This is a genomic window from Paenibacillus sp. P5_B5 (assembly GCF_056400365.1).
Map to the genome: position 1 here is coordinate 115343 of NZ_JBFULK010000008.1, position 57671 is coordinate 173013.

60 protein-coding genes and 1 other annotated feature (2 of these 61 running past the window's edge) are annotated in these 57671 nt (G+C 40.3%); of the genes, 49 read left to right on the forward strand and 11 right to left on the reverse strand.

All coding sequences use genetic code 11. The features are described 5' to 3' along the window. The 10 genes from icmF to AC1DOK_RS12775 all read left to right on the forward strand — a co-directional run. A protein-coding gene (gene icmF, locus AC1DOK_RS12730) for a fused isobutyryl-CoA mutase/GTPase IcmF (RefSeq protein WP_477554650.1) crosses the window boundary here: on the forward strand, positions 1 to 1151 show its 3' end. 2230 nt of this gene lie to the left of the window's left edge; only the last 1151 of its 3381 coding nucleotides appear in the window; its start codon lies beyond the left edge, outside the window; it ends in the stop codon at positions 1149 to 1151. 20 nt (positions 1152 to 1171) lie between these two features. After that, positions 1172 to 2296: an acyl-CoA dehydrogenase family protein gene (locus AC1DOK_RS12735; RefSeq protein WP_477554651.1), complete on the forward strand. Its 1125-nt coding sequence runs from the start codon at positions 1172 to 1174 to the stop codon at positions 2294 to 2296. An 8-nt stretch (positions 2297 to 2304) separates the two neighbouring features. Further along, positions 2305 to 3309: a thiamine pyrophosphate-dependent dehydrogenase E1 component subunit alpha gene (locus tag AC1DOK_RS12740; RefSeq protein WP_477554752.1), complete on the forward strand. Its 1005-nt coding sequence runs from the start codon at positions 2305 to 2307 to the stop codon at positions 3307 to 3309. 56 nt (positions 3310 to 3365) lie between these two features. Beyond that, positions 3366 to 4349: an alpha-ketoacid dehydrogenase subunit beta gene (locus tag AC1DOK_RS12745; protein WP_477554652.1), complete on the forward strand. Its 984-nt coding sequence runs from the start codon at positions 3366 to 3368 to the stop codon at positions 4347 to 4349. A gap of 21 nt (positions 4350 to 4370) precedes the next feature. After that, positions 4371 to 5579 (forward strand): dihydrolipoamide acetyltransferase family protein, encoded by a 1209-nt coding sequence (locus AC1DOK_RS12750; protein WP_477554653.1) that lies wholly within the window; start codon positions 4371 to 4373, stop codon positions 5577 to 5579. A 48-nt stretch (positions 5580 to 5627) separates the two neighbouring features. After that, a complete protein-coding gene (locus AC1DOK_RS12755; RefSeq protein ID WP_477554654.1) occupies positions 5628 to 6818 on the forward strand; it encodes an acetyl-CoA C-acetyltransferase in 1191 nt (396 codons plus the stop codon). 25 nt (positions 6819 to 6843) lie between these two features. Next, the gene (locus tag AC1DOK_RS12760; RefSeq protein WP_477554655.1) at positions 6844 to 7692 is read left to right on the forward strand and encodes a 3-hydroxybutyryl-CoA dehydrogenase; all 849 of its coding nucleotides are present in this window, start codon (positions 6844 to 6846) and stop codon (positions 7690 to 7692) included. A gap of 11 nt (positions 7693 to 7703) precedes the next feature. Beyond that, the gene (locus AC1DOK_RS12765; protein ID WP_477554656.1) at positions 7704 to 8858 is read left to right on the forward strand and encodes an acyl-CoA dehydrogenase family protein; all 1155 of its coding nucleotides are present in this window, start codon (positions 7704 to 7706) and stop codon (positions 8856 to 8858) included. A 110-nt stretch (positions 8859 to 8968) separates the two neighbouring features. Continuing rightward, the gene (locus AC1DOK_RS12770) at positions 8969 to 10039 is read left to right on the forward strand and encodes a MerR family transcriptional regulator (protein WP_477554753.1); all 1071 of its coding nucleotides are present in this window, start codon (positions 8969 to 8971) and stop codon (positions 10037 to 10039) included. Positions 10040 to 10190: 151 nt separating this feature from the next. Beyond that, positions 10191 to 11489 (forward strand): amidohydrolase, encoded by a 1299-nt coding sequence (locus AC1DOK_RS12775; protein ID WP_477554657.1) that lies wholly within the window; start codon positions 10191 to 10193, stop codon positions 11487 to 11489. 45 nt (positions 11490 to 11534) lie between these two features. On the opposite strand, the gene AC1DOK_RS12780 is transcribed toward AC1DOK_RS12775, so the two are convergent. Then, positions 11535 to 11891: a transporter gene (locus tag AC1DOK_RS12780; protein ID WP_477554658.1), complete on the reverse strand. Its 357-nt coding sequence runs from the start codon at positions 11889 to 11891 to the stop codon at positions 11535 to 11537. Between the two features lie 122 nt (positions 11892 to 12013). Then, positions 12014 to 13357: a hemolysin family protein gene (locus AC1DOK_RS12785; protein WP_477554659.1), complete on the reverse strand. Its 1344-nt coding sequence runs from the start codon at positions 13355 to 13357 to the stop codon at positions 12014 to 12016. A gap of 364 nt (positions 13358 to 13721) precedes the next feature. Here AC1DOK_RS12785 and AC1DOK_RS12790 point away from each other — a divergent pair, with 364 nt between their 5' ends. The 6 genes from AC1DOK_RS12790 (at position 13722) to AC1DOK_RS12815 (ending at position 17054) form a co-directional block, all read left to right on the forward strand. After that, positions 13722 to 13952, forward strand: a complete 231-nt coding sequence (locus AC1DOK_RS12790) for a hypothetical protein (RefSeq protein WP_477554660.1) — start codon at positions 13722 to 13724, stop codon at positions 13950 to 13952. Between the two features lie 146 nt (positions 13953 to 14098). Then, positions 14099 to 14890 (forward strand): glutamate racemase, encoded by a 792-nt coding sequence (gene murI / locus AC1DOK_RS12795; protein WP_477554661.1) that lies wholly within the window; start codon positions 14099 to 14101, stop codon positions 14888 to 14890. A gap of 1 nt (position 14891) precedes the next feature. Further along, entirely contained in the window at positions 14892 to 15440 is a 549-nt protein-coding gene (locus AC1DOK_RS12800) for an NUDIX hydrolase (protein ID WP_477554662.1), read from the forward strand. Positions 15441 to 15502: 62 nt separating this feature from the next. After that, positions 15503 to 15955, forward strand: a complete 453-nt coding sequence (locus AC1DOK_RS12805; protein ID WP_477554663.1) for an Rrf2 family transcriptional regulator — start codon at positions 15503 to 15505, stop codon at positions 15953 to 15955. A 219-nt stretch (positions 15956 to 16174) separates the two neighbouring features. Next, positions 16175 to 16534, forward strand: a complete 360-nt coding sequence (locus AC1DOK_RS12810; protein WP_477554754.1) for a YbaN family protein — start codon at positions 16175 to 16177, stop codon at positions 16532 to 16534. A 22-nt stretch (positions 16535 to 16556) separates the two neighbouring features. Next, the gene (locus AC1DOK_RS12815; RefSeq protein WP_477554664.1) at positions 16557 to 17054 is read left to right on the forward strand and encodes a YbhB/YbcL family Raf kinase inhibitor-like protein; all 498 of its coding nucleotides are present in this window, start codon (positions 16557 to 16559) and stop codon (positions 17052 to 17054) included. A gap of 65 nt (positions 17055 to 17119) precedes the next feature. On the opposite strand, the gene AC1DOK_RS12820 is transcribed toward AC1DOK_RS12815, so the two are convergent. Both AC1DOK_RS12820 and AC1DOK_RS12825 read right to left on the reverse strand, forming a co-directional pair. Beyond that, entirely contained in the window at positions 17120 to 17689 is a 570-nt protein-coding gene (locus tag AC1DOK_RS12820) for an LOG family protein (protein WP_477554665.1), read from the reverse strand. 90 nt (positions 17690 to 17779) lie between these two features. Next, complete coding sequence (locus AC1DOK_RS12825; RefSeq protein WP_477554666.1) at positions 17780 to 18667, reverse strand: LysR family transcriptional regulator; 888 nt, start codon at positions 18665 to 18667, stop codon at positions 17780 to 17782. 113 nt (positions 18668 to 18780) lie between these two features. Here AC1DOK_RS12825 and thrC point away from each other — a divergent pair, with 113 nt between their 5' ends. From thrC to AC1DOK_RS12850, 5 genes are all read left to right on the forward strand, one after another. Further along, positions 18781 to 20052 (forward strand): threonine synthase, encoded by a 1272-nt coding sequence (thrC, locus tag AC1DOK_RS12830; RefSeq protein WP_477554667.1) that lies wholly within the window; start codon positions 18781 to 18783, stop codon positions 20050 to 20052. Between the two features lie 135 nt (positions 20053 to 20187). Continuing rightward, on the forward strand, positions 20188 to 21399 hold the full coding sequence (locus tag AC1DOK_RS12835) for a chromate transporter (protein ID WP_477554668.1): 1212 nt from the start codon (positions 20188 to 20190) through the stop codon (positions 21397 to 21399). A gap of 59 nt (positions 21400 to 21458) precedes the next feature. Further along, positions 21459 to 22004, forward strand: coding sequence for a DUF1697 domain-containing protein (locus AC1DOK_RS12840; RefSeq protein WP_477554669.1), 546 nt, complete (start codon positions 21459 to 21461; stop codon positions 22002 to 22004). A gap of 37 nt (positions 22005 to 22041) precedes the next feature. After that, positions 22042 to 22713, forward strand: a complete 672-nt coding sequence (locus tag AC1DOK_RS12845) for a hypothetical protein (protein ID WP_477554670.1) — start codon at positions 22042 to 22044, stop codon at positions 22711 to 22713. Between the two features lie 251 nt (positions 22714 to 22964). Continuing rightward, a complete protein-coding gene (locus AC1DOK_RS12850) occupies positions 22965 to 24260 on the forward strand; it encodes a histidine--tRNA ligase (protein ID WP_477554671.1) in 1296 nt (431 codons plus the stop codon). 78 nt (positions 24261 to 24338) lie between these two features. Here the strand turns inward: AC1DOK_RS12850 and AC1DOK_RS12855 are convergent, their stop codons facing one another. Continuing rightward, positions 24339 to 24911, reverse strand: a complete 573-nt coding sequence (locus tag AC1DOK_RS12855) for a DUF2238 domain-containing protein (protein WP_477554672.1) — start codon at positions 24909 to 24911, stop codon at positions 24339 to 24341. A 238-nt stretch (positions 24912 to 25149) separates the two neighbouring features. Between AC1DOK_RS12855 and AC1DOK_RS12860 the strand changes: the two genes are divergently transcribed. From AC1DOK_RS12860 to AC1DOK_RS12870, 3 genes are all read left to right on the forward strand, one after another. Further along, on the forward strand, positions 25150 to 26877 hold the full coding sequence (locus AC1DOK_RS12860; protein WP_477554673.1) for an S-layer homology domain-containing protein: 1728 nt from the start codon (positions 25150 to 25152) through the stop codon (positions 26875 to 26877). Between the two features lie 189 nt (positions 26878 to 27066). Next, positions 27067 to 27462 (forward strand): hypothetical protein, encoded by a 396-nt coding sequence (locus tag AC1DOK_RS12865; RefSeq protein WP_477554674.1) that lies wholly within the window; start codon positions 27067 to 27069, stop codon positions 27460 to 27462. A gap of 41 nt (positions 27463 to 27503) precedes the next feature. Beyond that, on the forward strand, positions 27504 to 27689 hold the full coding sequence (locus AC1DOK_RS12870) for a polysaccharide deacetylase family protein (protein ID WP_477554755.1): 186 nt from the start codon (positions 27504 to 27506) through the stop codon (positions 27687 to 27689). Between the two features lie 133 nt (positions 27690 to 27822). Here the strand turns inward: AC1DOK_RS12870 and AC1DOK_RS12875 are convergent, their stop codons facing one another. Then, complete coding sequence (locus AC1DOK_RS12875; RefSeq protein WP_477554675.1) at positions 27823 to 28464, reverse strand: TVP38/TMEM64 family protein; 642 nt, start codon at positions 28462 to 28464, stop codon at positions 27823 to 27825. Between the two features lie 640 nt (positions 28465 to 29104). Here AC1DOK_RS12875 and AC1DOK_RS12880 point away from each other — a divergent pair. The 3 genes from AC1DOK_RS12880 to AC1DOK_RS12890 all read left to right on the forward strand — a co-directional run bounded on the left by AC1DOK_RS12880 (position 29105) and on the right by AC1DOK_RS12890 (position 32771). Next, entirely contained in the window at positions 29105 to 29968 is an 864-nt protein-coding gene (locus tag AC1DOK_RS12880; protein WP_477554676.1) for a methyl-accepting chemotaxis protein, read from the forward strand. 198 nt (positions 29969 to 30166) lie between these two features. Beyond that, positions 30167 to 31387, forward strand: coding sequence for a GNAT family N-acetyltransferase (locus tag AC1DOK_RS12885; RefSeq protein ID WP_477554677.1), 1221 nt, complete (start codon positions 30167 to 30169; stop codon positions 31385 to 31387). A 379-nt stretch (positions 31388 to 31766) separates the two neighbouring features. Beyond that, positions 31767 to 32771, forward strand: coding sequence for a phosphotransferase enzyme family protein (locus tag AC1DOK_RS12890; protein WP_477554678.1), 1005 nt, complete (start codon positions 31767 to 31769; stop codon positions 32769 to 32771). Positions 32772 to 32943: 172 nt separating this feature from the next. On the opposite strand, the gene AC1DOK_RS12895 is transcribed toward AC1DOK_RS12890, so the two are convergent. Further along, the gene (locus AC1DOK_RS12895; protein ID WP_477554679.1) at positions 32944 to 33627 is read right to left on the reverse strand and encodes a hypothetical protein; all 684 of its coding nucleotides are present in this window, start codon (positions 33625 to 33627) and stop codon (positions 32944 to 32946) included. A gap of 189 nt (positions 33628 to 33816) precedes the next feature. Here AC1DOK_RS12895 and AC1DOK_RS12900 point away from each other — a divergent pair, with 189 nt between their 5' ends. The 3 genes from AC1DOK_RS12900 to AC1DOK_RS12910 all read left to right on the forward strand — a co-directional run bounded on the left by AC1DOK_RS12900 (position 33817) and on the right by AC1DOK_RS12910 (position 37608). Continuing rightward, complete coding sequence (locus AC1DOK_RS12900) at positions 33817 to 34518, forward strand: response regulator transcription factor (protein ID WP_477554680.1); 702 nt, start codon at positions 33817 to 33819, stop codon at positions 34516 to 34518. Next, a complete protein-coding gene (locus tag AC1DOK_RS12905; protein ID WP_477554681.1) occupies positions 34515 to 35951 on the forward strand; it encodes a sensor histidine kinase in 1437 nt (478 codons plus the stop codon). Before AC1DOK_RS12900 ends, AC1DOK_RS12905 begins: the two co-directional genes overlap by 4 nt. A gap of 100 nt (positions 35952 to 36051) precedes the next feature. Beyond that, on the forward strand, positions 36052 to 37608 hold the full coding sequence (locus AC1DOK_RS12910; protein WP_477554682.1) for an ABC-F family ATP-binding cassette domain-containing protein: 1557 nt from the start codon (positions 36052 to 36054) through the stop codon (positions 37606 to 37608). Positions 37609 to 37739: 131 nt separating this feature from the next. On the opposite strand, the gene AC1DOK_RS12915 is transcribed toward AC1DOK_RS12910, so the two are convergent. Then, positions 37740 to 38066: a DUF3889 domain-containing protein gene (locus AC1DOK_RS12915; protein ID WP_477554683.1), complete on the reverse strand. Its 327-nt coding sequence runs from the start codon at positions 38064 to 38066 to the stop codon at positions 37740 to 37742. A gap of 104 nt (positions 38067 to 38170) precedes the next feature. Between AC1DOK_RS12915 and AC1DOK_RS12920 the strand changes: the two genes are divergently transcribed. From AC1DOK_RS12920 to AC1DOK_RS12945, 6 genes are all read left to right on the forward strand, one after another. Further along, positions 38171 to 38788 (forward strand): DNA-3-methyladenine glycosylase family protein, encoded by a 618-nt coding sequence (locus tag AC1DOK_RS12920; RefSeq protein ID WP_477554684.1) that lies wholly within the window; start codon positions 38171 to 38173, stop codon positions 38786 to 38788. 68 nt (positions 38789 to 38856) lie between these two features. Then, on the forward strand, positions 38857 to 39540 hold the full coding sequence (locus AC1DOK_RS12925) for a DNA alkylation repair protein (protein WP_477554685.1): 684 nt from the start codon (positions 38857 to 38859) through the stop codon (positions 39538 to 39540). Positions 39541 to 39731: 191 nt separating this feature from the next. Next, positions 39732 to 40304, forward strand: coding sequence for an RNA polymerase sigma factor (locus tag AC1DOK_RS12930; protein ID WP_477554686.1), 573 nt, complete (start codon positions 39732 to 39734; stop codon positions 40302 to 40304). Next, positions 40294 to 41118, forward strand: a complete 825-nt coding sequence (locus AC1DOK_RS12935; protein WP_477554687.1) for a hypothetical protein — start codon at positions 40294 to 40296, stop codon at positions 41116 to 41118. The genes AC1DOK_RS12930 and AC1DOK_RS12935 overlap by 11 nt, the downstream gene beginning before the upstream one ends. Then, a complete protein-coding gene (locus AC1DOK_RS12940; RefSeq protein WP_477554688.1) occupies positions 41108 to 41989 on the forward strand; it encodes an ABC transporter ATP-binding protein in 882 nt (293 codons plus the stop codon). The genes AC1DOK_RS12935 and AC1DOK_RS12940 overlap by 11 nt, the downstream gene beginning before the upstream one ends. Continuing rightward, complete coding sequence (locus AC1DOK_RS12945) at positions 41986 to 43122, forward strand: ABC transporter permease (RefSeq protein ID WP_477554689.1); 1137 nt, start codon at positions 41986 to 41988, stop codon at positions 43120 to 43122. The genes AC1DOK_RS12940 and AC1DOK_RS12945 overlap by 4 nt, the downstream gene beginning before the upstream one ends. A gap of 21 nt (positions 43123 to 43143) precedes the next feature. On the opposite strand, the gene AC1DOK_RS12950 is transcribed toward AC1DOK_RS12945, so the two are convergent. From AC1DOK_RS12950 to AC1DOK_RS12960, 3 genes are all read right to left on the reverse strand, one after another. Beyond that, positions 43144 to 43962, reverse strand: coding sequence for an SPL family radical SAM protein (locus AC1DOK_RS12950; protein ID WP_477554690.1), 819 nt, complete (start codon positions 43960 to 43962; stop codon positions 43144 to 43146). A gap of 12 nt (positions 43963 to 43974) precedes the next feature. Beyond that, positions 43975 to 44514 (reverse strand): methylated-DNA--[protein]-cysteine S-methyltransferase, encoded by a 540-nt coding sequence (locus AC1DOK_RS12955; RefSeq protein ID WP_477554691.1) that lies wholly within the window; start codon positions 44512 to 44514, stop codon positions 43975 to 43977. A gap of 105 nt (positions 44515 to 44619) precedes the next feature. After that, positions 44620 to 45270 (reverse strand): bifunctional transcriptional activator/DNA repair enzyme AdaA, encoded by a 651-nt coding sequence (locus AC1DOK_RS12960; protein WP_477554692.1) that lies wholly within the window; start codon positions 45268 to 45270, stop codon positions 44620 to 44622. A gap of 111 nt (positions 45271 to 45381) precedes the next feature. On the opposite strand from AC1DOK_RS12960, the gene AC1DOK_RS12965 reads away from it, so the two are divergent. The 13 genes from AC1DOK_RS12965 to AC1DOK_RS13025 form a co-directional block, all read left to right on the forward strand. Further along, positions 45382 to 45567, forward strand: a complete 186-nt coding sequence (locus AC1DOK_RS12965; RefSeq protein ID WP_477554693.1) for a hypothetical protein — start codon at positions 45382 to 45384, stop codon at positions 45565 to 45567. Between the two features lie 91 nt (positions 45568 to 45658). Beyond that, positions 45659 to 45888, forward strand: a binding site (T-box leader). Between the two features lie 105 nt (positions 45889 to 45993). Then, positions 45994 to 47526 (forward strand): 2-isopropylmalate synthase, encoded by a 1533-nt coding sequence (locus tag AC1DOK_RS12970; RefSeq protein WP_477554694.1) that lies wholly within the window; start codon positions 45994 to 45996, stop codon positions 47524 to 47526. A 226-nt stretch (positions 47527 to 47752) separates the two neighbouring features. Next, positions 47753 to 48130: a hypothetical protein gene (locus AC1DOK_RS12975; protein ID WP_477554695.1), complete on the forward strand. Its 378-nt coding sequence runs from the start codon at positions 47753 to 47755 to the stop codon at positions 48128 to 48130. A gap of 62 nt (positions 48131 to 48192) precedes the next feature. After that, a complete protein-coding gene (locus tag AC1DOK_RS12980) occupies positions 48193 to 49170 on the forward strand; it encodes a GNAT family N-acetyltransferase (protein WP_477554696.1) in 978 nt (325 codons plus the stop codon). A 90-nt stretch (positions 49171 to 49260) separates the two neighbouring features. Continuing rightward, positions 49261 to 49749 carry a hypothetical protein gene (locus tag AC1DOK_RS12985; protein WP_477554697.1) on the forward strand — a complete coding sequence of 163 codons (489 nt, stop codon included), beginning with the start codon at positions 49261 to 49263 and terminating at the stop codon, positions 49747 to 49749. Positions 49750 to 49922: 173 nt separating this feature from the next. Continuing rightward, positions 49923 to 50339: an RrF2 family transcriptional regulator gene (locus AC1DOK_RS12990; RefSeq protein ID WP_477554698.1), complete on the forward strand. Its 417-nt coding sequence runs from the start codon at positions 49923 to 49925 to the stop codon at positions 50337 to 50339. A gap of 113 nt (positions 50340 to 50452) precedes the next feature. After that, the gene (locus tag AC1DOK_RS12995) at positions 50453 to 51160 is read left to right on the forward strand and encodes a nitroreductase family protein (protein ID WP_477554699.1); all 708 of its coding nucleotides are present in this window, start codon (positions 50453 to 50455) and stop codon (positions 51158 to 51160) included. Positions 51161 to 51397: 237 nt separating this feature from the next. Continuing rightward, a complete protein-coding gene (locus AC1DOK_RS13000) occupies positions 51398 to 52798 on the forward strand; it encodes an ABC transporter substrate-binding protein (RefSeq protein ID WP_477554700.1) in 1401 nt (466 codons plus the stop codon). A gap of 95 nt (positions 52799 to 52893) precedes the next feature. Then, the gene (locus AC1DOK_RS13005; protein WP_477554701.1) at positions 52894 to 53784 is read left to right on the forward strand and encodes a carbohydrate ABC transporter permease; all 891 of its coding nucleotides are present in this window, start codon (positions 52894 to 52896) and stop codon (positions 53782 to 53784) included. 19 nt (positions 53785 to 53803) lie between these two features. Further along, entirely contained in the window at positions 53804 to 54637 is an 834-nt protein-coding gene (locus AC1DOK_RS13010) for a carbohydrate ABC transporter permease (protein WP_477554702.1), read from the forward strand. Between the two features lie 56 nt (positions 54638 to 54693). Continuing rightward, complete coding sequence (locus AC1DOK_RS13015) at positions 54694 to 55683, forward strand: Gfo/Idh/MocA family protein (protein WP_477554703.1); 990 nt, start codon at positions 54694 to 54696, stop codon at positions 55681 to 55683. A gap of 107 nt (positions 55684 to 55790) precedes the next feature. Next, on the forward strand, positions 55791 to 56414 hold the full coding sequence (locus AC1DOK_RS13020) for a TrkA C-terminal domain-containing protein (RefSeq protein ID WP_477554704.1): 624 nt from the start codon (positions 55791 to 55793) through the stop codon (positions 56412 to 56414). Between the two features lie 244 nt (positions 56415 to 56658). After that, positions 56659 to 57671, forward strand: partial view of a KamA family radical SAM protein gene (locus tag AC1DOK_RS13025; RefSeq protein WP_477554705.1) — the 5' portion only. Its footprint extends 157 nt past the window's final position; the window shows 1013 of its 1170 coding nt (coding positions 1-1013); its start codon is at positions 56659 to 56661; its stop codon lies beyond the right edge, outside the window.

Genomic DNA, 57671 nt, shown 5'->3' on the forward strand with positions numbered 1-57671 from the left:
AGGAGTACAGCAAGATTAGGGCTTATACCCTGTCCAATGTTCGCGGAACTGTGCAGGCGGATATTCTGAAGGAAGATCAAGGACAGAATACCTGTATATTCTCAACCGAATTTGCTCTTCGCATGATGGGCGATATACAGCAGTACTTTATTGACCACAAAGTAAGGAATTACTATTCCGTCTCGATCTCGGGATACCATATTGCTGAAGCAGGTGCTAATCCGTTATCACAGCTTGCTTTTACTTTATCCAATGCGTTTACGTATGTGGAATATTACCTCAGCAGAGGGATGCACATTGATGAATTTGCCCATAACTTATCGTTCTTCTTCTCGAATGGGATGGATCCCGAGTATTCTGTGATGGGGCGTGTAGCTAGACGGGTCTGGGCGATCGTAATTAAGCATAAATATGGAGGCAATGAGCGCTCACAAAAACTTAAATATCATATTCAAACTTCAGGTCGTTCCTTACATGCTCAGGAAATTGACTTTAATGATATACGAACTACCTTACAAGCATTAATCGCCATTAATGATAACTGTAATAGCTTGCACACCAACGCATATGATGAGGCAATTACGACTCCAACGGAAGAATCTGTTCGCCGAGCGATGGCGATCCAGATGATTATTACGCAGGAATACGGCTTAACCAAGAATGAAAATTCACTTCAGGGTTCATTTATCATGGAAGAGCTTACCGATTTGGTTGAAGAGGCTGTCATGGCTGAATTCATGCGAATTAATGAAAGGGGTGGAGTGCTTGGTGCTATGGAAACGCAGTATCAACGCGGTAAAATTCAAGAAGAATCGATGCATTATGAGCAGCTCAAGCATAGTGGGAAGCTGCCTATCATTGGCGTTAATACATTTGTGAATCCCTTAACTGTATCGGAAGCTTATGAAGCACCCCAAATCGAATTAGCTAGGGCTTCAAAAGAAATGAAGGAGTCGCAAATTACCAATTTGCAAGCTTTTCAAGCAAGGAACAAGCATGAATCTCCAGTAAGGCTAAAGAATTTACAGAAGGTGGCTCAAGATGGTGGGAATATTTTTGAAGAACTGATGGAGACCGTGAAATACTGCTCACTTGGTCAGATTACGAATGCCCTGTACGAAGTAGGTGGACAGTACAGAAGGAATATGTAAGACAAGGGGTTGAAGAAACCATGAATTTCCTACTGTCTGATGAACATATAATGCTACGTAAGATGATACAGGAGTTTGCAGTGCATGAAGTAGAACCTACGGCCATAGAGCGTGATGTAACAGAGTACTGGGACATGGGTATTTGGCACAAAGCATCCGAATTAGGATTAGCAGGAATCCCATGGTCAGATCAATATGGAGGTGCAGGAGCTGATTATCTTAGCTACATTATAGCTATAGAAGAGCTATGCAAGGTGGATGCAGCTTTTGGTGTTGCTTTAGCTACTCACTGTTCACTTGTTAGCTTGCCGATCTATACATTTGGTACGGAAGAGCAGAAACTTAAATATCTAAGTGCTTTGGCAGCTGGTTCGATGATCGGCGCTAATTGTTATGCAGAATCAGGCTCGAGCTATGAAACCGAGTGTATGCACACAACAGCCGTGTTACAAGGTGATGAATGGGTATTGAACGGAACGAAGCACTTTATTGTGAACGGAGAGTACGCCAAAATCCAGCTTGTATTTGCACAGACAGACCCTCATGCGAATGAGCGTGGAATTTCGGCGTTTATCGTTGAGAACCCATCCCCTGGATTGACCATTGGTAAAAAAATAAACAAAATGGGCATTCGCTCCTGTTCAGCTACAGATATACACTATGAAGAATGTCGTATCCCCAAAGAGAATTTGCTTGGTCAAGTTGGGGATGGCTATCTCATTGCTGCACTAGCGTTAAATGGATGGTGGAACGCTGTAGGGGCTGGAGCTCTAGGTATTGCCCAAGGCGCATTTGATCGTGCAATTGCCTACGCTAAGGGACGTGAACAATTTGGCAAGTCCATCTCTAAGATGCAAGCGATTCAATTCAAGCTAGCTGATATGGCTACGCAAATTGATGCAGCTCGTTTACTCATCTATCAGACGGCTTGGTATGCCGACAATGGCATTTTCAATAGTCAAGAAGGTGCCATGGCTAAACAATTCGCAAGTGATATGGCCATGGAGGTTACTATTCATGCTATACAAATCCATGGTGGGTACGGTTATATGCGAGAATATGCAGTCGAACGATATATGCGAGATGCTAAATTTATGCAAATGGATGAGGGAATTCACAATTTAATCATTAGGAGTGAATGGTGATCATGTCCATGATGAATCGACATCAAAAACTGGGTCTTACTGATCAGCAAGTAGTTGATATGTACAGCTATATGCTGCTCACCCGCAAATTGGATGAACGGATGTCTCTTCTGAATCGAACGGGAAAAATCCCTTTTTTCTTGTCTAGTCAGGGTCAGGAGGCCGCACAGGTTGGTGCAGCCTTTGCACTTGAGAAGGGGAAGGATTATTTCTGTCCTTACTATCGAGATATGGCTTTCATGTTAGTACTTGGAATGACAAGCAGGGAGATTATGCTCTCCACCTTTGCCAAAGCAGAGGATCCGAATAGCGGAGGACGGCAAATGCCAGGACATTTTAGCAGTCGCAAACTCAATGTCTTAACTGCATCAAGTCCTGTAGCAACTCAGATACCACATGCTGTGGGACTCGCATTAGCTGGTAAGCTGGAAGGTAAGAATTTAGTAACTTTCACTAGCTTCGGCGAAGGCTCTAGCAATCAAGGAGATTTTCATGAAGGCGCTAATTTTGCGGGAGTACACAAGTTACCTGTTATTTTCTTTTGTGAGAATAATCAATATGCGATATCTGTACCGATTACGAAGCAAATTGCATGTGAAAGTGTAGCTATTCGTGCAAAGAGCTATGGGTTTCCAGGTATACAGGTGGATGGTAATGATCCATTAGCTGTATATAAGGTCATGAGAGATGCTGTAGCTCGTGGGAGAGGGGGCGAAGGAGCTACTCTGATTGAAGCGATGACATACCGATTTGCGCCACATTCCAGTGATGATGATGACCGAGCCTATCGTTCGAGAGAAGAAGTAGAGTCTGCAAGAAAGAATGATCCGATCATGCAGTTTAAGAAGTATTTACAACAAGTGAATGTTTGGAATGAACCGCTAGAGCAAGTTATACAGGCAAGGATTTCACAAGAAATTGATGATGCGACTGAGTATGCAGATCGAGCTGCATATCCAGAACCAGCAAGTGCACTTAAGTTTGTATATGGAGGGGATTCTGTATCACTGTAAGGATGTGTTATTGGATTTTCAGCTGATGATGACTTTTAAGTAGGGGGCAATGATACATGTCATTAATGTCCTATATTGACGCTGTTGCGCTAGCATTACAGGAGGAAATGAAACGAGATCCTAAGGTGTTCATACTTGGAGAAGACGTTGGCGTACGTGAAGGTGTATTTCGAGCAACAAAGGGGTTGATGGAGGAGTTTGGGGAAGCGAGGGTTATAGATGCACCGCTCTCTGAGTCAGCGATTGTTGGCGTTGCGATAGGTGCAGCTGCTTACGGAATGAGGCCGGTTGCGGAGATGCAATTCGCAGATTTTATCATGCCTGCTACGAATCAAATCATTAGTGAAGCAGCCAAGATGCGGTATCGTTCCAACAACGCCTGGCATTGTCCACTGGTTATACGTGCCCCGTATGGCGGGGGAGTTCATGGAGCACTGTATCATTCACAGAGCATAGAGGCTATCTTTGCGAATGTGCCTGGTCTAAAGATAGTGGCGCCATCAACACCCTATGATGTCAAAGGGTTGCTCAAAGCATCCATTAGGGATGATGATCCTGTTCTTTTTCTCGAACATAAGCGTTGTTATCGACTCATTAAGGGTGAAGTACCAGATACGGATTATGTTCTACCGATTGGCAAAGCTGATGTGAAACGAGAAGGCGATGACATTACGGTTATTACTTATGGTCTTATGCTTCATCTCACCTTACAGGCTGCGGAACAACTGAATAAAGAAGGAATTAGCACACATGTACTGGATTTGTGCACGCTTTATCCGCTTGATAAACAAGCGATTGTGCAAGCAACTGAGAGAACAGGCAAGGTTCTTATTATTCACGAAGATAATAAGGAAGGCGGACTTGGAGGAGAGGTTGCAGCTATTATTGCGGAAGAATGCTTATTCAAGTTAGATGCTCCAGTACGTCGTCTGTGTGGACCTGATATTCCTGCCATGCCCTACAGTCCTCCACTCGAGAAATATTTCATGCTTAATCTAGATACAATCACAGAAGCTATGCGGGAATTGGCAGAGTTCTAAGGGAAAGGGGTGAGAATTGTCATGGCAACGCAAGTCGTCATGCCGCAATTAGGTGAGTCAGTTACAGAAGGTACGATTCTCAAGTGGTTAGTTGCTCCGAGTTCAAAAGTAATGAAATATCAGCCTCTTTGTGAAATAATGACGGATAAAGTGACTGCAGAGATTCCTTCTAGTCAATCTGGCACTATAACACAGCTTGTTGCAGCTGAAGGGCAGACCATTCAGGTTGGTGGACTTATTTGTTGGATTGATGAAGCAAACCAAGAAGAAGAAGCTAGGGTTGATGTACAACCGGTTCGAGATAAGCTACAGAGTAATCATCTGTATTCGCCGGCTGTTCTATATTTAGCTCGGGAGCATAACCTAGATCTTACCCTAATGAAGGGTGCAGGGAAGGATGGACGAATTACTCGTAAAGACGTTCTTACCGCAATTAAATCGCCGCCTCCTATAGTAGAGCGATCAAATAATCCAGCAATTGAATATGCGGAACAAGCAGAATTTGAAGAACATGCAGAGAATTCGGAGTATAAGGAGTCGGAGTCTGCTGCACCTACACATGTTCAACGTAACCAGGTAACAGGATTACCACATGAAATCCATGAATCTCCTCACAATTGGTTGATGGTTGAAGTGGATGTAACCGATTTAAGCGCTTATCGGAATCAAGTGAAAGATAATTTTGAACTGAAGCAGGGATTGAAGCTCAGATTATTACCTTTCTTCATAAAAGCAGTTGTAGCAAGCCTTAAGAAACATCCTAAGATGAACTCTATATGGTCGGGAAGGCAGATTATTACACGTCAAGATATGTGTATATCTCTAGTAGTTGCAGCAAACAATCGGCTTCATGTACCAGTGATACGAGATGCGGATTACTTAAGTGTACTTGGAATTCTGCAAGCTATACAGCATTTAGGTACAAGAGCAGGCCAAGGTGTTTTAACAATTGATGAGCAACAGGGTGGTTCCTTCGCGATTATGAACACAGGTGCAATTGGTTCTATTCAGTCGAAACCAAATGTTCTATACCCGCAAACCGCCATACTAAGTATCGAGCAAATCACTAAACGCGCTGTCATCATAAACAATATGTTCGCAGCAAGATCCATTGTCAATTTGTGCTTATCCTATGATCAGCGAGTGCATGATGTTCTCCTAGCTGGACAGTTCTTACAAAGCATTAAGCATGAGCTTGAAAACAATATGTCTACTATTTCTTTATATTAACGAGCATGAGTATAATTTCAACTCTTGTTGTAAAGGAGAGTGCTTGAATTGCGACAAACGGTCATTGTCAGTACGGCAAGAACTCCATTCGGCCGTTTTGGTGGCGCTTTATCGAAGCTAACGGCGGTTGACCTTGGGGCGATAGCCATTCGTGGAGCTTTGGAGCGTGCTTATTTATCTCCTGATCAAGTAGATGAAGTTATTATGGGAATGGTGTTACAAGGTGGGGCAGGTCAAATACCGTCCAGACAGGCGGCTATTAAAGCAGGATTACCTTGGAATACACCGACAGAAACGATCAACAAAGTATGCGCTTCTGGGATGAGAGCGATTACTTTGGCGGATCAGATCATACGTTCGGGTGACTCAGACATCATCATTGCAGGTGGTATGGAATCGATGTCTAATGCTTCGTATTTGCTCCCACAAGCAAGATGGGGGATACGCATGGGGCATTCAGAAGTTATTGATTTACTCTCTTATGACGGACTGCGCTGTGCGTTTCACGATGTTCCAATGGCGGTCCTAGGCTCACGAATTGCAGCTGAATTTGGAATATCTCGCGAAGCGCAGGATGAATGGGCGCTTCGTTCTCATCAACTTGCGATTCAAGCTATTGATTCAGGTCGCTTAGCGAACGAGATTATTGCGGTAGAAACTCACAATAATAAAGGAATGAAATCGATTGTTGACGTAGATGAAGTCCCCCGCAGAGATACTTCACTAGAGAAGCTTACAGAGCTTCAGCCTGTATTTGACGCGGATGGGACCATTACTGCAGGTAATGCACCTGGTGTGAACGATGGTGCCGCTGCTATGGTGCTTATGTCGGATGAGCGTGCACATTTAGAGTGCATGAAGCCGATTGCTACGATACTGGGGCATGCAGAAGTAGGAGCAGAAGCCTCCTACATTGCAACTACACCGGGGCTTGCTATACAGAAGCTTCTGCAGAAAACTGGCTATCATGTATCTGATATTGATCTATTTGAAGTAAATGAAGCATTCGCTGCTGTAATTCTAACTTCTGAAACAATCGTAGGCTGGGATACGAATAAGGTGAATGTTAATGGTGGTGCGATTGCCTACGGTCATCCACTTGCAGCAAGTGGAACTCGGATTGTCGGTTTCTTAATCCATGAATTAAGGCGCCGTGGAGGTGGTCTTGGTATCGCAGCTATTTGCTCTGGGGCAGCACAAGGGGATGCAATACTAATTCAAGTTCATGATAATGTATAGAACTCTTGATATGGAGTGAGTCAGAATGATGATCCAGAAGGTACTTGTTGTCGGTGCAGGACAGATGGGCAGTGGAATTGCGCAAGTATTAGCACAAGCGGGTATAGAAGTGATCCTAAATGACATCAGTGTAGAGCGTGTTAATCGTGGTATAGAGACGATTACTAGTTTGTTATCACGGAATGTTCAGAAGGGTCGAATGATGGAGGAAGATAAGCAACACATTCTGACGCATATTACATCATCTACTGTTCTAACAGAAATGTCTGATATACAGCTCGTTATTGAAGCTGCTTCAGAGAATATGGAGATCAAATGTGAGATATTCCGCAGATTAGATTCGATAACACCTAAGGAAGTTATTTTTGCTACCAATACCTCTTCACTTCCAATCACAGAGATCGCAGCAGCTACGCAAAGACCTGAGCTTGTTATTGGGATGCATTTTATGAACCCAGTACCTGTAATGTCATTAGTCGAAGTTATTCGTGGCCTAGCAACAAGTGATATGACCTATCAAACAATCGAGAATCTCACCACAAGAATAGGTAAAACAGCAGTGGAGGTCAATGATTTCCCTGGGTTTATCTCGAATCGTATTCTACTTCCGATGATTAACGAAGCGATTTATTGCGTATATGAAGGTATTGCTAAACCTGAAGCGATTGATCAAGTGATGAAGCTAGGGATGAACCATCCAATGGGACCACTAGCGCTCGCTGATTTTATTGGTCTGGATACTTGTCTAGCGATAATGGAAGTTCTGCATGATGGTCTTGGAGACTCGAAATATAGACCTTGCCCACTTCTCCGTAAATATGTTAAGGCGGGCTTTCTAGGGAAGAAAACAGGTCGAGGATTTTATGTATATTAAGGAGGGATGTGGTGGATTTCGAACTCACTCAGCATCAACAGTTGATCAGAGACAGAGTACGAGACTTTGCGCGCAGTGAAATCATACCCTATGCCACTCAGATCGATGCTCAAGATCAATTTCCTCGTGAGATCGTTACTAGAATGGGAGAGCAAGGCTTGATGGGCATACCGATTCCTACAGAATGGGGAGGTTCAGGTGCAGATTTTCTCTCATATATGATTACGATTGAAGAAATCTCATATGCAAGTGCGACACTAGGCGTTATTCTGGCAGTTCATACTTCTGTTGGCACGATTCCAATTCTTAAGCAGGGGTCAAATGAACAGAAACAACGTTATTTAGTTAAACTAGCAACGGGTCAGTTATTAGGAGCGTTTGCTCTGACAGAACCTCAAGCAGGCTCAGATGCATCTCAAATATCGACCCGAGCGATTAAAAATGGTGATCATTATATACTAAATGGCTCTAAGATCTTCATTACCAATGGTGGAGAGGCGGATATTTATATTACATTTGCTGTGACTGAACTTGGCAAAGGAATTAAGGGGATATCAGCGTTTATTATCGAGAAAGATACACCCGGTTTTACTATAGGCTTGAAAGAGAAGAAAATGGGCTTAAATGGTTCTGCAACCACTACAATTCGGTATGAGAATGCTGTTGTTCCATGTTCACAGCTGTTAGGAGCAGAGGGAGAAGGCTTTAAGCTTGCTTTAAATAATCTGGATGGCGGACGTATTAGTATAGCTGCACAAGGGCTAGGCATTGCTCGAGCTGCTTACGATGCGGTAAGTGCACATGTTAAGCAGTATGCAAGGTTAAGCAGAGATTCTGCTCAATTTCTTAGAGCTCAGCTATCATTAGCGCAGATGTCTGCCAAAATTCAAGCTGCTAGGCTCCTAATATACCGCGCTGCAATGCTTAGAGGAAACGGATTGCCTTGTGCTAAGGAAGCTTCAATGGCCAAAATGTTCGCTACAGATACAGCGATGTCGATTGCTACGGACGCCGTTCAGCTATATGGTGTAGACGGCTATAAGAAGGACAATCGGGTTGAACGCTATATGCGTGATGCTAAAGTAACGCAGATTTATGAAGGTACGAATGAGATTCAGCGGATCGTTATAGCCAAGCATGTCCTGCAAGGGGGAAATTCGGATTAGATGAATTGTATAGAGACTGGAAGAGAAACACTTCTTATTTACCTTTACGCTACGTAAAGGTTTATAATAGGTACATACTGACACTACGGGAGAAGTTTTTTGTGAAAACAATGCATATTAAAGAGCTAGCAGAACATTTGAATATAACGCCACGTACGATCCGTTTTTATGAAGAGAAGGGGATGATTACCCCAAGTAAGCATCCCACGAATCAATATCGGGTGTTTGATGAGAACGATGCAAGGCTACTGCAAACAATCATTTCCCTAAGAGAAGTAGGGATGTCCATTGAGGAAATTAAAACCCTATTAATTGAACTGGGTAAAGGTGAGCAGGATCACTTCCTGTATGCGCTTGAATTGCAACGATCAATAATGTTCTCTCAATTTGTGGAATTAAAGCATAACATTGAAACTACTGATCGAATCATTAATCACGTTAAGCAAACACAAGCGATCGCATGGGAAGAAATATTTGAATTAACGAATGCTCGCAAAAGGCTAAGAGATCTTCGCATGAATTGGCGTGACCATTGGAATTTCGACAAACAAGCAGAGTTTCATGATGAGCTTGTTCATAACCATACGAACGATCAGGAATTTAATACCCATCCAAGCTATTCGGTCGCCTTACAAAAAATTCTCAATTGGATCAATCCGCATAAAGGCGAGAAGGGACTAGATATTGGCACGGGTACTGGTAATTTAGCAGCTCTGTTTCTAGAGCAAGAGATTGAGATGTGTGGAATTGATCAGTCGATCGAGATGCTGAAGCAATGCCAACGTAAATTCCCGATGTTCGAAACAAAATTGGGTAACTTTCTTGCCATCCCGTATCTTGACCATAGCTTTGAGTTTGCAGTAACGAGCTATGCGATGCATCATCTAAGTGATGATCAGAAGCTGCTTGCACTTGAGGAAATACGCCGAGTACTCAAACCTCATGGTCGAATTTGCATCGTTGATCTGATGTTTGAAGACGAAGACAAACGAGTAGCATACCTCAATTTGCTAGAACAAGAAGGCAAACAGAAGGTCATGACCCTGATTGAGGATGAATACTATGGAGATCGATCGAAGCTTATCCATTGGTTTGATGAACAAGGATATATCACCAAAGTACAGCAAATTAACGAACTCCTCCATATTGTGTATGCAGTTCCTACCAAAGCTTCCTATTAGGAGTATGCGAATACCAACGCTGGTTCCACAAGTAAAAGATGAATCCTTAACCTTCTATTCCGTTTATCCAGTGTGATATCACCTCTTGACCTTCACTTAACGGAATGGTTTAACCTTCTTCATATAAGGATATGGAGGAGGTTTTTCTATAATGAGAACACTAATTCACAATGTCATAATTGTAACGATGAATGAAAATGAACAACCGTTTGAAGGAGATATTTTAATAGAAGGAGATCAAATTACTCGTATTGAAAGCAAAATCAATGAACAGATCGAACAGGTGGATGAAGTTATAGATGGACGAGGGATGGTGGCTATGCCTGGGTTGATCAATGCGCATCAGCATACACCCATGAGTTTGTTGAGAGGGTTTAGTGATGATCTGAAGCTAATGGACTGGCTAGAGAAGAAAATGATTCCTGCTGAAATAAGAATGACACCCGAGGATATCTACTATGGATCACAGCTTTCCATGGCTGAAATGATTAAATCCGGGACGACGACATTCGCCGATATGTATATTCATATGAATGTCATTGCTTCAGCTGTTGAAGAAGTTGGCATGCGCGCATCATTAACCAGAGGGTTAGTATTTGTTGATGATGATGGGGGAGTAAGATTGTCAGAAGCAATGGATCTCATCGATCGTTGGCATGGGAAAGCAGATGGCAGGATTACAACCATGTTCGGACCTCATGCGCCTTATACATGTCCACCTGAACCATTAAGGGAAATCATTCAGCTCGCGATAGAGCGGAACTTGCCGATTCATATCCATTTGGCAGAAACCAAAGAAGAAGAAATCAAAATTAGAGATAAATATAATCAAACACCGACTCAATATTTATATAACCTAGGTCTGTTTGAACAAGTTCATGTTCTTCTAGCGCATGGTGTTCATCTGAACCGTCGTGATATTGGATTGCTGCGAGGGATGAAAGGGGGAGTTAGTCATAATCCCGTGAGTAACCTCAAGCTAGGCTGTGGAATTGCACCCATAATGGAAATGAAGAAGGTAGGGATTACTGTTGGACTAGGTACAGATGGGGCAGGTAGTGCAACCACTCAGGATATGTTTGAAGAAATTAAAGCAGCAACCTGGCTACAAAAATTAGATTATGGTGATCCGACTGTTCTTCCAGCAAGAGAGGCATTGCGAATGGCTACGATCGAAAATGCCAAATTACTGAGAATAGATCACGAAACAGGTACAATCACAGTAGGCAAGAAAGCAGACATCATTCTTATAGATATGAATAAACCACATCTACAGCCTGTACACAATATCGAATCTCTGCTTGCTTACAGCGTGAATGGTGCAGATGTAGATACGACCATCGTGAACGGTAAAGTGCTGATGAAAAATCGACAGTTGACCACGATCAATGAAGAAGAATTGCTTAGACAAGCATCCTTACGAAGCAAAAGAATAGTTGAAGGAATATAGAAAATGTGAACCAGCCGAGTGGAGGAGACTCGGCTGGTTTCATTATTAAAAACAAGTGAATGATTCTATAAGTCTTAAATCAAATCCAGAATACATCCAGAATCTGCCGTTCCATCTATACCCAGCTATTGATGTGCGTCCAACAAAAATAGGGTAATACCAGAATTGTTGACCATTTGAGAGCCAGATATAGGTGTTACGGAATAAGCATCTGGCTATCGCACCAGGGTCAACTGCAAATGCAGAGGCAGCAGGTTTCTGTGGTGTTATTTGTGGAGGTGGTGAAGATGGACCCTGTTGTCCTTGCCCTTGAGGCGGTCCTTGAGGAGGCCCTAAAGGCGGACCAAAAGGTGATCCAGGTGATGGTCCGGGTGGTGGTCCAAAAGGTGGCATAAATACCATTCGATTTCACTCCTTTTAACTTGGGCTACCACATTGTATGCAAGGATGAATATCATGGATTGGACGGTGTCTAAATCATTAAAAAAGCCTCAGTTCGATAAATCCCGAACTAAGGCATGTTGTTAGCTATATTGATTTGCGGTTATATAGTTATCTTCAACTTCTGGTGTAGACTCTACGTTCTCCAATGTCACTTCAACCTTACGAATACGATTTTTACTCGTATCTCGTATAATCATACTAATATGCTCGTATTGAAGCGAAACACCTAGTTTAGGCTCCTGTACCTTAGTAAATACCCAACCACCAAATGTATCTACTTCTTCATCATCTAAATCAAGACCTGTCAAATCACAAAATTCATGCAAGGACACTTTACCATCTATTAGATAACTGTTATCTGATAGCTTCTCAATATCTTTGCGCTCATCAGCATCAAACTCATCTCGAATCTCACCAACGATTTCTTCTAGTATATCCTCAATCGTAATGATACCTGATGTACCGCCGTATTCATCGATCAGTAATGCAATATGCACCTGTTCTAGTTGCATACGTTTCAATAATGCTTTAACTGGAATTACCTCTGGAACTGTCAATAGAGGATGGATCAATTGTTTAAAATCAACATCAACATTTGCGTCATACTCTAAGAAAAGTTGTTTCGTGTTAATCATCCCGATAATGTTATCCTTACTATTCATTGCGACCGGGAAACGTGTATATTGTTCTTTACGAATAATTGCCATGTTTTCTTGCAGTGTATTATTTGTATATAAACAAACCATATCCATTCGAGGTACCATGATTTCTTTTGCCAACATCTCATCAAAAGCGAAAATTCGATTCACATAGCCGTACTCCGCATTGTTGATTTTTCCACTTTGATAGCTTTCTGACAAAATAATCTGGATCTCTTCTTGAGAATGGGCTTCTTCGTGTTCTTTGGCTGGCTTAAATCCGAACAGCTTAACTAGCATGTTAGCTGAACCGTTCAAGACCCAGATGAAGGGATACATGATTTTGTAAAAGTATATAATCGGTTTAGCTGTTGCTAAACTAATTGCTTCAGCTTTTTGAATCGCCACTGATTTCGGCGCAAGTTCACCAATAACAACGTGAAGGAATGTTACTGACATGAAAGCGATAATAAAAGATAGAATGCTACTTACTTCATTATTAATGTTTAAAACATCAAATACAGGTAGTAACAAGGCTTCAACGGTAGGTTCACCGAGCCAACCAAGTCCTAATGCTGTAATGGTTATACCTAACTGACAAGCTGACAAATATCCATCCAAGTTGCTTGTGACCTGCTGAACGGCTAATGCATTCTTACGTCCTTCCAAAACCATCTGATCGACTCGGCTTGAACGTATTTTGATGATAGCGAATTCCGTCGCAACGAAGAAAGCTGTCAAAATAATCAGTACTGCAACCATAAACAGATTAAATCCTATACCCATATAACTGTGTCTCATCCCTTTACAATTTTAATTTAGGTTCATATGAACTTATTTTACGAACTATGAGAGAATTAATCAAATGACTGCTTCCAACATATTAGACGGTAGCAGCACAATTAAACGCATTAAAGGTTCCAACTCCTATGTTTTCATTGATATGCTCTGCTTTACATGTGTTTATGAGGGATAGTAAGAATAGAATCACTATAGTCACTAAATATTGTAAAAAGATGGTAGGAACTAGTGTCTTGATTAGGGAGTGATAAGAAAAGATATGACTTACTTGAACAGGAAATGCCATGGATTTACCGAATAAGAAAGAATCAGAAAGGATGATTTCCTAAAATGAGATGGAGTGATTTGCATGAGCAATATTGATAAACGAAATCGTTTTGATGAAGAGGTATTCTCCTATAAATTGAAAAAAGATAATAAGATTTTTATTTATTGGCAAGGTAAACAAGTCATGATCCTCACGGGCAAAGCTAGCGAGAAATTTCTGAGCAGAATTCAAATGGCGGATTTTAAAGAAGCACAATTAATTATGGCTAAGGTTACTGGCAATTTTAAACGTGGTAATGAAAAAGGTAGATAAATTTAAATGAAGTCGTGCCTTGGGATACTTATGCAATTGGGTTTGGTTCAGGAAAGAAAAAGTCAGATTAATTTAACTTTTATATCAGATGTAGAGTCGTGTTAAAATACTAGAAGTATTAAAAAACATGACACAAGGTGAATGAAATGAAGATAGGTTTTTTTGATTCAGGAATTGGTGGAATTACTGTATTATATGAAGCGATGAAGCAGTTACCTAAAGAAAATTTCGTGTATTATGCAGATACATTGCATGTGCCTTATGGGACGAAGTCTAAGGAAGAAGTTAAGGAATTTGTTAAACAATCGGTAGATCAAATGGTGAAGGAAGAAATTAAGGCGCTTGTAATAGCTTGTAATACTGCAACGAGTATAGCAGTTACAGAGTTAAGAAGTACGTATGATTTCCCGATCATAGGCATGGAACCAGCGGTTAAACCAGCAGTAGAAATGAATCGTAGAACGGGGAAGCGAGTACTGGTTTTTGCAACACAATTAACATTAAAACAATCCAAGTACACCGAATTAGTCTCACGAATAGATGATCATTCGATTGTTGATTCAATTCCTTTACCGGAGCTTGTCGAGTTTTGTGAGAGCTTAAACTTTGATCATAATGTTATCGCGGATTATTTTAACAGGAAGCTGGCAGGTATGGATCTGAGCTTATATGGCACGGTTGTACTAGGTTGTACACATTATCCATTTTACAAAAACATTTTACGCAATCTATTGCCGGCTCATATCCGTATTGTTGATGGAAGTGTTGGGACGATACATAGACTTTCGCAAATATTGAGTGACATGGATATGCTGAATTCTGATGGAGGATCTCATCCGAAATTTCTATGCTCAAGTAATGATCATCATTATATTCATAAAATGGAGAAGGCATTAGAAATTTATCGAACAATGAACGTAAGTTCAGAGGGAAATTAGAATGAAATATAATATTTGTTTTATCCAAAGGAACGAACAGATCTTATTGCTTAATAGAGACAAGCCTTCATGGATGGGTGCATGGAATGGAGTGGGGGGAAAGTTAGAGCCTAATGAAACTCCACTAGCTTCAGTGAAGCGTGAAGTCTTGGAAGAGACAGGCCTAGTACCTAATAACTTTACTTTTAAAGGATTCGTCACTTGGCAGTCGGATCAGAATAAGAAATCTTTAGGTGGAATGTATTTATATCTAGCGAAGCTTGATAGTGATTCAATCTATGAGACTCCTGTTAAAACTACAGAGGGCATATTGGACTGGAAGGATGTTAACTGGATTTTACACCCAATGAATGTTGGAGTAGCATCACATTTACCCAAATATTTACCCTTATTATTACATGATGAAGGTTGTTTCAATCATCATTCCATATTTAGTAATGGCGTGTTGGTTGATCTGATCTCTAAACCAATCAGCCGAGACTATGAGAATGTTCAAGATCACTTATTGGATAAGCTTATCGATAGTGGAATAATAGATCCGATTCGTTGATTTGCTCAAAAAGGTCTGTAATGTGCTTATGAATGTTGCAGATAATAATGGAGGGACGTAACATGAGTACATCAAACCGCGGGCTAGCCATTGGTCCAGCTCGTTTAAGAATTGCTGTGCATGCGCTTGTTTGGTTAACACAAAGTGAAGAGAAGTTATCCAGCACAACAATCGCTAGCCAAGTCAATTCACATGCGACCTTCTTAAGAAGAGTCATGCAATCACTGACGCAAGCTGGACTTGTAGAAGCGAAGGAAGGACGGGATGGTGGTTATGCTCTTGGCAAAGCGGCACACCTCATTACTTTGGCAGACGTCTATCTTGCAGTAAAGACAGGATGTAAGGAAGTAGAACAAGACATTGATTGTAATGGAGAAGTATGTAAACAACTAGATCAAGTGTTAGAGAGCATCATGACAGATGCAGAGCTTCAAACCATTCAGCACCTTCGTCAAATTACGATCGAGGATGTCGTTGCTCAAATTGATTTCTTTGTAGATGTGACAAATGTATAATACGATCGATTAAACGAAAAAGAGACCAATCGGAATCGGGTATATAGTTGTTCGGTCGGTTTTTTTGTGATATTGATCATATTTTTGCTCGTCACAAATAAGTTATGATAATTCTTGAATAGAATGAGAATGATTCTAATTGTTATTTCTGTTAGGGTGGTTAATTGTGAGTGATAACAAGATTCTAATAACAAGTACAGGTAACGATATTAATTGAGAGTGAGAAATTATTTCCTTACTTTTATTGGGTTTGTATTTCTGGCATTTGGAGTAGTAGGTATTATCCTACCGATTTTACCTACCACTCCGTTTGTCATTGTAGCAGCTATTTGTTTTTCCGTAAGTAATAAGAAGTTTGAGAGCATGCTGCTAAAGAATAAATACTTTGGTAGTTATATCGAGAATTATAGGTACAAGACAGGTGTTCCTTATCATGTTAAAATTAGAGCAATTACGTTCCTTTGGGTAGGGCTCATAGCTTCAATGATCATCATTAGTAAAGCTCTGGTTATTGGAATACTAGTAATAGTAGGAATTAGTGTCACACTGCATATCCTTTTACTAAGAACCAAAAAATGAGTTTTTATTGGAGGAAAATATCATGAGAGTAACGAGTACCGGAATTGTCAAAGGAGTAATAGCAGATAAGTACGGGAAACGAGGAACCCAGTTTAGTCCTGGTGGAATGCCAACCTATTCTTTGCCTTTCAAAATAAGAAATTCCCACAAAGACACCGTTTCGTTCGCTATTGTATTAGAAGATAAGGACGCTGTTCCTGTTAGTGGATTCTCATGGATTCACTGGACTGCCGCTAATATTACCAAGTGTGAGCTTCAAGAAAATGAAAGTATAACGGAGACAGATTTTGTACAAGGGACTAATAGCTGGTCTGGTAAACTCGGCGGATTAGATCGCATGGAAGCAAGTGTGTATGGTGGCATGGCTCCACCAGATGCTCCACACACCTATGAGCTACATGTCTATGCGCTAGATACCGAGCTAAAGCTTCAACCTGGTTTCTATATGAATGAGCTTTATAAAGCGATGGAAGGTCATATCATTGAACAAACCACTCTGAAGGGGAGCTATTCCAACTGAGTGTAAATATGAAAGCCCGGTCCACTTGTGGATTCGGGCTTTGTTTATTCTGTATATGAAATGAATCATTTCGTGTAGCTTTTGACAGTAGGAGGTACATAGTTATCAAACTGATGCAGAAGATTTTCAGCATCTGTATCTACAATTGCCAAAGACTGATACTTAGGATGTAAGAAATGCTCTTTGGCCATATGATCGAATAAGGAGATTAGTGGATCATAATAATGATTAATATTAAATAATCCCATTGGTTTCTGATGCAAGCCAATTTGAGCCCATGTAAAGACCTCGAAGAATTCCTCCATAGTTCCTGGACCACCAGGTAGCGCAATAAAACCATCAGCTAGCTCAGCCATTTTGGCTTTACGTTCATGCATGGTGTTAACAACGAACATCTCAGATAAATTTGTATGGGCGATTTCTCTATCAATTAATAGTTGAGGCATGACACCAATAACATGCCCACCTTCCTGTAACACTGTATTCGCTACTGCACCCATAATACCAACACTAGCTCCACCGTATACAAGCGTAATTCCACGTTTTACTAATTCTTTCCCTAATTGTATGGCTCCTTCTGTATAAGAGCTTGATGCTCCGCTGCTAGATCCGCAAAATACTGCTATACGCTTCATCACAATTACCTCCACTTAGAATTCTATAAACAATCTTCCTATTATATTGTATTCGTAACAGAACCAAAAGGTATTGAAATTAGAAGATTATTACAAATCTAATTCTAATAGACTAAGGAATGCTTTGGCTTGTGGAGGAAGAGGATCACCAGAACGAATGCAACAAGAAATGACATTTGTTGCTTGTGGACCTTCAACCTGAAGTTGCACTAATGTTCTATTATAGATATATTCCCTGACTTCTATAGAAGAAGCGAGTGTTATCCCTAGTCCTGCAAGAACTGCACGAAGTGCTTCTTGTGGACCATTTACCAGAAGTGCAGGTGGTGGAGGTAGAACACCTGCTGTTCTACATAGAGTTAATAAGGCATCTCTTGTATAACTGCCTGGTTCTCTGAAGATGAATGGACATTGAACTAGCTCATCATAGGAAATAGTACGGCTTGCATAGGGATGATCAGGACGTGCAACAAACCAAAGCTCATCTTCTTGTACGATTGTGGAAATCAACCCATCTGGGAAGGTGTCATGATGACCGCCAATAAAGGTAATGTCAGCCTCATACCGCAGAAGCTTATCGAGTGCTGTCTGTTTATTGCTTGAAGACATGCTAACATAGACGTCTGGATAGGTAAGACGATATTCAACGAGCCATGAAGGCAATAAGTAATTGGCTGGCAAATAAGTAGCAGCTAATGTCAAATTGCCTATTGAACCACTCTGATATGCGATACATTGCTTATCAATGTCAGCTTCAAGAGCAAAGAGTCGATCTGCTTGCGTAGCTAACCATAATCCGAATTCTGTTAAGGCGATTCCTCTGCCGTTCGTACGAGTGAGGGGCAAGCCTAGTTCCTTCTCGAACTTGCGAAGCTGCATCGTAACAGCAGGCTGGCTAATGTTTAACTGCTCAGAGGCTCTTGATACACCACCCATAACGGCAATGGTATGAAATATGCGTAAACCATGTAGATTCATAGTACCCCTCAATATATAAATTTAGTTTATGTATATCAATATTATATATATTATTTTTATTATTTTCTATAGGTTAATGTAGAAGGAGGAACTAAATTGAAGGGGGCATTCAAATGAAAGAACAAGTACATCATGTATTACGTTGTATTGAATGTGGAGTGGAAGTGAATGAAGGCTGGCCAATCCGTTGTACATGCGGAGGTGTACTCGAGATTAAACGAGATTTAAGTAAGCTAGATGGTGATCAACTAAAGCATTTGTTCGATCGCAGATTAATGGAACGAGGGACTATTCACGCGAGTGGCGTTTGGAGATATCACGAGTTAATTGCTCCAGAATTACCTGAATTTTCACTAATCACTAGAGGTGAAGGGAACACCGGGTTATATGAATCGAAGACAAGTGCAGCGTATGCGGGACTAAAGGCAATTCAGCTAAAAGCGCAAAGTGAAAATCCGAGCGGTTCGTTCAAGGATAATGGGATGGTAGTCGTCGTATCGCATGGATTATCTTTAGGAAAGCAGATGTTTGCTTGCTCCTCTACAGGTAACACCTCGGCATCGCTTGCTCTTTACGCAGCATGGTGTGGTCTCACATCATTCGTATTCGCACCAGCACACAATATTTCTCCAGCCAAAATCAGCCAAACCGCTGCATACGGGGCCCAAATACTGAGATTCACAGGGACATATGATGATGGCATTCGTTTTCTAGAACAATGGGCAGACGACTTAGATTTATACGTATGCAACTCTCTGAATCCCTACCGGATCGAAGGACAAAAAAGCATTGTATTTGAACTCGCTCAGCAACTTAATTGGCAGATGCCGGATTGGATTGCAATTCCTGGCGGTGCTTTAAGTAATGTGTCAGCACTTGGCAAGGGTCTAGAAGAGTTATGGACACTAGGGATGATTGACAAGCTACCTCGAATCGCACTCGTGCAAGCAGAAGGAGCGAGCCCGTTCCATCGCATGGTACAAAGACAAGAGAGTAGGCTAATACCGGAAGCAAACCCTTATACGCGGGCTAGTGCAATGAATATTGGAAATCCGCCAAGCTGGAGAAAAGCATCGAGAGCCATTCAGCTTACACATGGTACGACGGTTGCGGTTAGTGATGAAGAGATTATGTTTGCTAAACGAATCATAGATCGTAACGGTATTGGCTGTGAACCCGCTTCTGCGGCAACTCTTGCTGGTCTCAAGAAATTACGAGCAGAGGGATTCATAGAAAAGGATGAAACAGCTGTATGTATTCTAACTGGACATCTATTGAAGGATATTGAAGCGCTACATGAGTTATACGAAAAGGACATGAGAATGACTGATGACTTAGAGCTATTAACTTTGTCAGTTGAAAGAGTGCGAAGTTTAATATGTTAGAAGTCTGATCATGCATCATCTAATAATAGCCGTTAGAAATTTAGACATATATTTTATTTTCTGAAAATAGTAGAATAATTCTATATATGAGAATCATTGAGTTAAGTTGATTTAATAACAGGAGGATGTAAGTGGGTGGAACTAAATCAAAACAGCCCTGAACATGAGCAGCGAAGTAAAATTAGTGCTCTACTGGAAGTATTAGTTGTATCCACTAAGCTTGGTTTAACTTCATTCGGGGGTCCGGTCGCTCATCTTGGTTATTTTCACAATGAATATATCCTTCGTCGCAAATGGATGGATGAACGAAGCTATGCAGATTTGGTTGCTCTATGTCAGTTTCTACCTGGTCCTGCCAGTAGTCAGGTCGGTATTGGAATAGGTGTTATGCGTGCAGGTATTCTAGGCGGTTTGACTGCATGGATTGGTTTTACATTGCCATCCATCTTGTTCCTTGTCCTGTTCGCTTTCCTTATGCAGGGATTTGATATACATGGAGCAGGGTGGATTCATGGTCTTAAGATCGTTGCAGTCGCAGTTGTCTCTCAGGCTATTCTAAGTATGGGAGTCAAATTAACGCCTGATCCCCAAAGAGCTACAATTGCGGTTATCACAGCTTCTATTGCACTATTGTGGCAAACAGCTTTCAGTCAAATTCTGCTGATTGCTTTGGCTGGATTGATAGGACTTATTTTATACAGGCGAACTATATTACCTAAAGCTCCTGATCTAAATGTTGTGATCAGTCGGAGATTTGCAGTGATATGCTTAATCACGTTTGGTGTTCTCTTGATTGGATTACCTTTGCTTCGGCAATTTACTACCAGTAGCTGGGTTGTTATGTTTGACAGTTTTTATCGGGCAGGATCATTAGTGTTTGGGGGAGGACATGTTGTACTTCCATTACTCGAAAGAGAAGTCGTTCAGACGGGGTTAATGTCTCATGCAGATTTCTTATCTGGATACGGAATTACTCAAGCAGTGCCGGGCCCATTATTTACTTTTGCTAGTTATTTAGGAGCGATGATGAGTGGGGTTACAGGAGCGTTAATCGCTACAATGGCTGTTTTCCTACCAGCCTTTCTATTAATCGTAGGCACACTTCCGTTCTGGAATTCCATGCGAAGAAATATTCATATGCAAGGCGCGCTTATGGGGATCAACGCAGCGGTTGTTGGTATCCTGTTAGCTTCACTTTATAATCCATTATGGACGACCTCTATTCTAAGTACAGCTGACTTTGCTCTTCTAACGATTCTGATTCTGATGCTCATATTCTGGAAACTTCCTCCATGGACTGTTGTTGTAGCTGGTGCGGTCGGCGGTATCATCATTGATTTCCTGTAAATTATCTGATTCGAAAAGCAATTCTTTAATGACGAAACGAACTGAAATGAGGTATACCTATGAACATTTACATTGCATTGCTGCGTGGCATTAACGTGGGTGGAAATCATATGATCAAAATGAGTGAACTGAAGTCTATGATGGAATCCATCGGAGTAAGCCGGGTGAAGACTTATATTCAGAGTGGTAACATCATATTCGAGTCAGTAGAAGGCGCTAAAGACTTGCAGCAGAAAATTGAAGAAGAGATCAAATTGGAATTTGGATTCTCAATTAGCGTTATCATCAGGACTTCAGAGGAGCTTAACCGAGTCATTAAGAACTGTCCATTTCGTGAAGATACATTGACAGAGGGCGAGGGTGTGCATGTTTCCTTTTTATCCAAAGCTCCTTCTGAAGAGAAAATCAATCTATTAATGAAATCTAGCAGCGATAAGGAAGAATTACATATTCAAGGTAAGGATATGTATTTACTCATAAGGCAAGGTGTGAAAAATTCGAAGTTATTTACGAATTTACATAAGCTAGGTATTCCAGCGACTGTACGTAATTGGAGAACAGTGAATAAGCTTGCAGCAATGGCTAATGAATTGAAGAACAGTTGAAATCACATAAAATCAGCTGATTTCTGGAGGTTATGTTTTGTTGAAAATCGGATGTTTTCATGCCCATTACTCGAATATCGAGCATATTGAAAGAGCTTTAGCCTTGTATGATGTGGAATTGATCCATTATGTAGATCCTGGCCTTGACCGAATGAAAATCGATGTAGATTTCAGTCAAGAAACCATTCATAAGAAAGTACATGAATCACTGGATTGGATTGTGAGGAGCCACGTAGATGCGATATTAATTACATGCACGTTCTTTACTGCTGCACTAAAAGAAGAGCATCTATACCCAGTTCCAATTATTAGAATTGATAGCCCTCTATTCCAAAAAGTATGTGAGACCGATCAGCCTAAGATCTTTGTATTCACAAATCCGAATACGGTTAAAGGTACTATGGACCAGTTAAACAAATATGCCCTTCGTAACGAAAAAGAGATTCAAGTAGAAACTAAGGTGATAGAGAACAGTTTTGAACTCATAATGGCTGGTCGTAAAGAGGAGTACATAGCATTAGTGTCTAGTGGTCTTCGGCAGATCGCAGTTGATAATCCTGACAAGCTCGTTATCGTCGCACAATTATCAATGGTACCTGCAGCGCAAGAAGTACAAAGCGAATTAGGCGTGTATATTGGGAATCACTTGATTGCTTTAGCTAGTCATCTGCAAGAAGTGCTGTACCTTGAGTTAAAACCAGTGGTGTAGAAAGGGTATCTATTGCATTTCATAATATCATTGGCTATAATTACCTTTAATTGATTGCCGAAGGAGACGAACTTATATGATTAAGCTTCTGTTCGTACAACTTCATCATCACAAAGAGCGTTAGCACACCTGTACATTTGACAGGGCGGGCTAACGCAATTCGCGCTAACCTCCCTGCGGCATACCACGCGCGGGACCATGAGGTCCTGCGCGTTTTTTATTTTAGCCAAATAAAATAAGGAACGAAAGGTATGGTTCGCATGCAAAATGTAAAGGGAACATTCGATTATTGGGGGACGGAGCAAGCGCTAAGACAGAAGGTTCAGAGGGAGCTTGAGCAATTATTTACAATCTATGATTTTGATTCCATGGAAACACCTATGTTAAATGAGCAGTCACTGCTAGCTTCTAAATATGCCGGTGGTGATGAAATTCTCAAGGAAATGTATGAGCTCAGTGACCAAGGGGACAGAAGGCTGGCACTTCGTTACGATCTTACGATTCCATTCGCCAAAGTCGTGGCCATGAATCCAAGTCTCCCATTACCTTTTAAGCGATATGAAATGGGCAAAGTATTCCGTGATGGGCCCGTAAAGCGAGGTAGATTACGTGAGTTTGTTCAATGTGATGCTGATGTCGTCGGAATAGAGGGGCCCCAAGCAGAAGTGGAGCTTATGCAGCTTGCGGTCGATGCCTTTAACCGGCTAGGGATCGATATTGTCATACGGTGGAATAACAGACGTTTTCTCCAGGATTTACTACTAAGTGTCGGTGTTTCTTTAGATTTAAGCTTATCTGTCATGCTTACCTTAGATAAGGTAGCTAAGATCGGCGTGACAGGGATCGAAAGTGAGTTGCTTGACAAAGGCTTATCCTCAGATCTGACCAACTCTGTCTTAGAGCTCATTCAATTGGATAACGCGAACGAGGAGCTGCTTATTGAGAAATACGAACTTTCGAATAGTGTAGGAGCGAAAGAAGTTAGAACTTTACAAATGATGCTAACTGAAACAGGCTTAAATAACACCTGTATATTTGATCCATTCCTCTCCCGCGGCTTATCTTTCTATACAGGAACAGTGTATGAAATTTTTGATAAAACAGGAGCATTTGGCTCAAGTCTGGGTGGTGGTGGACGTTATGATTCCATTATCGGCAAGCTCGTAGACAGGGAAGATATGAATTACCCAGCAATCGGATTATCATTTGGAATTGAATCGATCTTGGAAATTCTCAAATTACGACAAGTGAATCCATCTGAACAGGTAGTCCTCGTATTACCTATTGGAGATGACACCCTACTAGCAGCACTTCAAGTTGCATCTGCTTTTCGAAAAGCAGGGATACGGACACGAGTAGATGGTAGTAAGCGCAAGTTAAAGAAATCACTCGCTTCCGCTGCGGCCAAAGGAATTCGTTATGTGCTACTGATGGGGGAGGAAGAGACGAAGCTTGGTCAAGTGCGATTAAAGGACATGCTCGAATCAACAGAACTCGTTATTCCTGCAGATCAAGCTGTAATGATTATTGAAAAGCAATTGAAGTAAATAAACCCTATGCGACAAACTAAAACCACTTAAACAGGCAAACCACATGCATATGCATGTGGTTTCTCTTCTGTCTATTCATAAAGGATGTTTTTTTGATTTATAAGCCAAATATAAGACAGCACCAATTGCACCGATCGTTCCACAAATGATATCAATCATCGTGTCATTTAGGCTACCATTCTGAGAAGCAAGTCCGAATATGTGATCTGTAGTAAACTCATAAATTTCCCAGCAGCCTGCCATTGCAACTGAAAAGTAGAGAGCAAACCAGATGATAATCGAAGCAGGTAAATCCGTGACACCTTTTCTTTGCATCATGGACTTTATGAGATACACGCCAGCAAAGCAGAGAATGACGCCCGAGAGGAGATGCTCCCATTTATCTAAGAAGGGTATCACAGCATACATATTAAACAGGTTGGCAATGAGCATCGTGATCGCAATAAACAATAGCACCGAGAATCGAAGTGCAGACGGTAAGTCACTTTTGGTCCATTTAATTAAGCCTCGAAAGAGGAGTAAGACGGCAATAATCAAGCCAGCTTGAAAGCTCTTGCTATACACCCCTCGAATAGTGAAATAAATCAGGCATATACCACAAATGACATAAAGCATAATTTCGAAGATCGTATTTAATTTCTGTTTCATTATATGTTTAGGCCTCCGGTAGGTAATTCCTATAATTTCCCCATTAACACTTGCTCTAATACGACTTATCTCGGGTAGGATCATTATCAAAAAAAGTATACCCAACTTCGACTATTTTGCTACTTTCGGATAATAGAATGCGCAAAAGCAAGATGGTACTCTTAATGTTGATAAATCAAAGTATTGTAGGTCAGTCATAATAAAGTCAAATATCAGAATGATAGAGGTGTAATCTTAAATGAAACGACGGATGACTAAAGTATGGTCATGGTTATGTATGGTATCACTTGTAGTTGGATTCATGGCTCCTATGCTTATGGTTACTCCAAGCTATGCGGCTGTTTCGCCAGGGAAAGCTACGATTATAGGTTATGTAAAAGGTAATGATACAGGTAATGCTGATGATGTAGGCTACCCAACTGAGCAAAGTGTAACTGTAAAGCTTTTGAATGGAGGTATGGAAGTAGCAAGCACGAAAACCTATGAGGACGGAAAATTCTTCTTTCATAATGTAGCAGATGGCAACTATACAGTTAAGTTTAGCACAGTGACAGGCTATAATATTGTAACTCCAGTTACTAGTGAGGAAAGTATCACAATTGATTCGAGTGAGAGCCTCTATTTTGTAAATGCACTGTATGCCAAAATACGGAACGTTGACGTAGTGCAATCAGGGGGGATCGTTCTAGGTACAATACGATTTGATAATCCTGATCAAGGTGATTTTAGTTTCGGACCAGTAGATGGGCCAAAGATAGGAACACTATTAGATTATTACAAGCTCCCTATGTTTGAATATGAAGTAAAACCAGGCTTTACGGGTGAAGATAGCTTTACAATAATTGTTAATACGACTAGAGGGCCCCAAACAATTGTTAGAACGATTCATGTTATTGAACCATTTGAGTATCCCGTTAACTTGCCGCCTAAAATAATCAATGAAACTAAAGTAACGATGCCAAATACGGATGTATCTGGAGGTCCCGTAGCAGTAGATTTGGAAATGGATTGGTTACATTTCGACCTTAAAAGCAACCCTAGCCACGGAACAGCAATAGTGGATATGGATGGAATCTGGACATATACGCCAGAAGCGAATTATGTAGGTACGGATACATTCACAGTCTTAGTCAGTACTGGTGAAGGTGGCGATGAATATTTATCGACGATTACAATTATTATTAAGCCAATTTCAACACCAACACCAACACCAACGCCCAAACCAGATCCAGAACCCTACACACCACCTATTCCTACACCAACTCCAACACCGAAACCAACACCAAAGCCTCCTGTTGTACAGCCACCTAAATTAGAATATGATCGTCACTTCGACTATATCGTTGGTTATCCAGATGGAATGGTGAAGCCAGAGAATAATATCAGTCGTGAAGAGGTAGCCGCTGTTTTTTACCGATTAATGGAAGCAAACAGCCGCAAAGATTATATTACTAGCACGCATTCTTTCCCGGATGTGACGAGTGATCGATGGTCTAACAAAAACATTGCTACCATGAGTAAAGCAAAAGTAATAAGTGGTTATCCAGATGGGACATTTGCACCGGGTCGGCCAATTACAAGAGCTGAGTTTGCAACAATTGCCTCAAAATTCGATAAATTGGATGAAAGAACGAATGACCTTTTCACGGATATCAGTGGACATTGGGCAGAGAAGTACATCGCATCCTCTACGAACAAAGGCTGGATAAAGGGGTATGCGGATAAGACCTTTAGACCAGATCAATACATCACACGTGCTGAAGCCATGACCTTAATCAATCGCGTATTAGATCGACAGGTCCAGACCAAAGACATTCATAAAGATGCGATGCAGTGGCCAGATAATAAGCCAGAACATTGGTATTATAGAGATGTCCTTGAAGCGACTAATTATCATGACTACAGCAAAAAGGATAAAGAAACTGAGATTTGGCTAAAAATTCTCCCGCATAGCGTTTTTCCATAAGCTGCTTATAGTATAAGGCTCCTATCTGGTCTATTAGGCCAAAGAGATAGGAGCTTTTGGTTTACCCAGATGCTGAAAAGAATATTTACAGTTGCCGTGAGGATGATTGCTGATATGATAAATATTGTGATAAGGAATCATTTTTAACAATAGCATTATTTCATTTTAGATATTAAAGGAGTTATAACAATGAACAAAATCAATACATTTGAAGAAGCCGAATTGCTTGTAAAGGATGGGCTAGGAGAGGTTATATCAAGTGCATTACTAGCAGAGGAAGCAGCAGGGATGATGTCACCTGATGATCAGTTTGTTAATCAAGCTAAGATTAGCATTTTTACGAATGAAGGTCGTACCCGATCTGATCATTATGTTATAGAATGTCGTTCACTTGTTGGTAATACCTATCTGTTATGTATAGGAATCGGTGACGGAACTGCCCTGATGAATTATACAGAGGATGATATGAATTCCTTCAAAGAAGCGTGCGAAGAATATGATATTAGCATCGGACACGGTGTACCTATGTTAGCTTATTCTTATCGCGGAATTGCCCGAGTAAGTCAGGATTTACTAGAAGCTTGATTATCTATCCATAGTGGAAGCTTAATTATCATGCATTTCCCATTTTACAAAAATACGGGTTTGTTGCCACGCTATTTGTGATTACGGACCGGATGACTAGTGGAGATTACATCAACTGGGAGCAGGCTACTCGTTTACATCTAGCAGGTTGGGACATCATGCCTCACACTCGTACACATAACATCTGCCGCTACTCTCCACGGATGAACTACAAGATGAGATTGTAGGTTCTATGAACCAAATCGAAAAAATGCTGGGTATCCAGGCTCGAATATTTGTGGGCGCTGTGAATAGGTAATTCAAAAAAACAAGCCTTTAATGGAATAGTAGTCCATTAAAGGCCTGTTTTTGCTGTAAAGTTCAATTTGAATTTGACGCCCCAGATACAGCTAACTGCTTAGGAATAGACAATCGCTTCTCGATTTTCTTAGCAAAGTACCATAAAACCCACATCGTGAATAGAACAACTATAATACGCCAAGGTTGATGAATGAATTTCAGCCAATCATTACCGATAAAAGCAAGAATGATTACTAGAACAGTACGACCAGCCAAAGCAGGAATGATGAATGAAGCAAATTTGATTTTACTTAAACCTGCTGTCAATAGAACTAGAGACGACGGCAGGAAAGGTATGCAAAACAAAATAAAAATAGTAGTAAATCCTTTGGTCTCAATTAATTCGAAGATTCTTTCAATCCCAGTTACCTTCTTTTGAATATAGCAACCAACTCGTTTACCGAATAGACGAACGAACCAGAAGACCGTCATTGCCCCGATACTTACGCCTAGCCATGATAATAAAAATCCGTACCATAGACCATAAGCTGCTGAGTTCGCCATAATGAACACCATAAGGGGCAATATAGGAAATAATGCTTCTAAGAAGGGAAAGAGCATTCCTGGTAAAGGGCCCATGTTAGAGTATTGTTGTAGTAAATCCTTTACTTGTTTCATATCCATGTGAACCATGCAATCCCATGTGTTTGTAATCCATTCCAAATAATTCTCCTCCAAATCCGATTTAACCCAATAGTGTCATGTTGTTTATATTTTTATGTATCACTTTAATTTGAGTATACCGTTATCTCATTCAGCTCATAACCGACTAAAGTTTTGAATCCGGCTAGACCTTAGACTAGGGTTATTATATCTCATACAAGGTCGAAGTAGATAGGATTTTATTATAAAATGACGAATAATCTAACTAAACTAACATATTTAAACATTGATTTTAAAATTTCTGCTTAACGACAATACAAATCAATAAATATCTTAAAATATTGTATGAATATATCCTCGAAATCTGTCAAACTCTCAATTCCTTAACATATATAAGACTTGTATATAGATCATTCGTTACAACATTTATGAAAAAATATGCAAGCCTAGATTCTACTAAACTGGAATGATGAATAAAGCAACCGAAGAAAGTAATCACTATCCTTTTTTAGAAGAAGGCTTAAAATTTAAACAAATCGTAACAGCACACTTAATCTGACTAATAACTAAGGTTATGTCCTAATAAATGGCTATTTGCTTTACAGAAATATGATCGATAACTATAATACGGATAAGCCGTATAGTACGATGTTTCCAAATTTATTTGTAAAAAAATAGATCAGATAGGAACGTGGACAATGTGGATTTAATTAACGAGAAGAGTAAGCAAGAAATGAACTTAACAGAGGCTTTTGCTTTAGTTGCACCCTATATTAATAAACTAATCCAAGAAGATATATCGATTAGTGTATACGATACTGAGAAACTGTTGGTTGCTATTCCTGCAAAGTCATTCTCGCTTGATTTAAAAGAGGGCGAAAGGTTAGTTGAAGGTGATATCTTAACCAATGCTATTCGTAACGATAAAGAAATTTTAGGAATTGTCCCAAAAGAATTATTCGGTGTTACTTTCGCATCTAGAGTTATTCCATTACATAATTTAGACGGTGAAGTAATCGGAGGCGTAGGGGTTGGATCCAGTTTAGAGAAGGCAAATGAACTGTTTCATCTCGCCGAAAATTTATCTACTGTCGTAGAAAAAGCAGCAACCTCATTTACGGAAATCTCGGGTTCTGTAACTGATCTAGCAGGTCGTCTAGAAGATATCTCACGCCATATGGGAGATGTAAGTACAGGAGCCAGACAAATTGGACAAATTTCCACTGTTGTCAAAGAAGTATCCGATCAAAGTAACTTGCTAGGTCTGAATGCAGCTATTGAAGCAGCTAGAGCAGGAGATGCAGGACGTGGTTTTGGTGTGGTTGCTGATGAAATCAGAAAACTAGCTACAAATTCCAAGAATAACGTAGATCAAATAAATGAAATCACACAAAATATTCAAGTTGGAATTGAAAATCTACAAACAGCTTTTCAAGGGATCAATGATTATACGAATAATCAAGTAGCGTCTATTCAAGAATTGTCTGCAACTGTTACTCATATCAATCAAAGCTTGCGTCAATTGACACTAATGGCTGAAAACAATCTATCATTAGAAAAGTAGGGCCATAAATTACGAAGAACGCAATATTTAAGTTAAATAGTATGAAACAAGCTGAAATCGACTCTAAACCGATGTCAGCTTGTTTGCTTATCATATTATCTATAGTTATTACGGATGAATTACAGCTTATTACATATTTCCCATTGTCGAGACAGAAACTAACGAGAAGTGCGAACTAACAAATGGAGGTTATAACTAATGAGCCGCCGAAAGTTGCAAGACAGACTCAAACTAAAAAGTGTCGAAACCATACATGGAGAGCAGTTCAATGCTTTACTGCGCTATGTTTTTCAAGTGACTAACCGTGAATTACAAACATTCGGCTGGGAGAACAGAGAGATTGCACAATCCAAGTTACCCATTCTGAAACAAGCCGATGTTCTAGGATGGTTTGATGGTGATAAACTCATCTCACAAATTGCGGTTTACCCCTTTCAGGTGAACCTATTTGGTCGTATATATGACATGGGGGGGCTTACAGGAGTAGGGACATACCCTGAATATGCCAATTTAGGTTTAATGAATAAGCTGATGCTTCATGTATTAAGCAATATGCGTGATCGGAAGCAATCGATCTCCTACTTGTATCCGTATTCGATTCCCTATTATCGCCGGAAAGGCTGGGAAATCATATCCAATAAAATTTCCTTCGAAGTCCAGGATACTCAGTTGCCCAAGCTAAGAATGGTACCAGGTAATGTAGAACGAGTGACAATTGAACATGAGGACATCAAAACAATCTACAACCAATTTGCTATGCAAAGTCATGGCGCGATGCTCCGTAACGAGTTAGCATGGGAAGAATATTTGCGCTGGGATTTAGATGATATGATGGTCGCCATATATTATGATAACAACGATCAACCAATGGGTTACTTGCTCTACTGGGTGGCCGAAGAAATATTTCACATTAAAGAAATGGTATATATCAATGAAGAGGCAAGGACAGGTATATGGAACTTCATCAGTGCCCACTTCTCCATGATCACGCTAGTTAAAGGGGATATTTATAAAAATGAGCCGCTAGCATTCCTTCTAGACGATGGTGATATTAAGGAAACCATTGCTCCTTACTACATGGCACGAATCGTAGATATCCATCTATTCATTGAGCAATACCCATTTAAAGCACAAGAAATGGATCGCAAGCTCGTCTTTAATTTGCATGATCCTATGCTGGAATGGAACCAAGGAACGTTTACATTAACGGTGGATAAAACTGGAAAGGGATCTTTGAAAGAAGGAGGGGTCAAGCCCTCTGTATTTATCGACATTCCTACACTAACTACCATGCTCATGGGCTACAAACGGCCAACCTATCTGGCTAAAATCGGGCGTTTTCAGTCTGATGAGGCCAGTATCCAATTATTTGAAAAACTAATACATAATGAACATCCATATTTCTCTGATTATTTTTGATTACAATTCTTAGTGATTACAAGTCTTACTCATTACAAGTCCAATGTAGAATAAACTTCCATTAACATCCTGTCTGTTGTAAGATAATGTTAATGTGTTTATTGAAGGGAGTGAGTGGCATGAAACGCCAGGCTAATTTAACTACTACTAATGATATGGTGATTTGTAATTGAATATTGAAGGCAGACATTAATGGTCTGCCATTTTAAGGATATAACTGCTCATTTTCCTGTATATTGAGAGGGCTTGTTAGTTAAGTAATTCAAGCTTCTTACTAAGATATATAGACCGCAGGCAATAGCCTTGCGGTCTTTTTGCGCGCAAAAATCAGAATAATAGCAATCAATCATATAAAAGAGAATTAGGGAGATGTATGTCTATGTTAAACTTGAAGTATCTTTTTGATAATACGAATTTGGCTGAAATGCTTATCCATAATTGGGATTACGATCAAGAATCGCTTGAATTGTTTAAGTATTATCGAATATCTTCTAATGCTATCTATCCATTTCAATCCCAAGGTCAGACGCAGTTATTGCGGTTTGCTCCCACAATAGAGAAGAATAAAGAGAATCTATTAGCGGAGCTTGAATTTATTGCTTATCTTCGTGATCACAACTACGGTGTTCTTGAGTCGGTGGGTTCTAAGAATAACGAGGAACTAGTAGAGGTGCCAACGCCATGGGGAGACTACTATGCTTCTGTGTTTAAACGCGTATCAGGTGTACAGCTGAACCAGACCGATTATAGTGATCACGTTATTTTCAGCTATGGGAAAGCTCTGGGCAAGCTCCATCAGCTATCTAGTGCGTATATTCCTACTCAATCTAGGAGATGGTCATATATCGAAGTCTTGGACTGGATTCAGGAGATACTACTGGATTACCCGGCAGAAGCTGCAGCATTGAAGGAAGTAGACTTACTTAGATTATATTTTGCATCCATCCCTAAGAATACAAGCAACTTTGGTCTTATTCATTACGATTTTGAATTCGATAATGTATTTTATGATGAGGCGACTAATTCTTGTAATGCGATTGATTTTGATGATTCGATGTACCACTGGTATGCGATGGATATCGAGCAAGCACTTGATAGTTTGCAAGACGAAGTCTCATCCGAAAGTTATAGTCAGAAAGAACAATGTTTTTTGGATGGCTATAAGACTGAATTTACGATTTCAGATGATTTATCTATGCTTCTGCCTGCTTGTAGACGATTTGCTAATCTCTATGGATATGTCCGTATACTCAGATCTATTAAAGAAGAATGGCCTAATGAACCTGAGTGGTGTATCAAATTAAGAGCGAAGTTGAAGAGAGCTTTGGAAGGTAATTCGGCTGGTTTTGGAATTCCTGTGGAAAGTCAATATACGGCAGGCTAATAGCTAACTATTAGGTGAGAAGCTAACGATAAGATAAGAAACTAACGAAAAGATCAAAATCAAGCTTAATAAAAGATCAGGAGCTTACGAATGACAAAAGGTCGAGCAGGAAATAATCCTGTTCGACCCTCTGTAATAAATAATGATTTCTACTAGATGTTCTACGAATCGATTATTTAATCGGATCTAGTTGAACCGGCTCTATTGACACTGATGCGGTCATATCCATGATTTGCACATTATTTTCATTATTCACAAGAATTCCTTTGGCAATTAGTGCATTCAACAGTTCTTTTTCGAAAATATCCGTAGCAGTGGCTTGTAATTGTTGTGCTTTGTCCAAGGTTTGTTTTACTTCGTTCTGGTCCGCGTTCTCTAACCCTCTATATAATGTCTCTAATTGATTCTGAATGGCAATATTCTGATCAAAATTTTTCAATGTCGTTTCTTTCTTTTCGGCAGTCCAGTTCAAATCTTTTAGTACACCTTCAAGATCTTCCCTTGAAACCACACCCGATGTTACCTCGACGGACGGAATACCACCATTGTTTAACTTATCTTCATTAACTCTAAATACTTCTAATCCATCCTTGGTTGATGAATTGACTTTGAAAGCCACCTGAGAGGACGTTACTTCTGTTTTTTCAAGTGCTAAATAATTATCCGTTTTTCCAATAGACAGTTTATCAGCAGTCATTTGTGAACTAGGCAGTTCGGATATGGATGCTTGAATGGATGGTGTTACTGGCAATGTCTGAGGTTTTATATCTGTATCAGCTGCCATTGCAGACGCAGTGACGGACATTAGCAATACGGTTCCTAGTAATCCTGCAACATTTTTCTTTTTCATTTTCATCGTAAATCCTCCAATAGTTTCGAGTAGCTGTGCTACTGTATTTCAATTGACGTGTTGTCATTTGATAGTTGAATTATAGTTGGTAAGTCTAGTTAAAATTTCCGTGAAAGTGCGGCAAAATTGAGGTAATGTTACCAGTCGCTAAATTTCGTCTTGATAGCTGTTATAATGGAAATTGAGGTGATACCGATGAAATTAATCTATGTTGCAGATGATGAACTAAACATCCGAAATCTCATTAAATCTTTCTTAGATAAAGAAGCAGATTACATAGTAGAGATTTTTAAGAATGGCGATTTACTCTATGAAGCTTATACACAGAAACCTGCAGATCTAGTTATTCTTGATATCATGATGCCCGGAAGTGATGGGTTTGTTATATGTAGTAAGCTACGTCAAATATCTACTGTTCCTGTGATCATGTTGACCGCAAGAGACGGTGAGAGTGATTATATTACTGGCATCACACTTGGTAGCGATGACTATTTCACAAAGCCATTCAGTCCATTAATGCTGATGATGCGCGTGAAGGCTATTTTCCGCCGAATTGAGATGGAGAAGAAATCACAAGAGATGCAAGTACCTAGTCTTACATTTGGCGATTTAACCTTGTTACCTGAACAAAAAACAGCACGAATCCATAACGCTGATTTGAACCTAACTTTAACGGAAATTAATTTTCTAGCACTTCTAATGGAGAATAGTCGACGCGCGGTGTCTAGGGCGGAGCTGCTTAATAAAGTATGGGGATATAATAGTATTGTTGAAACTAGGGTGACGGACGATACAGTGAAGCGTCTCAGAAAGAAACTGATAGAAGCAAATAGTAATGTGAGAATCGAAACGGTGTGGGGATTTGGATTCAAACTTAGTAGGGAGGGGGACGAATGAAGCACAGTATACGCAAAAAAATGGTTCTCATATCGATTACATCAACGATGATTAGCTTTGTACTTATTCTTGTCTGCTTTAATCTGATCACTAGCAGTTATATCAAACGAGAAGCAACGAAGGAATTAAATCATGCAGCAGCCAGCACGACAGGTTTACCGGTTTCTATATCAACATTACCAGTCCAAATGTCAAGTCAAAGTATTGCCAATCCCGATGCTGTTGCATTACAAGCGACACAGATTAACGAGGTTTCCAATGTTATTTATAGTGCCTTACAACAATCTGATACCCTAAATAATGTGGAGTTTATTCTTACGGACCAAACCAATGAGTTAATATATCCAGCAACTACACTTCCAGTAGTAAACCAAGAAGGTGTATTATCGACAACTTCCTTATATAACTCCAAAGAAATTGAGTCCTTACATGCATACACGGCAGATTATCCGTATGACACACCAACGAAAGCGCTAATTAATGGTGTTAATTATTATGTGATGAAAGCTAAATTTAGTGATGCTTCTTCCATTCTTTTTTACAAAAATGTGCAATCTCTCAGTAAGCTAGTCTCCGATGTGAATCTTGTACTATGTATTTTACTTATACTATCAGCACTTCTGACTATGATTCTTACGTTGTTCTTCACGAACGGAATGGTTGCATCCATTAAGAAGCTTGGTATGTTTGCAAATGCAATTGGAGGAGATAATTTTCAGGGACAAACGCTTAATCTCAAGGAGAAGGAACTCGCTATTCTAGAGTACGACATGAACAGGATGGCCGTAAGACTTGCAGAGTATGATTCCGAGCAGAAGACATTTTTCCAGAATGTATCTCATGAACTTCGAACGCCACTTATGTCGATTCAAGGCTACGCAGAGGGGATCGTGCATAATGTTTTTGAGGATAAAGAAGAAGCTGCTAAAGTCATTGTTACAGAAAGTAACCGACTCTCTTATATGGTAGGCGACCTCTTATACCTGTCTCGGATGGATAGTAAGGAAGGGAATGTCATTCATGAGGAATTTGATTTGACAGATACGATCCAAGAGGTCATTGAACAGATTAATCCTTTATTAGCTGGTAAAAAGATCATTTTTCAACGAACAGATCATCCGCTGCTCTATAATGGCAATAAAGACGAAATGAAAAAGGCTATCTTAAATATCATGACCAATTCTGTACGGCATGCTAAATCTACAATTGTGGTGACTTGCAGCTTGGATAATGGGATTAGGATTGAATTCGCTGACGATGGTGAAGGCATCAAGGATAAGGATCTCCCGCATATCTTCAAAAGGTTCTACAAAGGCGAGGGCGGTTGTAGCGGAATTGGGCTTGCCATTGCTGAAACAGTCATTAAGAATCATAAAGGGAAGATCACAGCTCGTAATCGTGATGGTGCGGTGTTCACGATTCAACTCGGCTAGCGCTGTAATTAGACAATAATTTAATTTACAACATTGAGTTATTCACCCGATAACGTTTATAATAAATCGAGTATAAAGTTTATAAGAAAAGGTGTCATTCATGAGCATATTAAACGTAGAACGATTAAGCCACGGCTTTGGAGATCGTGCGATCTTCAAGGACGTATCCTTCCGCCTACTTAAAGGCGAACACATCGGACTTATTGGCGCTAACGGAGAAGGCAAGTCCACATTTATGAATATCATTACGGGTAAGCTTCAGCCCGATGAAGGTAAGGTAGAATGGTCCAAGCGTATGCGTGTTGGATATCTCGATCAACATGCGGTGCTTAGCAAGGGATTATCAATCCGTGACGTTCTAAGGGGAGCCTTCCAATATCTATTTGATATGGAACAAGAAATGAACGATATGTACGGTAAGATGGGGGATGTATCTCCTGAAGAGTTGGAGCAGCTTCTTGAGGATGTTGGAACGATTCAGGATACATTAACGAATCAGGATTTCTATCTGATTGATGCGAAGATCGAAGAAACAGCACGCGGACTAGGACTTAACGATATCGGACTGGATAAGGATGTCAATGATCTTAGCGGCGGACAGCGGACCAAGGTATTATTAGCGAAGCTGTTACTCGAAAAGCCAGACATTCTATTGCTCGATGAGCCGACGAACTATCTCGATGAGCTGCATATCGAATGGTTGAAGCGTTACCTACAAGAGTATGAGAATGCATTCATTCTAATTTCTCATGACATTCCGTTCCTGAACAGCGTTATTAACCTGATTTATCACATGGAGAACCAAGAGTTAAATCGTTATGTTGGTGATTATGATAAATTCCAACAGGTCTATGAGATGAGAAAGCAACAACTTGAATCAGCGTACAAGCGCCAACAACAAGAAATTTCTGATCTAAAAGACTTCGTCGCACGGAACAAAGCGAGTGTCGCGACGCGAAACATGGCAATGTCCAGACAGAAGAAACTCGACAAAATGGATGTCATTGAGCTAGCTAAGGAAAAACCGAAGCCACAGTTCAATTTTAAGGATGCGAGAATATCTAGTAAGTTAATTTTCGAAGCGAAGGATCTCGTAATCGGTTATGATGAGCCATTATCAAGAGCTCTTAACCTACGAATGGAACGTGGTCAGAAGATTGCGCTTGTCGGTGCGAACGGTATTGGTAAAACGACATTGCTTCGCAGTATCTTAGGTGAGATTAAGGCAATTTCCGGATCTGTTCAACTTGGAGAGAATCTCGAAATTGGTTATTTCGAACAAGAAATGAAAGATGCTAACTATAACACTTGTATCGAAGAGGTATGGAACGTATTCCCATCCTATTCACAGTTCGAAGTGCGTGCAGCGTTAGCGAAGTGTGGACTTACAACCAAGCACATCGAGAGCAAAATTGCTGTACTTAGCGGTGGCGAGAAGGCAAAGGTGCGCCTATGTAAGTTAATCAACAACGAAACGAACTTACTCGTGCTCGATGAGCCGACGAACCATTTGGACGTGGATGCGAAGGATGAATTGAAACGAGCTCTCAAAGCTTACAAAGGCAGCATCCTGCTTATTTCCCATGAACCGGAATTTTATCGTGATGTAGTTACAGAAACATGGAACTGTGAATCCTGGACTACGAAAGTATTCTAGGGCAGTAGCATGGTTGATAATAGTTTGTAGTAAAGCATATAAGATCCGCGTATATCGCGGGTCTTTTTGTTAAACAAGTTTAAAAGCCTTTTGTTTTCACATTACCAATGGCGTTAAATTACCAACGTAATTCATATAAGAAGTAATGACAAACGATCTGTTTCTACAAAATGAATTGAAATGACTTGATCATCTGAAGTCCTGAATTTGATCGTGACATAGACTCCAAATTCCTTTAAATCGTTTTTAAGCCAAAGCTTGAAATGCTCTTCTGTTATATTTGGTGTTATCTGGGTACGACCAATATGCTTATAGTCAATAATTGAGGCATTATATTTCTTCATGGTCTCTTTAACCGCCATATGCCCCCATTTAGCATACTCTGGCTCCGCTGATACTTTTCCATGAACAGCGAACAAAGTAACAATAAGGAACAACATCATAAGTTTACTTTTCATTAATTCCCTCCTAAGAAGAACATCTTAGTTATTTGTAAATGTAAGTTAATTGATGCAAGAAGGATGGTTTGTGAATACTCCCAGAAAGTAGAGGATACTAACTTTTGCGAACTGTTAATACAAAGTATTTTGACTATGGACAAGAAGATATTGATTATCTAACAAGTGTAGACCCCGAGCTAGGGATTGCAATGACCCGAATGGGCAAGGTGGAGCGTCAGGTCATTCCTGATCTATTCGCTGCGCTCATCTATGCTATTGTAGGACAACTCATCTCAGCTAAGGCGGCACACACGATTTGGCAAAGAATGCAGGATCAGTTCGGAGAAATATCTCCGCATAATATAGCCATGCAGACTACCGATGATATTCAAAAATGCGGTATAACGATGAAAAAAGCGAACAGTATTCGAGATATTGCTCAATTGATTGTGCAAGGTGATTTTAATCTAGAAGAGCTAAATGACTTTTCAGTTGAGGAAGTTATCCATAAGTTAATGACGTTAAAGGGTGTCGGTAAATGGACGGCCGAAATGTTATTAATCAATTCAATGGAACGTCGTGATATCGTAAGCTGGGGTGATATTGCGATACGGCGCGGAATGATGAAATTATATAACCTTGATACAATTACCAAAGATCAGTTTGAAGCATATCGTCTTCGTTATTCACCTCTAGGTTCTATTGCTTCCATTTACTTATGGGAGATTTCATTTGAATAGATCATATGATTCAATAGGCAGCTTTGCAATGTAATACGTAAGACTATCAATCAAAAAGGAGTAGAAAAGTGGAGATAACGATTAAGGAACAGTTATTGGAATTAGCTGATGCGGATTATCAAAAATTTGCGTCGGCATTAATTCCGAATATTAATAATGTAATAGGTGTCCGATTGCCAGAACTGCGCAAATTAGCTGTTATAATAGCCAAAAACGATTGGCGCTCTTATCTCGCAGTAGCTGACAATGAATTTTTTGAGGAAATTATGCTTCAAGGCATGGTCATTGGATATGTCAAAACAGATATCGAAGAGAGGCTTCAATGCATAGCTGATTTTATTCCTAAAATTGATAATTGGTCAGTATGCGATAGTTTTTGTGCAGGTTTAAAGTTCACTAAAGCGAATAAGAAGCAAGTTTGGGATTTTCTACAGCCTTATCTTTTATCTAAACAAGAATACGACATCCGTTTTGGTGTGGTCATGCTGCTTAACTATTACATTGAAGAAGAATTTATTAACGAAGTTTTACAACGCCTGGATAGCATTAACCATGATGGTTATTATGTGAAAATGGCAGTAGCATGGGCAGTATCCATCTGTTATGTGAAGTTGCCTGAACCTACGATGTCATACTTAAACAGCAATTCATTGGACGATTTCACCTACAACAAAGCCTTGCAGAAAATTACGGAGTCGAACAGAATTGATCAGGAGACCAAAAAGATGATTCGTAGCATGAAACGAAAATAAAGCACGGCGCATATGCTTGGACAGGCAAATGCCCAATGATAACATCGACCGACTTCTTACGGTATCGATGTTTTTTGCATTCATGTATCTAGTAATCATCGGAAATATAGCAGCATGCATCTATTTAAATTAAAATCTCGTAGTATTAGGTAGGAAGTGGAAGGAGGGGAAGGTAGATCAGAGAAGAGGACTTGGTCATACAAGCACAGCAGGGTAACGAGGCGGCAGTAGAATTGTTGATTCGCCATACGTATGATGATATTTATCGTTTTGTAAGGTGGAAAGTACGTGATGCAGACCTGGCATGGGATTTATCCCAGATGACTTACGAAAGGGCATGGGCAAAGTTGGCTACCTTTCAAAGCGATCAGGGAAGTTTTAGGGCATGGTTACTCACGATTGCTCAACACATATGCATTGATTATTTTCGTAGTAAAACTGCAAGACAAGTAAGTTTAAATGAAAACTTGACAGTAGATGTTCCTGCCCAGGGGGATTTTCTCGATGGGGTGCTCTTGCGTGAAGATGTTAGACAAGTGTATTCGGCTATACAAACCCTGTCTGACGTCCAAAGGGATACACTACTCCTCAGATATAAGAGTGAGTTGACCTTTACCGAGATCGCTGCAGTGACTGAGGAATCGGAAGCGACGGTGAAGTCTCGCATAAGGCGGTCATTGATCAAATTGCGTGATATGCTGAGTCGCTCAACTGATGATAGAGTACGTATCGATACAAGAAAGGAGAATTCAAATGAAGGATAAGCGGAAAGACCTGGATGACATAAACCTTGATTTGCAGGACGATCTGACGACCGATTTCGTCGAGTCGTTGGCGAGGAACATACAATTAATCCCTGATGCACCTTCGCCCAGAGGTTTTGTCGAGGCAGCCATGGCTAGCTGGAGAAAGTCACAGCGTGTACTGCCCTCACCCGCTAGTCCCATTTCTCTGACCTTGCTAAGAAAGACTCAGATTATTTTCTCGCAGGGACTGTGGAGAGATGTTGTGCTGGGTATGCTGTTGTTAGTTCTGGGATATTTCGTTATAAGTAGGAGTGAGATGCTTCCTCCGATGTTGATTCTCCCTGTCGTTGGCTGCATTCCTCTACTGGTAGTCATATCTAGCACTGCCCGTCATATGCTTTGCGGCATGGGGGAGCTTACACGCAGTCTTTGCATCCCACTTCATTGGTATGTACAAGCCCGACTTCTGCTGGTGGGCGTGGTGTCCTTTTTACTTAATGGAATTATCATGATTGCTGTTATTCCAGTATGGGATGGAGATGTTCTGCCCAGAGTGGCATTACTCTGGTGTATCCCGACACTTATTAATGCAGCAGTTGCCCTTTTTCTATCCGCTCGTATACGGAACTTTGGACAACTAGCGGCGGTACTGGCCCTACTTCCTATCTTTTGGTTGTTCCTGTTTTCAAACGAATCGGCAGTAACATGGACGGATTCCGTCGCATTAGTTTGGCTCTGGGGACTGGCAGTTATGGCTACAGCATTGATATGTGGAGTCTTGATTAACAACCGAAGGTATTTGAAGAAGGGAGGATTCTTAATTGGAGCTTAAACTATGCAATATCATACATAATTTTAGCAAGAATCGTATTTTGAATAACGTCTCGATCACCATGACGCAGGGTGTATATGGTCTGCTCGGACCTAACGGGACGGGTAAAACAACGCTTATGCGCATTGTAGCAGACGTTCTGAGTCCAACCAGTGGGAATGTGCTGCTTAATGGACAAGACAAGGATGCAATGGGAGATCAATATCGTGCCCAGCTTGGTTACCTGCCACAGGAATTAGGTATGTACAATCATTTTACTGCTCGTGATTTTTTGCAATACGTCGCTGCTCTTAAAGGGCTTACAAAGAAGGAAGCGAGTGAACGCATAGAGGTACTAGCTCATACGCTCAATCTTTCTGGGGAATTGAACAAGAAATGCGGCAAATATTCGGGTGGTATGAAACGGCGGCTCGGTATTGCTCAAGCTTTGCTTAATAATCCGCGTGTTCTCATTTTAGACGAACCGACAGTCGGACTTGATCCGATGGAGCGTGTGCGTTTTCGAAATCTGATATCCGAAATATCAAGCGATCGTATCGTTATTTTATCAACACATATCGTGCCAGACATCGACCATATTGCGAAGCAGGTGCTGCTAATGAGGCAGGGGAGTTTGCTGCGTCAGGGGACGATTCTCGAATTAACATCTGAACTGCTAGGGGAAGTGTGGCAAGCAGTGGTTCCTGGACGGCAGCTGGCACAAATAGAGGAGAGGGGTACTGTGGTCAATATGCAGCAGCTTGATTCTGGTGTGGAGCTACGAGTTGTTAGCAAGGAATCGCCATGCGAGAGTGCTGTGCCCGTGAGTCCTTGCCTGGAAGATGTCTATATGCACTACTTTAGGTCGATGGAGGTGACAGTACCCAAATGAAACGGTTGGTAATGTTCGAACTGCGTAAGATCATGATCCGCAGAGTCTGGATTTCCATTGCTGCGTGTCTGGCTATTACGATATTTTTCTTCGTGGATACAACACCCTCTCCCGGGATGAATAGTATATTTGCTGTAAATAAGGCGAAGCCAGAGCTCATCGCTGCCCATGAAGGCCCAATTCAACCCGCTTTGGCGAAGAAATACGAGCCTAGCTTAAGAACGGAACGGGCAGAAGATAGCACGGGAACCTATGAAGAGAAAGCAGAGCGGATCTTTCAGCAAAAATATGCTTCAGCAGCCTATCGTGCCGATCTCTTCACGAGTAGTCTGAGCGACCTGAAGGCGCAGAAGGCGCAACTAGAGACGCAAGAGTACAAGGAAACTTTTCAATACAGGGATATTAGTAATAAGCTCACCATGATGGAACGGATTGATCCGCCTGGTTTTTATATAACATTGAATTGGAATGGCCTTTTCAATTTTATCTCGGGTTTACCTGGGCCTGGTATTTTGTTTATCAGCTTCGTCATCGTGCTGGCACTAGCTCCGATGTTTTCTGGAGAGGCAAACTATAGAATGGACTCCCTTATTTTATCTAGTCAATATGGAAGACGAAGCATTGTCACCGCTAAACTCGTGGCAGGATTGATCTTTACGGTTGGCTGGGTTACTGCTTTCTATGGTATTTGTCTATTAACCAATAGCTTACTGTATGGCTTTGTCGGGTGGGATGCCCCGCTAAATCAAGTCTTTGAAGAGAGTCCTTACGTATTGACACAGCTTCAGGCATTTTTCGTGCAATATGCACTAGCCTTGATGGGGGCTTGTGGACTCCTATTATTAACGGCACTTATTTCCGCTGCGTTCAGAAGTAGCTTAAGCAGTCTTGGTTTAGCTGCAACAGGAGTTATATTGCCGCTCCTCACCTTTCCAGGCGTTATAGGGAAATTAATGCTCTTATTTCCCACTAACATCATGGCGAGTAGAAATATCATTGAAACCTATAACTCTTACAATATATGGGGTACTCCTGTTCTGTATATGCCAATGACAATTATCGTTATGGTTATGTTTACGATTCTGACATTGCTGTTAATTCCGAAAGCTTTTAAACATCGATTAAAAGTGTGACACTGTCTTTAAATAGGATCATTAAGGTTCGAATCCCTTTTGGCTTACATAAATCTGATCCTTTGAGAATACTTGTTTCAATCGCTCAAAGACTATTTCGTAGGCCGATGGGTGATACCATTCTTCCAAGCCAATTTGCTCATACAAAGCCTTAATGCCTAAGCTGCGTGTTCGTTTACCGCCACTGCCGTCTCCCATAAAATAATCATCCAAGCAAACACGATTGACAAGTGAATGAAGTAGTTGTGGAAATGCTTCACTACTCGGTAACACTGGGGCAATCGTTGCTTGAGTAGGTACACCGGCTTCAGCCAATAACTGAAGCGTCTTTAATCTAGCGCTAATGGAAGGGGCATTCGGAGTAAAATGCTTCCGAATATCTTCACGGTCGGTTTCTACCGTCATGCTTACACGAACCTTGTCCCCAAGAAGCAGAAACAGATCTATATCTCTACGAACAAGTGGGCTTCGGGTCTGAACGAATATAAAATCAGGTGGATCTTTGACCATGACCTCTAGTAATGAGCGAGTTACTCTTTCTTTGTACTCAATAGGTTGATATGGATCTGTGCTTGAAGACATGAATATTGTGACAGGCCCTTTGTTCTTGGCTCTCTGCAATTCTTTGGCGAAGAGGGCTGCCGCATTTTGCTTGATATCGACCCACGATCCCCATTCTGCACCGCGGAAAGTAGAGACCGGCATTTGCCGCACATAGCAATAGTAACATCCGAACAAGCAACCTGTATAAGGATTGAGGGAATGACTATATCCAGAGAGATAACCTGTTCCCTTATTTAGAAGAGTTTTTGGGTTTTTGTATAGATATTCCGGTTTCAACCTCTTGTACCTCTACTTTGTGACATCAGACATCACACTATCCTGTTCCAATTGTAATAACCTTGTCTTCATGTCTATACCACCACGATAACCAGTAAGTGCTCCACTTTTCCCGATTACGCGATGACAGGGAACGGTGATTAACACAGGATTTGCGCCAATGGCAGCTCCCACCGCACGAACAGCGTTAGTTTTATGAATCTGTTCAGCAATGTCCGAATATGATTTGGTTTCACCATAGGGAATGGTACAGAGTGCGTTCCACACCGACTTTTGAAAAGGCGTTCCTGGATAATCGAAGGGCACCTTAAATATTTGACGTTCACCCTGCAAATATTCGATAAGCTCGGCAATATAGGGATGCAGCTTCTTGTCATCTTGAGTCAGTGGACATTCCGGAAACCGGGCGTTTGACCAGTCAACCAAATCTTGATAGGGTTCGTTGTGGGATCCGACATAACAAAGTCCTTCAGATGTAGCCGCAATATGCATATTCCAATCCTCATTTGTGAGTAAAGACCAATAGATTGGTGAATTAGTTTTGTTTTCCATATCAAATACCTCCTATAAGTTGTGTGTAACATGAGTCCAAATTATAATTCATAGTAGATCTAGTATCAGAAATAGATTTAAGTAGATCAAGTATCAAAAATAAATTCATGTAGATTCTATATTGCTATTCTGTATTTGCCGGTAATCAGCTGGTGTATGTCCGGTTATCTTCCTAAACAAGGTGATAAAGTAGGGAGTATTAGACAAACCGACGCTTTGGCCTACTGCGGAAATAGCTCTATCCGAAGAGATAAGAAGCTCTTTGGCTTGCTCGATCCGTTTTTGTTGTATATACCTTACTGGAGTTAGACCTGTAACTCGTTTGAATGTGCGATGCAGATGATAGGGGCTGCCATGACTCATATTTGCGAGAATGTCTAGCGTTAACGACTCCATGTAGTTTCTATCGATATATTCTGTCACCACAGCTACCCATTCAGCAACGGGTAATCGCTGACCAGTGGGTTTGCATCGCTTGCAGGGGCGATATTTAGCGGATAATGCTTGCTCAGCGGTTCGGAATAAACCAATATTATCTTTCTTAGGTGGTCTCGATTTGCAGGAGGGTCGACAAAAAATACCGGTGGTCTTGACTGCGTAAAAAAATTGCCCATCATATGAAGCATTGTTATCAATAATCGCTTGCCATTTGTCGTCCGTAAGTGTAAGTGGTTCGTAGTCAGGAATTGGCGTACTATCAGTATCTTCTTCTTCAAGGAATAACTTATCGAGCTCAGCCTTCATTATCTTCGTCATTTGCACAATCACCTCCACGAACAGTATAACCATACTAGGGATCATTTGTACGTATTTTTGAATATAAAAGCAAGATAACGAAATTACATAAGCATAGCGGAGGGGACGGAATTGTCCTGGAGAAGCGAAGCGTTCGCCTACAAGTTTTCCGAAGGAAAACTACTTCGTAAGCGTATGCTTTGCCACCGGATTTCTACCGCTTTAAGCGGTATCAGATCAAGAAATCTGGGGGCAACAGCGATCGTAAGGACAATCCGTCCACGCAGCGTTCATCAAGGTTCCGGCTTTGAATCATAGCTTGAAGAATTCATTCACCCTGAAAAAATGGTTGTTTACTGACTATTGACAATATTAAGTATATACAATATAATTTCCAATAAATTGATATTCACATGTTACGATTAGAAATAGTAGAAATAAAATGAACTTACAGAGAGCCGTTGGGTGGTGGAAAACGGTAGTTACGTTTATTTCGAACTCGTCTATGAACATCTGCCTGATAATGTAGGGTCAGACGGAATTCCACCGTTACAAGGATAGATGGTGATTGCCATCGAATGAGCTCATTTCGTAAGAAATGAATTAGAGTGGTACCGCGGGTTCAACCTCGTCTCTATTATAGAGACGGGGTTTTTTTGTTGGTTAAAAACCGGATTTAATCAGCCCCGCTTCACATATAGTTAACCAAATATGCTAACCAAATATGCTGAGGAGGAAATACAAATGAGCCGTAAAATTATCATGTTAGATACAACCTTGAGAGATGGCGAGCAAGTTCCAGGAGCCAAACTAAATATACAGCAGAAAATAGAGTTCGCTCAACAATTAAAACGTCTTAATGTGGATATTATCGAAGCAGGCTTTCCCGCTTCTTCACTTGGCGATTTTCAAGCAGTACAGGGTATTGCTCGAAGCGTAGGAGACAGCATTACAATAACTGCGCTTGCTAGAGCGGTCCAAAGTGACATTGACGCTGTATATGAAAGCATCAAATTGGCGCAAGATCCACTCATTCATATCGTACTCGGCACTTCAAATATTCATGTGGAGAAGAAATTCAGTCGCTCCAAAGATGCTGTGATGCAAATGGGAATTGATGCAGTCAAGTATGCCAAAACATTGCTGCCGAATGTACAATACTCCACAGAGGATGCATCCAGATCCGAATTTGAGTATTTGTGGAGTACAATCGAAGCCGTTGTTAAAGCAGGAGCTACGATTATTAACGTGCCTGATACGGTGGGTTATGCGGTTCCCGAGGAATTCGGTTATCTAATCCGCAGAATTAACGAAAGGTTAAAAAATCTAAATGAGAATGTAATCCTTAGTGTACATTGCCATAATGACCTCGGGCTTGCTACTGCTAACACGCTGAGCGCGATCAAGAATGGTGCCGAGAAAGTCGAATGCACGATCAATGGTTTAGGTGAACGGGCAGGCAACACATCTTTAGAGGAAGTTGTGATGGGACTTAGAGTAAGGGAGAACTATTATAACTGTTCCACCGATATTCATACGAAGGAGCTACTTAAAACTTCTAAGCTGCTAGTCTATTTGACTGGACTTGATGTGCAAGTGAATAAAGCCATTACAGGTGAGAACGCCTTTGCGCATTCATCTGGCATCCACCAGGATGGACTGCTTAAAGATAAGAATGTCTATGAAATCATGTCACCTGAGGAAGTTGGAGCAGAAAGTATGGAATTGATTCTAACTGCACGCTCAGGTCGACATGCTTTCAAGAATGCAGTAGAGAAGATGGGTTTTGACACAAGTGATGCTGAAGAGTTCGAGATCTTGTTTGGGCAATTCCTCACGCTCGCCGATTCCAAAAAAGAAGTCTATGACCACGATGTGTTCTACCTAGTAACGAATCATCGTACGGTTGATCTAACTAACAACCATCTATACGAGCTAGAATCCTTCCAAGTAGTTAGCAATGATCTGTATCCAACAGCGACTGTAAAATTAAAGAAAGGCACCGAGACGATTAAAGGAAGCGCGGTAGGAGATGGGCCGATAGATGCTCTATATAGTGTCATTAAGACTCTAGTTGGACTTGAAGTGCAGTTAAAGGATTACAAAATTAACAGCCTATCCAGAGGAAAAGAAGCCATCGGCAGAGTTAACATCCGAATTGAATATCAAGATAAGATATACTCCGGGCGTGCAATGGACACGGACATTATCAAAGCCAGCGGAATCGCTTTCTTGAACGGCATTAATGCCATTTTGTTAGATTCTGCAAAAGACTGATCTTGCATGGCTGCGACACAGAGGGTCGCCGTACACTCCGGTGTCCCCTCCATGTCATCACGATTGTGCATATTAGGATTTCCTATATCATGTTTCCAACAACACACTTAAATGACAGAATTGATGTTCATAATCTTACTCATAGGGAAGTGTAGATTTGGCATTCACTTATCTAATTATTTGTATTTACTTTGTTTATTTGGGATATAAGAGCTATAGAACGATTATGGCTAAACGCCAAATTAAGAATATTCTCTTAATAGGGCATAGTTATTACAGAAGCATTCTTATGATGATATTGTCTGTTCTTATAATTCCTATTATCTTTACATTACCTTTTACAGGAAAGTATGTCTTAATTCTCTTGATCTTTTTGTTACCAGCTATCAACGATCGGGTTAATATTGGTGACAATGGGATCAAGATCAATGATACTTTTTTTCCTTTAGAAAATATATTGTGCTACTATAAAATTGAGGGAGAAGCCAATCAGTACGAGCTCTCAATTGTAGGTAAGGAAAGTTTAATCAAAATTACAATCCATAAACAGACTAAAGCAGGATCAATTGAAGGAATATTGGATGAATGGTTGAACAAAGCTTAATAAAGTATTCAAGTTGGGATAGAATGATTGAAATAATTGTTACTGTGAAAGGAATCCTATCATTGACAACACCAAAAGGAAAGATGATCGAAAAGCTTGTAGAAGGTATGACAAGGGGCAATTTGGATAATTTATTAGATAATGTAACTGAAAACATTCAATGGACTATCGTAGGTCACTCACCTATTCAAGGAAAAGATGTATTCATCAAGGCAATAGAAGCAGCGAAAACAGGGGAAGCAAAGGAATACAAGGAGTTAAATTTCGCGAATACGATCACACACGGCATCACAGCTGCTGTCGATGGTACATACACAGTGATTGATAAGTCTGGTGAAGAGAATACAACTTCTTTCTGTCATGTATTCCGTTTTAATAAGTTCAAGGATGGAATCATCAAGGAAATCACTTCTTATATGATTGAAAATACGAGTACTGATGACTTGTCGGAACAATTGAATAAAGAACAATCGAATAAAGATCAATTGAAGTTGCCTCGAATTGAGGGTCACGCTATTGATTTACGCTATGCGCAGGAATCTGATCTGAATGCGTATTACACTATGCTTCAAGATGAAGAATTGACCAGGTTGACTGGCTCACACGGTGATTTCACACGCGAAGGAATTGAAGCTTGGATTCAGAAAATAGGTGTTCCACATGAAGATCGTGTTGATTTCATAATCATAGTAAAGGATACGAATGAGCTAGTTGGAGAAGTAGTTTTGAACGATTTCGACTCCGTCAATCGTAGCGCAAATATTCGGATTGCCATACAAGGGTCAAATCATCGTGGTAAGGGTTATGGGACAGAGGCGATGATTCATATGCTTCGTTATGGTTTCGAGACGTTAAAGCTACATCGAATTCATTTGGGGGTCTATACTTTCAATCCAAGAGCTATCCATGTGTACGAGAAGATTGGCTTTCAAAGAGAAGGCTTACAGCGAGATGTTCTAAATATGGACGGGGAATATCATGACATGATCATGATGGCTATGCTTGAGGATGAATTCCGCTCCTTACACGGATCCCATTAACATCCTATACTTTAATGAATTTACACTTTCTCTTGAAGTTGAATTTCACCATGATTTACTTAATTGAATAAGTTAAATCAGGGGGAGTATATGAAAAAACTTGTTATTGCCATTGTTTTTGTCATTTTTCTACTAGGTGGAGCCTACTTGTATTTAATAGTTAATAAGCCATTGATCAGTTCTTTAAGTGCCTGGACGTCGGATAAGCATATTATGCTTGTTGAAGTAGGAAATAAGAGCAAATATGGAAATATACATTTTCAAAAAGTCCTAGTGAACAACGATGTTAGCCCGTCAAATGTGCAAATTCAAGTGAACCATACACGCACAGGTTTTGTTATCACTGACCGATTTGAGGGAGAAGATGTAAAGAAATATAATTTTAAAGATATACAATCAGTGCCAATACCTGCAGGACACTCGTCACAAAAACAACATGACAAAATTGAAGAAGGCACTGCCACAGAAGAGGATAAAATTTATGCGATAACAATTCGTCATGATAGTGAGGTTCAAAAGATCATCATTCAATACCGTTATATGGGTCTGTCATATGAAGAGGTTATATCTGTTAAGTGATATATGTGAAAGACTATAAGTGCCTAAAGCCTGATGCAAATTAGCTTCATCGTTATTATCTTAATTATTTAGTGTGCACTACCGTCAGTTAAGACGGTTTTTTTGTGTTACAATGTATACTACATGTTTATGTATTAATAATAATTGGTAACAGTAGAGAAGAGGTGATCCTAATGTCAGAAAAGGTTTCTAGTATGATGTGGTTTAGTCTAGCCATACAAGCATTACTTGTTCTTGCCGAAAATGATGGATTACATCCTAGTAGTAAAATAGCCGGAAAACTTAATTCGGAGTCAGGCTTTCTCAGAAAAATATTGAGTAATTTAGTAAAAGCCGGGTTAATCCAAGCTAAGGAAGGTAGAGATGGGGGCTATTCTCTAGCCAAGGAGCCTCATCAGATCGTTCTAGCAGATATTTATGCTGCGATTAAATCTGAACCTTTCTCAAAAGGATTCCTTGATGTGCAAAGTAAGCAATGCTTCGAGCCATCTTCCCTTGCTGCATTATGCAATTTAAAAAGTGAGATGGAGAGTTGGATTATTCGTGGCCTAGAGCAAAAGACGCTTGCTGATTTACTATCAAAGGAATAGAGAGATAACGAAACAAAGCTGGTTTCGTTTATTTTAAACTATGTTTGACAAAAGAACAGTTAATGTTTTATACTGTTGTTACTTAAGACACAGTTAATAGGAGGTCATGACAAATGACAAAAAATACAATGAGTAAAGAAGAGTACCTTACAAAGGTAAATGAAATAAAAACACCTGATGAAAAGCCGAAGAAACTTACTGACACAGACTTCTTTACAGTAGCTAAAGAGCGTAGATCTGTTCGTCAATATAATCCTGATTTCGTTATTTCAGATGAAGATATTCGTGAAATTCTAGAGGTTGCTATTCAAGCACCGTCGTCTTCCAACATACAACCATGGAGATTCCTTGTCATTAAAGATCAACAATCCAAACAAGAATTACTTCCAATTGCTAATAACCAACAACAAATTGTGAATGCTTCTGTTGTAATCGCAGTACTTGCTGATATTGAAGGTTACAAAAGAGCAGAGGAAGTTTATGGTGAAATGGTTACAAGAGGAATCATGAAGCAAGAAATCAAAGAAACTTATGTAAACTCAATCGTTCATAATTATGGTAACTTGCCTTCAGAAAAGGCGCTCAAAGTTGCAATGATTGATGGCGGCTTAGTTTCTATGCAAATCATGCTTGCAGCTAAAGCCAAAGGCTTAGATACTGTACCAATGGGTGGATACGATGAGGCTAAATTTGTTGAAGCATTTAATGTGCCTCAAAACCTCAAGCCTGTAATGCTGATTTCCCTTGGTGAAGGCGTTAAAGCAGGATTTGAAAAAGTTCGCTTACCACTTGATTCTATTTTAACTTGGAACAAATTCTAAACATAGACTCAAATGTTTACCATAACAATTATAAGCAGACGGCCGAGATCATTTGATCGGTCGTCTTTTGTATTTACGGACAGAATTAAGATACAGAACAGAAGGGAATCATAATTCTATGAAAAGTTGAATAAATAAATCGATATGTAAATATGTATAATAATATTTCTTGTAAGCGTGTACAATGAGCGGCTTACATGAACGAAATGCAGCACTCTAATATAAGGAGGGGAAAGAATGAAAACTGGTAAAAGAAGATCTTTGCTTATCACATCTACCCTATTGTGCTTTTCTATGTTGATAGGTTGTACTAGCACTAAGGAAACCACAAGCAGTCCCGGTAAAACGGAGGAGGGGAAAACTCCAGCTGCTAAGAAAACGATAACGATTACATACCGAGATGATGGTATTGGAGAGAACGGAACTTTCTATAAATGGCTTAAGGAACTTTCGGCTAGTTATCCAAATAAGAATGTTGAAATTAAGCCAACGCCTATACAAGCATCTGAAGGAGATTATTTTGCCAAGATTGCCTTAGCACTGAAATCCAAGGATACTGCACCTGATATTGTAACAGAGGATACTTTTATCCTAAATTCGGATGCCAAGGCTGGATTCCTTGAACCTCTTGATGAAAGAGTAAAAGGTTGGGAGGATTGGACCAACGGCTCATTTATTGAGGCTATGAAAAAAGGGGTTACAGCGAGCGACGGCAAAGTGTATGGAGTTCCTTATAATACCGATTCCAGAGGTCTTTGGTATAACAAACAGATCTTCAAACAAGCAGGTCTTCCGGAAGATTGGCAGCCTAAGTCCTGGGATGACGTCTTAAATACGGCGAGAACTATTAAAGAAAAGGCAGGGGCAGATATTGTTCCTATTTGGATGAACCTTGGTAAGGCTACAGGAGAAGCAACATCCATGCAGACTTATGAAATGCTGCTCTATGGAACAGGGGATAGACTCTATGATGATGCGAGCAGTAAATGGACGATTAAGAGCCAAGGAATTATGGATGCACTGACTTTCATTGAGACAGTTAATAAAGAGAAGCTTGGTCCGCCACTGTCTAAAGTACTCAATGGTCAAGCAGGAAATACATCTTCGCGTGAATACTTACCTAAAGGCAAGCTTGCCATCTCACTAGATGGTTCTTGGATTACTGGTAATTATTTTTCGGATGGACCTGCACCTTGGCCCGAATATAAAGACGTGCTCGGCTTTGCCCCAATGCCTACTAGTAAAGGTCAGGCACCGGGATCAATCACACTTGCCGGAGGCTGGGCTTTATCTATTCCAAGTAATGCACAGCACAAAGACGAGGCTTGGGAATTTATCAAATACGCACTTAATAAACAAAATACACAAAAGCTCGTTATTGCATCAGGTAATATAACGGTTCGGGCAGATGTTGCCAAAGATCCGGGATATACGAAAATGCCGTTTAATGAAATAGCGACCGATTATTTACAAAACGCTGAATTCAGACCAGCTCAGGATAAATACCCTGAAGTGTCAACGCAAATACAAACGATGGTTGAATCAGTAACAACAGGCACTACTCCTGCAGATGCGATGAAAAAATACGGTCAGGATGTAACAAGAATTGTGGGTCAGGATCATATAACGGAAAAATAATAGCAAGAAGCTTGCTCAAGGAGATCCTATTCACTAGGTACTGCTTGAGCAAACGTTTTTTATCTGATTCTCAGCTTGCGGGAGGAGAACTATGCATGAGCAGTTTGACGGCTAATGTTTTCTATAAGAAGAGAAAAACATATACGTGGCTCTATTTTTTACTTCCTTCAATAGCCATAATGCTAGTATTTTTCATCTATCCAATCCTATTAACATTGTATTATTCCTTCACGAATCTAGCATTAACAGGTGAAGCCGCTAAGGAACTGAAGTTTATCGGGCTCGATAATTATATTCGGATGTTTGAAGACCCGACAGTCAAAATCAGCATATGGAATACGCTTATCTTCTTGATTGGTTCAGCTGTTATTGGTCAACAAGTGTTAGGATTTCTCATCGCTCTCTTGATGAAACATAAGAACAAGATGTTCAGGCGCGTGATCGGAACGATTGTGTTAGCAGGGTGGGTCACTCCTGAAATTGTGTGTGCTCTATGTCTATATAGCTTCTTTGGGGATGAGGGAACGCTGAATGCAATCATTACATTCTTTGGAATACCAGCAGTCACATGGCTGTATACAGTTCCCATGGTCACGATCATACTTGCGAACATCTGGCACGGAACAGCATTCTCTATGCTGGTATTTCAAGCAGCGTTAGATGATGTGCCGAGTGAGATTGAAGAAGCAGCAGTTGTAGATGGGGCTTCTAGTTGGCAAATCTTAACCCGGATTACACTTCCCTATATTAAAGATACCGTTACAACGAATATGATGCTTGTTACCCTGCAGACACTCGGGGTATTCGGACTCATTTATGCGATGACCGGCGGAGGGCCGGGTAATTCAACCACAACGTTGCCTATTTTTATGTATAACCAGGCCTTTGTCAATTATCAACTTGGCTATGGAACAGCGATATCCTTATTACTGCTGTTTATTGGAATTGTGCTGAGCTTGTTCTATATTCGCTCGATGAAAGAGTAAATTTACAAGGAGACTTCGTATGAATGCGAAACAACGTAAAGTGATTTATCGAGTTATGCCGTATACGATTCTTATCTTCATCGGAATTTGTTTCATTCTGCCTCTTCTCTGGATTCTAGTTGCTTCAGTCGATACCAATGCGATGCAATCACTTAAATTACCCGAGCAGTTAACCGGGTCCAATTATATTGATGTAATCACCAATCCTACCAATCAGCGTGCATTCATCATCGGTCTGATCATGTCAATTGGCCAAGCTATACTTGTCGTACTACTCGGTTTACTTGCGGCTTATCCGTTGTCTCGCTATCAGTTGAAATATAAGAAATCGTTTATGCTGACTATATTATTTATGACTTCTTTGCCGATCACGGCTGTTATGGTACCTGTCTATCAATTGTTCTTAAGCATCAATCTATATGATAATATTATTGGGGTCATTCTATTCTATGTCGCATCTTCTATGCCGTATGGGATATGGATGCTGAAGAACTTCATGGATTCGGTGCCTAGTGACTTGGAAGAAGCAGCATGGATCGATGGGGCGTCCGTCTTTGTTGGCATCCGCAAGGTCGTCGCACCTCTAATGATTCCGGGTATTTGTACGGTAGCCATCTTTACATTCTCCGGAAGTTGGGGTAATTTTTTTGTTCCATATATCCTATTGCAGACACCAGAGAATTTTCCGGCTTCTGTGAAGCTGTATCAGTTTTTTGGTCAGTACGGAATGGTGGATTACGGTAAATTAGCAGCGTTCTCCGTGCTATATGCGATTCCTTCAGTCGTCCTGTATATTCTCTCCCAACAATATATGTCCAAAGGATTCGGTCTACAAGGCGGATCGAAAGGATGATAAGATGGGGATATACGATTGCAGCTTGAAAATTTAATTATTGGAGGTAATCGCAAATGAGTATTAGAATTGGTAAGATTAGCTTCTGGCATGTGCACGCATGGGACTATACTAACCAAGCACAGGAGCATGACGATACCGTTATCGCTGCTGTTTGGGACGAAGATATCGAACGAGGACAAAATGCAGCTGATAGCTTGAACGTTCCTTTTTATGAATCCCTTGATGACATGCTTGCAGAGAAGAACATTGATGCTGTCATTGTAGATGCGCCGACTAACTTACATAGAGATGTGATGGTTTCTGCTGCCAAAGCAGGGAAACATATTTTCACAGAAAAGGTTATTGCACCAACTACGAAAGAAATGAATGAAATAATTTCAGAAGTTTCTAATAATGGGATTAAACTGACCGTCTCGTTACCTCGTTTAAATGACGGATATACATTAACGATTCAAGATATTTTAAGCCAAGGCCTGCTCGGAGAAATTACGTACGTCAGAGTTCGATTGTCCCATAATGGTGCTATTGCGGACTGGCTTCCTAATCATTTCTTTAGTCTAGAACAATGTTTGGGCGGAGCTCTAATTGACCTTGGATGCCATCCAATGTACCTGACTAAACTATTCTTAGATCAAGAAGTGACGGCGGTATGTGCCAATTTTGGTTATGTAACGGGTAGGGAAGTAGAAGATAATGCAGTCGTGACCTTGTTCACGGATTCAGGAGCTATTGGCGTCGTAGAAGCTGGCTTCGTAAATAGTTACTCTCCCTTCACAATTGAGGTTCACGGCAAGGAAGGAACCTTATTATACGGAACACCGGAGGCGAAGCTTCTGCTTAAATCAAACAAAACTTCAGATCAATCGAATGAATGGAATGAAGTTCCCATACAACCAAATCGCGAGAGCGCATTCCATCAATGGGTCAGTCATATTCAGAACAACACCTTAGCAGTTGAAAATATTCAAATAGCAGAGGAGCTTACAAAGTTAATGGAGGCGGCGAATCGCTCTGCTAAAGAGGGCCGTGTCATTGGTTTGTAGAAATAGCCTTATAAAATCAGATTTACGTTTCCTTAAAATGAGAGTATTCTTACAATAGGTAGCATGTACAACATCAGAACATATGAAATAAGGGGTCAGATACTCGAATGGAAGAGATTGCTGGTTACAAATCAATCGCACTTGATATTGCTCAAAGAATACTTAGTGGTGAATTTCCAGTAGATAGTAGAATATCTGGACGAACCCTGTTAGCAAGTCAATATCATGTTTCCCCCGAGACAATTCGCAAAGCCATCGGATTACTTAAGGATGAGAATATTGTATCAGTCTCACAAGGGAAAGAGATTATTATTATTTCGGAACAAAATGCATTCGATTACATCACAAGGAACAATTACCTTAAATCTGTCTATTCACTTAAACAAGATTTACAGCAGCTGCTCATCGAGAAGAAAGAAATTGATCAGAAGTTCGAGAGATTACTGACAGGGATTATTAATGCTTCAGATCGATTGCAGAACCTGAAACCATATCATCCAGTAGAAATTAAAGTACAAGAATACTCGCATGCAGTAGGGAAAACAATTGCAACACTGCAATTCTGGCAGAACACGGGCGCAACGATCGTAGCGTTACGTAGAGGTATACAGGTTTCAATATCTCCAGGACCTCATGTCATACTCAGGGAAAATGATGTGATTGTGGTCGTTGGTGATGGTCAGGTCCAAGAGAGGACCGAACAGTTTATGAATGAACTAAGATCAGAATAACAAGCGAAATTCAATAGAAGAACTGTTTAGGGTAAACCTAATCGGTTCTTTTTTTGGTACAATTAACTAATTTTACATTTATAAACAAACAACTTATATGTAAACTATGAGTTGTCAGTTGAATAATCCTTTGTTATACTTATTAATATCCAAAAATTCTTAATAGTCAATTCAATCTAAAGATCTATGCAGTTGCAATTCCTGTGAATCAGACATTCAAAATGATATAAGGAGGAAGAAGGTCATGCCACAGCCCAAATATATAACAGATATTAATAAGATTACCTACTTAACGGATTCAGAACGAGAGAAGCTGAAACAAATAACGGAGAAATTCGTTTTTCGAGTAAATGATTATTATCTTAATTTAATTAATTGGGATGACCCTCATGATCCAATTCGAAACTTAGTGATTCCTAATGAAGGAGAACTCTTGGAATACGGCAGATGGGATGCTTCAGATGAGGATACCAACTATGTCGTTCCTGGCTGTCAGCATAAATATCGCTCAACCGCTTTATTAATTGTTTCAGAAGTTTGTGGCGCCTACTGCAGATATTGTTTTCGTAAAAGATTGTTTCGTAATGACGTAAGTGAAGCCTCTTCAGTAGTAGAGCCTGGGCTACAATATATTGAACTACACCCTGAAATTAATAATGTATTGCTAACCGGCGGGGATAGCTTGATTCTGTCAACAGCTAAGCTTCGATCCATTATTAGTAGACTTCGACAAATTGAGCATGTTCAAATCATCCGTCTAGGTTCGAAAATACCCGTTTTTAATCCAATGCGAATCTATGAGGATGAAGAATTACTTGAAACAATACGTGAATTCTCAACTCCTCAGAAGAGAATCTATGTTATGGCACATATCAATCATCCAAGGGAAATTACACCCGAAGCCAGAAGAGGCTTTGAAGCATTACACCAAGCAGGGGCTATCGTTGTGAACCAAACACCGATACTTAAGGGCATTAATGATAATCCGATCATTCTAGGTGAGCTGCTCGATCGACTATCATGGGCAGGTGTAACACCATATTATTTTTTTGTCAATCGTCCAGTAGCAGGGAATCGTTCATTCGTTCTGCCGCTTAAAGACGTCTACCGTATAGTCGAACAAGCGAAAGCTCTAACATCTGGATTAGGCAAAAGAGTAAGGCTATCCATGAGTCACACTTCAGGCAAAATTGAGATTCTAGCAATTGATAATGGCAAAGCCTATTTAAAATATCACCAATCCCGCGATAATGAATA

What these genes read in the sequence shown, in the direction of transcription:
- AC1DOK_RS12945 (WP_477554689.1), top strand. Translation starts at nt 41,986, where the DNA reads ATGAAACGGTTGGTAATGTTCGAACTGCGTAAGATCATGATCCGCAGA.
- AC1DOK_RS12960 (WP_477554692.1), bottom strand. Translation starts at nt 45,270, where the DNA reads ATGACGAAGATAATGAAGGCTGAGCTCGATAAGTTATTCCTTGAAGAA.
- AC1DOK_RS12750 (WP_477554653.1), top strand. Translation starts at nt 4,371, where the DNA reads ATGGCAACGCAAGTCGTCATGCCGCAATTAGGTGAGTCAGTTACAGAA.
- AC1DOK_RS12890 (WP_477554678.1), top strand. Translation starts at nt 31,767, where the DNA reads ATGTTAAACTTGAAGTATCTTTTTGATAATACGAATTTGGCTGAAATG.
- AC1DOK_RS12910 (WP_477554682.1), top strand. Translation starts at nt 36,052, where the DNA reads ATGAGCATATTAAACGTAGAACGATTAAGCCACGGCTTTGGAGATCGT.
- AC1DOK_RS12865 (WP_477554674.1), top strand. Translation starts at nt 27,067, where the DNA reads ATGAACAAAATCAATACATTTGAAGAAGCCGAATTGCTTGTAAAGGAT.
- AC1DOK_RS12850 (WP_477554671.1), top strand. Translation starts at nt 22,965, where the DNA reads ATGGTTCGCATGCAAAATGTAAAGGGAACATTCGATTATTGGGGGACG.
- AC1DOK_RS12855 (WP_477554672.1), bottom strand. Translation starts at nt 24,911, where the DNA reads ATGAAACAGAAATTAAATACGATCTTCGAAATTATGCTTTATGTCATT.
- AC1DOK_RS12790 (WP_477554660.1), top strand. Translation starts at nt 13,722, where the DNA reads ATGAGCAATATTGATAAACGAAATCGTTTTGATGAAGAGGTATTCTCC.
- AC1DOK_RS12915 (WP_477554683.1), bottom strand. Translation starts at nt 38,066, where the DNA reads ATGAAAAGTAAACTTATGATGTTGTTCCTTATTGTTACTTTGTTCGCT.
- AC1DOK_RS13000 (WP_477554700.1), top strand. Translation starts at nt 51,398, where the DNA reads ATGAAAACTGGTAAAAGAAGATCTTTGCTTATCACATCTACCCTATTG.
- AC1DOK_RS12760 (WP_477554655.1), top strand. Translation starts at nt 6,844, where the DNA reads ATGATGATCCAGAAGGTACTTGTTGTCGGTGCAGGACAGATGGGCAGT.
- AC1DOK_RS12955 (WP_477554691.1), bottom strand. Translation starts at nt 44,514, where the DNA reads ATGGAAAACAAAACTAATTCACCAATCTATTGGTCTTTACTCACAAAT.
- AC1DOK_RS12740 (WP_477554752.1), top strand. Translation starts at nt 2,305, where the DNA reads ATGATGAATCGACATCAAAAACTGGGTCTTACTGATCAGCAAGTAGTT.
- AC1DOK_RS12820 (WP_477554665.1), bottom strand. Translation starts at nt 17,689, where the DNA reads ATGAAGCGTATAGCAGTATTTTGCGGATCTAGCAGCGGAGCATCAAGC.
- AC1DOK_RS12885 (WP_477554677.1), top strand. Translation starts at nt 30,167, where the DNA reads ATGAGCCGCCGAAAGTTGCAAGACAGACTCAAACTAAAAAGTGTCGAA.
- AC1DOK_RS12905 (WP_477554681.1), top strand. Translation starts at nt 34,515, where the DNA reads ATGAAGCACAGTATACGCAAAAAAATGGTTCTCATATCGATTACATCA.
- AC1DOK_RS12735 (WP_477554651.1), top strand. Translation starts at nt 1,172, where the DNA reads ATGAATTTCCTACTGTCTGATGAACATATAATGCTACGTAAGATGATA.
- AC1DOK_RS12975 (WP_477554695.1), top strand. Translation starts at nt 47,753, where the DNA reads ATGGCTAAACGCCAAATTAAGAATATTCTCTTAATAGGGCATAGTTAT.
- AC1DOK_RS12800 (WP_477554662.1), top strand. Translation starts at nt 14,892, where the DNA reads ATGAAATATAATATTTGTTTTATCCAAAGGAACGAACAGATCTTATTG.
- AC1DOK_RS12745 (WP_477554652.1), top strand. Translation starts at nt 3,366, where the DNA reads ATGTCATTAATGTCCTATATTGACGCTGTTGCGCTAGCATTACAGGAG.
- AC1DOK_RS12825 (WP_477554666.1), bottom strand. Translation starts at nt 18,667, where the DNA reads ATGAATCTACATGGTTTACGCATATTTCATACCATTGCCGTTATGGGT.
- AC1DOK_RS12840 (WP_477554669.1), top strand. Translation starts at nt 21,459, where the DNA reads ATGAACATTTACATTGCATTGCTGCGTGGCATTAACGTGGGTGGAAAT.
- AC1DOK_RS12815 (WP_477554664.1), top strand. Translation starts at nt 16,557, where the DNA reads ATGAGAGTAACGAGTACCGGAATTGTCAAAGGAGTAATAGCAGATAAG.
- AC1DOK_RS12995 (WP_477554699.1), top strand. Translation starts at nt 50,453, where the DNA reads ATGACAAAAAATACAATGAGTAAAGAAGAGTACCTTACAAAGGTAAAT.
- AC1DOK_RS13015 (WP_477554703.1), top strand. Translation starts at nt 54,694, where the DNA reads ATGAGTATTAGAATTGGTAAGATTAGCTTCTGGCATGTGCACGCATGG.
- thrC (WP_477554667.1), top strand. Translation starts at nt 18,781, where the DNA reads ATGAAAGAACAAGTACATCATGTATTACGTTGTATTGAATGTGGAGTG.
- AC1DOK_RS12970 (WP_477554694.1), top strand. Translation starts at nt 45,994, where the DNA reads ATGAGCCGTAAAATTATCATGTTAGATACAACCTTGAGAGATGGCGAG.
- AC1DOK_RS12780 (WP_477554658.1), bottom strand. Translation starts at nt 11,891, where the DNA reads ATGGTATTTATGCCACCTTTTGGACCACCACCCGGACCATCACCTGGA.
- AC1DOK_RS12985 (WP_477554697.1), top strand. Translation starts at nt 49,261, where the DNA reads ATGAAAAAACTTGTTATTGCCATTGTTTTTGTCATTTTTCTACTAGGT.
- AC1DOK_RS13005 (WP_477554701.1), top strand. Translation starts at nt 52,894, where the DNA reads ATGAGCAGTTTGACGGCTAATGTTTTCTATAAGAAGAGAAAAACATAT.
- AC1DOK_RS12990 (WP_477554698.1), top strand. Translation starts at nt 49,923, where the DNA reads ATGTCAGAAAAGGTTTCTAGTATGATGTGGTTTAGTCTAGCCATACAA.
- AC1DOK_RS12770 (WP_477554753.1), top strand. Translation starts at nt 8,969, where the DNA reads ATGCATATTAAAGAGCTAGCAGAACATTTGAATATAACGCCACGTACG.
- AC1DOK_RS13020 (WP_477554704.1), top strand. Translation starts at nt 55,791, where the DNA reads ATGGAAGAGATTGCTGGTTACAAATCAATCGCACTTGATATTGCTCAA.
- AC1DOK_RS12935 (WP_477554687.1), top strand. Translation starts at nt 40,294, where the DNA reads ATGAAGGATAAGCGGAAAGACCTGGATGACATAAACCTTGATTTGCAG.
- AC1DOK_RS12900 (WP_477554680.1), top strand. Translation starts at nt 33,817, where the DNA reads ATGAAATTAATCTATGTTGCAGATGATGAACTAAACATCCGAAATCTC.
- AC1DOK_RS12805 (WP_477554663.1), top strand. Translation starts at nt 15,503, where the DNA reads ATGAGTACATCAAACCGCGGGCTAGCCATTGGTCCAGCTCGTTTAAGA.
- AC1DOK_RS13010 (WP_477554702.1), top strand. Translation starts at nt 53,804, where the DNA reads ATGAATGCGAAACAACGTAAAGTGATTTATCGAGTTATGCCGTATACG.
- murI (WP_477554661.1), top strand. Translation starts at nt 14,099, where the DNA reads ATGAAGATAGGTTTTTTTGATTCAGGAATTGGTGGAATTACTGTATTA.
- AC1DOK_RS12860 (WP_477554673.1), top strand. Translation starts at nt 25,150, where the DNA reads ATGAAACGACGGATGACTAAAGTATGGTCATGGTTATGTATGGTATCA.
- AC1DOK_RS12775 (WP_477554657.1), top strand. Translation starts at nt 10,191, where the DNA reads ATGAGAACACTAATTCACAATGTCATAATTGTAACGATGAATGAAAAT.
- AC1DOK_RS12785 (WP_477554659.1), bottom strand. Translation starts at nt 13,357, where the DNA reads ATGGGTATAGGATTTAATCTGTTTATGGTTGCAGTACTGATTATTTTG.
- AC1DOK_RS12895 (WP_477554679.1), bottom strand. Translation starts at nt 33,627, where the DNA reads ATGAAAATGAAAAAGAAAAATGTTGCAGGATTACTAGGAACCGTATTG.